The organism is Bacteroides mucinivorans (assembly GCF_034654355.2).
Classification (GTDB): domain Bacteria; phylum Bacteroidota; class Bacteroidia; order Bacteroidales; family Bacteroidaceae; genus Bacteroides; species Bacteroides nordii.
In genome coordinates, this window is record NZ_CP178179.1 from 5,651,806 (window position 1) to 5,709,476 (window position 57,671).

Annotated in this window: 23 protein-coding genes and 1 pseudogene (2 of these 24 only partly in view); 14 read left to right on the top strand and 10 right to left on the bottom strand. The window is 39.1% G+C overall.

From position 1 onward, the window contains the following. The 10 genes and pseudogenes from VCM39_RS21310 to VCM39_RS21355 all read left to right on the top strand — a co-directional run. Positions 1-757 carry the end of a sulfatase-like hydrolase/transferase gene (locus tag VCM39_RS21310; protein WP_289292215.1) on the top strand. 779 nt of this gene lie to the left of the window's left edge, so the window shows 757 of its 1,536 coding nt (coding positions 780-1,536); its start codon lies beyond the left edge, outside the window; the stop codon is at positions 755-757. 27 nt (positions 758-784) lie between these two features. Beyond that, positions 785-3,826: a chondroitinase family polysaccharide lyase gene (locus tag VCM39_RS21315; protein ID WP_322933378.1), complete on the top strand. Its 3,042-nt coding sequence runs from the start codon at positions 785-787 to the stop codon at positions 3,824-3,826. Between the two features lie 129 nt (positions 3,827-3,955). Then, entirely contained in the window at positions 3,956-7,966 is a 4,011-nt protein-coding gene (locus tag VCM39_RS21320) for a two-component regulator propeller domain-containing protein (RefSeq protein ID WP_322933379.1), read from the top strand. Positions 7,967-8,253: 287 nt separating this feature from the next. After that, positions 8,254-8,403 carry a glycoside hydrolase family 3 N-terminal domain-containing protein gene (locus VCM39_RS21325; RefSeq protein ID WP_413544814.1) on the top strand — a complete coding sequence of 50 codons (150 nt, stop codon included), beginning with the start codon at positions 8,254-8,256 and terminating at the stop codon, positions 8,401-8,403. A gap of 42 nt (positions 8,404-8,445) precedes the next feature. Beyond that, positions 8,446-8,640 carry a glycoside hydrolase family 3 N-terminal domain-containing protein gene (locus tag VCM39_RS21330; RefSeq protein WP_413544847.1) on the top strand — a complete coding sequence of 65 codons (195 nt, stop codon included), beginning with the start codon at positions 8,446-8,448 and terminating at the stop codon, positions 8,638-8,640. A gap of 86 nt (positions 8,641-8,726) precedes the next feature. Next, positions 8,727-11,030 (top strand): VPS10 domain-containing protein, encoded by a 2,304-nt coding sequence (locus VCM39_RS21335; RefSeq protein ID WP_322933380.1) that lies wholly within the window; start codon positions 8,727-8,729, stop codon positions 11,028-11,030. Between the two features lie 98 nt (positions 11,031-11,128). After that, the gene (locus tag VCM39_RS21340) at positions 11,129-13,636 is read left to right on the top strand and encodes a glycoside hydrolase family 3 N-terminal domain-containing protein (RefSeq protein WP_289294150.1); all 2,508 of its coding nucleotides are present in this window, start codon (positions 11,129-11,131) and stop codon (positions 13,634-13,636) included. A gap of 16 nt (positions 13,637-13,652) precedes the next feature. Continuing rightward, entirely contained in the window at positions 13,653-16,661 is a 3,009-nt protein-coding gene (locus tag VCM39_RS21345; protein ID WP_322933381.1) for a chondroitinase family polysaccharide lyase, read from the top strand. A gap of 56 nt (positions 16,662-16,717) precedes the next feature. After that, positions 16,718-16,894: pseudogene (locus VCM39_RS21350) on the top strand (glycosyl hydrolase family 43); the annotation flags it as partial. Positions 16,895-16,991: 97 nt separating this feature from the next. Beyond that, the gene (locus VCM39_RS21355; RefSeq protein ID WP_322933383.1) at positions 16,992-19,640 is read left to right on the top strand and encodes a glycoside hydrolase family 2 TIM barrel-domain containing protein; all 2,649 of its coding nucleotides are present in this window, start codon (positions 16,992-16,994) and stop codon (positions 19,638-19,640) included. Between the two features lie 127 nt (positions 19,641-19,767). Here VCM39_RS21355 and VCM39_RS21360 read toward each other — a convergent pair whose 3' ends face one another. The 3 genes from VCM39_RS21360 to VCM39_RS21370 form a co-directional block, all read right to left on the bottom strand. Further along, positions 19,768-20,781 (bottom strand): sugar-binding protein, encoded by a 1,014-nt coding sequence (locus VCM39_RS21360; protein WP_221648510.1) that lies wholly within the window; start codon positions 20,779-20,781, stop codon positions 19,768-19,770. Between the two features lie 81 nt (positions 20,782-20,862). Further along, positions 20,863-22,734: a RagB/SusD family nutrient uptake outer membrane protein gene (locus VCM39_RS21365; protein WP_221648509.1), complete on the bottom strand. Its 1,872-nt coding sequence runs from the start codon at positions 22,732-22,734 to the stop codon at positions 20,863-20,865. A 52-nt stretch (positions 22,735-22,786) separates the two neighbouring features. After that, the gene (locus VCM39_RS21370; RefSeq protein WP_221648508.1) at positions 22,787-26,020 is read right to left on the bottom strand and encodes a SusC/RagA family TonB-linked outer membrane protein; all 3,234 of its coding nucleotides are present in this window, start codon (positions 26,018-26,020) and stop codon (positions 22,787-22,789) included. 389 nt (positions 26,021-26,409) lie between these two features. On the opposite strand from VCM39_RS21370, the gene VCM39_RS21375 reads away from it, so the two are divergent. Continuing rightward, a complete protein-coding gene (locus VCM39_RS21375) occupies positions 26,410-28,599 on the top strand; it encodes a glycoside hydrolase family 97 protein (RefSeq protein WP_289291171.1) in 2,190 nt (729 codons plus the stop codon). 253 nt (positions 28,600-28,852) lie between these two features. Here VCM39_RS21375 and VCM39_RS21380 read toward each other — a convergent pair whose 3' ends face one another. The 7 genes from VCM39_RS21380 to VCM39_RS21410 form a co-directional block, all read right to left on the bottom strand. Continuing rightward, positions 28,853-34,138, bottom strand: a complete 5,286-nt coding sequence (locus VCM39_RS21380; RefSeq protein ID WP_322933384.1) for a leucine-rich repeat protein — start codon at positions 34,136-34,138, stop codon at positions 28,853-28,855. A gap of 327 nt (positions 34,139-34,465) precedes the next feature. Then, positions 34,466-36,583, bottom strand: coding sequence for a leucine-rich repeat protein (locus VCM39_RS21385; protein WP_322933385.1), 2,118 nt, complete (start codon positions 36,581-36,583; stop codon positions 34,466-34,468). A 433-nt stretch (positions 36,584-37,016) separates the two neighbouring features. After that, positions 37,017-40,241, bottom strand: a complete 3,225-nt coding sequence (locus VCM39_RS21390) for a glycoside hydrolase family 2 TIM barrel-domain containing protein (RefSeq protein ID WP_322933386.1) — start codon at positions 40,239-40,241, stop codon at positions 37,017-37,019. Positions 40,242-40,272: 31 nt separating this feature from the next. After that, on the bottom strand, positions 40,273-43,926 hold the full coding sequence (locus tag VCM39_RS21395) for a hypothetical protein (RefSeq protein ID WP_322933387.1): 3,654 nt from the start codon (positions 43,924-43,926) through the stop codon (positions 40,273-40,275). Between the two features lie 13 nt (positions 43,927-43,939). Then, complete coding sequence (locus VCM39_RS21400; RefSeq protein ID WP_221648503.1) at positions 43,940-45,760, bottom strand: glycoside hydrolase family 105 protein; 1,821 nt, start codon at positions 45,758-45,760, stop codon at positions 43,940-43,942. A 251-nt stretch (positions 45,761-46,011) separates the two neighbouring features. After that, positions 46,012-47,388, bottom strand: a complete 1,377-nt coding sequence (locus VCM39_RS21405) for a hypothetical protein (RefSeq protein ID WP_221648502.1) — start codon at positions 47,386-47,388, stop codon at positions 46,012-46,014. A 117-nt stretch (positions 47,389-47,505) separates the two neighbouring features. After that, positions 47,506-50,097, bottom strand: a complete 2,592-nt coding sequence (locus tag VCM39_RS21410; protein WP_322933388.1) for a glycoside hydrolase family 31 protein — start codon at positions 50,095-50,097, stop codon at positions 47,506-47,508. A gap of 432 nt (positions 50,098-50,529) precedes the next feature. Between VCM39_RS21410 and VCM39_RS21415 the strand changes: the two genes are divergently transcribed. The 3 genes in view from VCM39_RS21415 to VCM39_RS21425 are tightly spaced (at most 54 nt apart) and all read left to right on the top strand, a layout consistent with a single transcriptional unit that may run on beyond the window. Further along, the gene (locus VCM39_RS21415; RefSeq protein WP_322933389.1) at positions 50,530-54,513 is read left to right on the top strand and encodes a hypothetical protein; all 3,984 of its coding nucleotides are present in this window, start codon (positions 50,530-50,532) and stop codon (positions 54,511-54,513) included. Positions 54,514-54,567: 54 nt separating this feature from the next. Then, positions 54,568-56,847: a GH92 family glycosyl hydrolase gene (locus tag VCM39_RS21420; protein ID WP_322933390.1), complete on the top strand. Its 2,280-nt coding sequence runs from the start codon at positions 54,568-54,570 to the stop codon at positions 56,845-56,847. Next, on the top strand, positions 56,837-57,671 hold the 5' portion of the coding sequence (locus VCM39_RS21425) for a DUF4380 domain-containing protein (RefSeq protein WP_322933391.1). Its footprint extends 71 nt past the window's final position; 835 of the gene's 906 nt are visible here — the first part of the coding sequence; its start codon is at positions 56,837-56,839; its stop codon lies off the right edge, out of view. Before VCM39_RS21420 ends, VCM39_RS21425 begins: the two co-directional genes overlap by 11 nt.

The following is a 57,671-nucleotide window of genomic DNA, read 5'->3' on the forward strand; positions in this document are numbered from 1 at the left end:
AAACTTCATTTCACAACATAAAGACGAACCGTTCTTCCTGTATATGGGAACACAGGATGTACATGTTCCCCGCATTCCACACCCTCGTTTTGCAGGTAAAAGCGGATTAGGTACCCGCGGTGATGTTATTCTGCAATTGGACTGGACAATCGGTGAAATCATGAATACATTGGACAGCTTGAACCTTACAGACAACACAATGCTAATTTTCACAAGCGATAATGGTCCCGTCATTGATGACGGTTATCAAGACCAGGCTCTTGAAATGCTGAACGGTCATACCCCTATGGGGATTTACAGAGGTGGCAAATACAGTGCTTATGAAGCTGGTACACGCATTCCATTCATCGTTCGCTGGCCGGCAGGCATCAAACCAAGTAAACAACAAGCCCTTTTCTCCCAAATAGACGTTTATGCCTCTCTTGCTTCTTTACTGAAACAGCCTTTGCGAAAGGGGGCTGCTCCTGATAGTCAGGAACATTTAAGAGTGTTATTAGGTAAAGAAGCTGCTAACCGTGACTACGTTGTACAGCAAAACCTGAATAATACACTTGCTATCATCAAGGGACAATGGAAATACATTGAACCCAGTGATGGACCGGCTATCGAGTACTGGACAAAAATGGAATTAGGCAATGATAAACGTGCTCAACTATACAATCTGTCATCTGATCCTTCCGAAAGACAGAATGTGGCAAACGAACATCCCAAAATAGTGCAAGAGTTATCTGCTTTATTAGAAGAAGTAAAGAAATAAAGATCTTATTTTTAATACACAATTCATATGACAAAATACAAATCTATCAGAAATGGTATCTGTGCTACCATAATGGCGGTTACACCTATCCTGCTTTCAGCACAAATAGTTAAACATGACAGGCTTCTGTCTTTCGAATCGGCAGAAGTACCTTCATTTATTTCCGGTACAAACTCCGGTCTATCCATCTCCGACCAACATTATAAAGACGGTACGCACTCCCTGCAATGGAAATTCCAGCCAGGGAGCAGTATCACCATTGATAAAGATCTGAAATTCGAAAAGAAAGATCCGACAGGAGTTGATAAATACCTGTCAGTCTTTGTGGTATGGATATACAATGAAAAGCCAATAGCCCAAACTATGCAATTCGAATTTCTGAAAGATGGAAAAGTATGTACTTCATTCCCTTTCGGATTGAATTTCCATGGATGGCGGGCTGCCTGGGTATCTTATGAACGGGATATGCAAGGGACCCCCGAAGAAGGAATGAACAAAATACGCATTACCGCTCCCGATGTTCCGGGCGAAATATTCATTGATCATTTGCTCACAGCCGCTAAAATGGATCATCGTTATCAAACTGCCGATTTACAAGTGCCGTTTGTTAACAAAGAAACCGGTAATCATTGGTTATTTGCATTAAAATATTCTCAATTAACTCCGGATATCCCACTGGAAAAGACGGTTAGTAACCTGCAACATAAGGAAATAAAAGTAATAGAAAATCGTCTGCGGGAAATAATCTGTCCTCCAAGTGAGGTTACTCCTCAGACGATAGCCAACCTGCGCAAAGCATATGACTCCTATGGTATAACATACAAAGATGGCAAAGTTTCCGGACTTCCTCTTTTTTACGGACGTGCAGCCGAAGCTTACGAACGCATTCTGCCGGATTGGAAAGGAAATATAATAGCCGCTAATAACATGGAGGTTAGCAATTTCTTTAGTTTGATGAACAGAATCGCCGTGGCATATAACAATGCAATAAATCCTCAAGACAAAGACGCGCTCAAGCAAATGTTTATTACAATGTATGATCATATTACCGATCAGGGGATAGCATATGGCAGTTGTCTGGGTAATATCACCCATTACGGTTATAGTTTCCGTCCTTTCTTTACAGCCTATTTTCTGATGAAAGAGGTATTCCGGGAAATAGGAAAACAAGAAGAAGCAGAAAAGGCAATGCTTTGGTATTCGACTGTAAACGATGTATATAATAAACCGAAAACAGCAGGTATCGATATTGATTTCTTTAATACACTCAGTACCGGACGCATCGCCAGCATCCTGTTCATGGAAGATACTCCTGAGAAAGTACAGTATCTGAAATCCTACTCACGATGGCTCAATAATGGTTGTCTACCGGCTGAAGGGTTGAATGATGCCTTCAAAGCAGACGGTTCCGCCTATCACCATTGTAACAATTATCCGGCCTATGCAACAGGTGGTCTTACCGGAGCTACCAACATGATTTACCTATTAAGTCATACCAATTTTGCAGTATCAGAATTAGCTCATCAGACAGTAAAAGAGGTACTTCTCACCATGCGTTTCTATTGTAACAAACGTAGTTTCCCTCTCTCAATGTCCGGGCGTCATCCCAATGGGAAAGGAGAGTTAATTCCCGAGCATTATATTCTAATGGCTCTGGCAGGCTCCCCTGACAGAAAACAAGATATCGACACAGATATGGCCAATGCCTATTTACGCCTTACAGAAGCACCGTATAAATGCAACAAACAAGAAGAATCCTTCAGAAATCTATTTACTGCTAAAGGATTTAGTCCGGAACAGGATCCTGAAGGAAATAAAGCAATGGGATACGCTTGTGTATCCATACAACGTCGTAATAACTGGTCGGCAGTAGCCCGCGGTCATTCGCGTTATCTATGGGCTGCCGAACACTATCGTGGTGCAAACCTTTTCGGACGTTATCTGGCACACGGCAGTCTGCAAATCATGACTGCTCCTCAGGGAAAAGAGGTATCGTCTACCAGCGGCGGATGGCAGGAAGAAGGTTTTGACTGGGGACGTATCCCAGGAACTACAGCCATTCATCTCCCGGTAGATCAGCTGGAAGCCAACATTCTTAATGTAGACGTGTTTTCGGGATATGAAGAAATGCTATATTCGGATGAAGCGTTTGCAGGAGGTATCTCACAGGAACACCGGAACGGAGCATTCGGTATGAAGCTTCATGAACATGATAAATACAATGGCTCACACCGCGCCCGTAAATCTTTTCATTTCTTTGACGGAGTGATTGTATGCCTTGGCTCGGATATTGAAAATACAAACAATGAATATCCTACAGAAACAACCATCTTCCAGCTTGCAGTAAAAAATGAGGCCGAACACAATTTCTGGAAAAATTACCAAGGAAATGGAAAGTACTGGATAGATCACATCGGAACAGGTTATTATGTTCCTGTCGTTGCCAAGTTCGAAAAAAACTTTCCGCAATACTCACGTAAGCAAAATACCGGAGAGAAAACCGAAGGAGACTGGGTATCACTAACTGTCGATCATGGTAAAGCACCCAAAGGAGGCTCCTATGAATATGCGATTCTTCCCCAGACAACCCAGACAGAGATAAGCAGTTTCGCTAAAAAGCCATCTTATAAGGTACTTCAAAAAGATCGTAATGCACATATCGTACGCGATCTGAAGAGTAATACTACTTCCTATATCTTATTTGAAACTCCGGATATGTTACCGAAAGGTCTCATACAAAAGGTAGATACCTCTTGTCTCATCATGTTACGCGAGCATAAGCAGGAAGCGGTACTTACCGTATGCCAACCTGACCTGGCACTCTATCGGGGGCCTTCCGATGATATATACGATGAGCAGGGAAAACGCATCGAACGCAGTATTTACTCCCGTCCCTGGATAGGAAATCCAAGCCAATCAATCCCCGTCCGTATCGAGCTAAAAGGCAAATGGGGAATCAATGAAACTCCCGGGTGTAAAACAGTCTCATCAGATACTAAAAAAACAGTATTAGAGTTTACCTGCACAGATGCAGCAAATCTGGAAGTTAAACTAATTAAAAAGGAATAAGAACTAATTCCCAATAAATACTATAAACGGGAGTTTAAAGAAGTAGTACATTGTATAAACTAATTTAAAATGACTATTTAAAATTGTATAGTTAGTATGAATTAATACCTGATCTACTCTCATAAACTTATGCATAAAAGATTATTAGTAAGTATCTTTATTTCTTTCATCTTCTCTTTACAGGGAGTGGGAGAAGAAATTTCGTTTAATCATCTTACTACTGAGGATGGTTTATCTAATAATTCGGTCATGTCTATGTATCAGGATGAACGGGGATTCATATGGATAGGCACACGTAATGGTGTTAATTTATATAATGGAAGAAACTTTAATGTCTATCAATACGATAAAGACAATTCAAACAGCTTGCATTATAACCATGTAGCCCAGATTGTAGGCGATAGGAAAGGGACTGTCTTTTTTATGACGAGTAAAGGGGTATCTGCGTTTGATATAAAAAAAGAAACCTTTACGACCTTAATTTATAATAATGTATTAGGCATGTATTATAAAGAGGCACTATATATCAGTATGAAGAATTCTATTTATCAATATAATGGTAAAGAGTTCGAACTTTATTATAGTTTACCGGATAAAGACGCATTAATTAATCATATTTGTTTGCAAAACGATTCAATTATGATTGGTACTATGAATAAAGGAATTTATATAGTAGGTAAAGATAGTAAAATAAACCATTTGATTCCTCATGCACGAGTTTGTGATTTGTTGAAAGATAGCTCCGGGCGTTTTTGGATTCCAACATGGGAACATGGTTTGTATATGTTACAAGGAAAAACACTTAAAAACTTTCGTTGCAAAACGGATGATCCGTCTTCGATCAGCTCAGATTTTGTCTATAAATGTTGTGAAGATAAAAAAGGAAATATTTGGGTCGGGACATTTAATGGTTTAAATCTATATCATAACGAAACGGAAACTTTTACAAGTTATACCAAAAGTGATAAAAGGACAGCGCTCTCATACCCTTCCATATGGAGTTTACTGTGTGATGAGCAAGGTACGATCTGGGCCGGCACTTATTATGGCGGAATCAATTATTTTAATCCGAATAATCAGATATATACAAAGTATAATACATCTTTAATTGAATCAGAAGGACTTAGCTTCCAAGTTGTTGGGCAAATTATTGAAGATAAAGAGCATCATTTATGGATATGTACGGAAGGTGGAGGACTTAATAAATTCGACAGGACAACAAATACATTTACTTGGTATAAGTCCACTAAAGTATCGAATAGCCTGTCGCATAATAATGTCAAGGCACTTTTTTACGATAGAAACAGAAACGTTTTGTGGATTGGTACCCACTTGGGTGGATTGAATAAGCTGGATATTACTACAGGACATTTTACTCATTATTTATCTGATCCGAACGATAGTAAATCATTACCGTCAAATGTAATTCGAACGATAGTTCCATATCAAAACAAATTAATACTGGCTACTAACCGAGGCATATTCATGTTTGATCCAGAAACTACAGAAGGAGAAATAATATTATACGATTCGGGCTTACATTCAGCTATTGAATTGAAAATCGACTCTCGGGGAGTGTTGTGGATTACAGGTAGTGACGAGTTGGAAGGTATCTTTGCCTATAATTTTTCTACAAAGAAGTTGAAAAGATATGTTTCAAGTCCCAAAGCAAATAGCATAAGTAGTACGGTTATCAACCATATTTTTGAAGATAGCCGGAAAAGACTTTGGTTTTGTACAAATGAGAACGGACTTGACTTATATGACCCTTTTACCGACAGTTTTGAGAATTTTGATAAACGCAATAATAACTTTGCCAGTAATATCATTTATAATATATGTGAACTTTCGCAAGATGAGTTGTTACTAACTACTGACCACGGTTTTTCGATTTTTAATTTAAAAGAAAAACGGGCAGAGAACTATGGCAAGGAAAATGGACTTCCCATGATTGATGTAAGGAAGAAATCGTTATGTAAAACAAGTGATGGAGAAATATTCATTGGGGGAGTAGACGGTATGTTTTCTTTCAAGCCCGAACGCCTTAAACCTGTTTTTCATTCATATTCCATTTTGCCTTATCAACTTTTTATTAATGGAGAGAAAGTTGCTGTCAATGGTCAAGACGGCATTTTATCACAAAGTTTGTCTTTAACTAAGCGCATTGTATTAAAATCCCATCAAAACAGAATTGATATCGAATACGCTTTTACTGACTATCTGCCTTCTTACAGAGAGGATATTGTGTATTTCTTAGAGGGATTTTCCAAATCATGGACAAGTATGCGTAGTAAAAATACAGTAACCTATGAAAATTTGTCTCCAGGTAAATATGTCCTTGTAGTGAAGGCTCAAGGTGAAAATAGTAGTTTGGTACCAGAAAGCCGTTTGGAGATAGAAGTTTTACCTCCTTATTACCGAACGATATGGGCTTATTCGGCTTACTTTTTTTGTCTGGCAATTTTAAGTTTTTATCTGGTTCGCGTGTATAAAAAGCGTATTGAATTGCAAGAATCTCTTAAATATGAGAAAAAGCATACAGAAGATCTTGAGAAACTAAATCAAGCTAAGTTGCGTTTCTTCACAGATATTTCACATGAATTCCGAACCCCTTTGACATTAATTATCGGACAGATAGAGATACTTCTACAAACACGTTCACTGGTTCCGGGCGGATTTAATAAAATTTTAAGTATATACAAAAGTTGCTTGCATCTAAGAGAGCTACTAACCGAGCTACTTGATTTTAGAAAGCAAGATCAAGGGTATTTGAAGATTAAGGTAGTTGAGAGTAATATAGTTAGTTTTTTGTATGAGCACTATTTACTTTTTAATGAATATGCCTTACATAGGCGTATTCATTTTCAATTCTGTAAAGAAGTAGACGACTTGAAAGTCTGGTTTGATCCCAAACAGATGCATAAAGTATTCAACAACCTCATCTCAAATGCTTTTAAGTATACGAAGGAAGGTGAAGATATCAAAATTTCGATTCAGAAGGAGAACGAGGAAGTTGTTATTGAAATTATCGATACCGGTGTCGGCATTGCTCCAAAAGATATGGATAGGATATTTAATAGGTTTTATCAAGTAGATCAAGATTCTTCATTTCAAGGGACAGGCATTGGACTTGCTCTATCAAAAGGTATTGTTGATTTACATCATGGTAGAATTGAAGTTCGAAGTGAAGGATTAGGAATGGGAACGACTTTTCGCATATATCTTAAGATTGGAAATAATCATTTTCAGAAAGAACAGATCGGTGAAAAGGAGGAAAATATCGATTACTTAAGACAAATTTCTATGCCGGAGTCATTCCAATCACTCTTGTTACAGGAAGATGCAGTATCTTCTGATAATAATGTAGAGGAAGTAAATACGAGTAGCGTTAAGATATTGATTATTGAGGACAATCTCTCTTTGAGAAATATGTTAATTCAGATTTTTAGACCGTTTTATATGGTTCTATCATCTTCGAACGGGTTGGAAGGATTGGAAATATTACGTAGTGAGATGCCCGACATTGTGCTTAGTGATATCGTCATGCCGGGGATGTCCGGAATTGAATTATGTCAGATTATAAAAAAAGATTTAGACACGTGCCATATTCCGGTTATTCTTCTAACAGCTAAAACAACCGTAGAAAATAATTTGGAAGGATTACGGATAGGAGCGGATGACTATATCACAAAACCGTTTAATGTTAATATTCTTCTTTCCAGATGCAATAATCTTGTCAATAATCGGATTATGCTTCAGGAAAAATTCAGCAAACAGCCTCAGGCTATGGCTCAGGTGCTTGCAACAAATGCCTTTGATAAAGAATTTTTAGATAGAGCAGTAGCGGTCGTAGAGCAGCATTTGGATGATTTTGAATTCAATATGGACTCATTTGCTTCTGAGCTTGGGATGGCACGTACCAAACTTTTCACCAAGATGAAAGCCATTGCGGGACAAACGCCTTATGAATTTATTATGACATACCGTCTCAAGAAAGCTGCTATAATGCTCAAGTCTAGTCAGGAATTAGCTATTTCGGAGATATCGGATCGACTTGGATTTAGTTCTCCCAAATATTTTACTAAATGCTTTAAAGACCGATACCATGTAGCTCCGCTAAATTACCGTAAAAATGATTAGAATGATTTTAGTTCTATAATACGCTTTAATCTCATGCAATATCGTTGAAATGGGTGATTTTGTACTTATCCTACCCCTGTTTTGTACTGACACAGGTGTTCTTAATCTTTTCCTATGTGTATTTTTGCATATTCGCAAATGGCAGTAAATTAAAATACGATAAAGAATGAAATTCAAAGAGTAGCAATTGAAGAAACCCGGTTGGGGATTCCTGTTATAATTAATGATGAAGCTTTACATGGCCCTATCCACAGCCTATTGTACTATCTGGTACTTGGGATTTAGATTTGATCCGTAGGATAGGAAATGCTATTGGAAAAGAGACCTATAGTCGGGGGATTCGTCAGGTATTATCTCCAACTTTAGACCTTGCACGTGATCCGCGTCATGGAAGAATGAAAGAGACGTACGGGGAAGATTCTTATTTGGCAGCTTGATTTGGTGTTGAATTTATAAAAGGTGTACAGGGGAACGGAGTAATCTGTAATCCCAAACATCTTTTAACAGATTTCGTAGCAGATGGAGGATGTGATACCGGGAATATCGCTTTGAACGAAAGAGAACTACATGAATTACATATGGTACCCTATCGGGCAGCTGTTATAGAAGCGAAGTCCAAGTCATTGATGGCTACATACAATGCAATTGAAGGTAAAAGCTATATCTTTAATTAACAATTGATTTTGTAAGATTAATAGATCGGAAAGTATAAGTGAATAATAGGATACAGTTGGTTGTAATTTGAATAAAATATAGAAATATGAAGTCTAAATCATTTTTAATAATAGTGTTGTTGACTTGCTATTCATCATTAAGTTATAGTCAGGTTTCATCTGTGAAACTTAGTACTTATAAAAAAGGGAATCAGAATATCACTGTTTATCAGTCTGATATGGGTGGTGGTGGATATATAACCGGTATTGTACAAGATCCTCTGAATAGTAATATACTGTATGCCCGAAGTGATGTTGCCGGTATTTTTAAGAGTGTGGATGGTGGTAAAAGCTGGGCTGTAAAGAATTCCGGTATGAATAAGATGAGTGATCATTATTGCCATTCTCTCGCTATAGATCCATTCGATAATAAAAGACTGCTACGCGCATCCGGTGATGTGCGCAGTTTTCGCTTCACAGGACGTATTCACCGTTCTGATGATGGAGGAGAAAGTTGGTATCTTGTAAAAGATGGACTCGATTATTACGGTAATGGCCCGACACGTATGTTTGGAGAGCTCATTGTTTTCAATCCGGACAAAAAAGGTGAGGTCGTAGCAGGAAGTTTCTCCAAAGGCCTTTGGATGAGCCATGACAATGGTGAGACATGGACCTGCAAAGGGTTAGAAGGAGAGCGTATGTCTTCTGTACAATTCTGTGATAATCGTATTTATGTGTGTACAATCTCCGATAAATATAGTAATGATCCTAAATCTTATAGATTTAGCGAAGATCCCAAATCACTACAAGATTTTAGGAGAAATAAAAAGACTCGTATATATACGTCAAACGACTGCGGGGAAAGTTGGCAAGTTTTATATGAGAGTAATAAATTAGCTGCTATATATGAGATAATTGTTACTGATCATGGAAACACTGTGTTATTTACGGCAGATGTGGGAGTATATCGTAGCGAGAACGGTGGAAAATCATTTAAACTCATCTCCGATCTACCATCAGAAAACTGTTATCGTACTTTGGTACAATCTTCCCTTGAACCGTCCGTATTCTATACTGCTGAGATGATACCATCGGGAAAGGCAGATATTCCCATTTATCGTTCTGCCGATAAGGGACGTACTTGGCAATTAATTTCTCCAAATTGTAGTTCTGAAAATTTGTCATGTTTCCCCGCTTGGCATGGAAATGATACCAGAAGGTTGGGTGATTCGCGCATATCGCATATTCTGCCGGATAACGTTAATCCAAACAAACTATACATTGCCAACTGGTGGGGGATAACGGTTACTGAGGATCTAGGCAAAAACTATTGTGGCAATTATTTTAAGGGAATTGGAATTATCTGTTGCGAGACATTGTTGCAGCATCCCTCCCGTCCCGATCAACTCATTTCAGGGGTATGTGACCACGCTCCGGCTCTATCTACCGACTGTGGCAAAACCTTTTCAACTATTCCTGCTAATTACGGTCCGGCACGTACAGTCTGTCTGTCTCGGTTCAATCCAGACCTGTTGCTTTTTGTAGATGAGAGAAAGGGAGAGTACATTCGATTATATAAGAGTGAAGATAATGGAAAGAGTGCGGAGAAGAAGTGGGAGATGGAAAATAAAAATTTTATTCAGGATATAAAGGAAGATCCTATTGTAAAAGGGCGTTTTTGGGCATATGTTGAGGGAGATTCCAATTCGCAATATCATCCTGGTGTCTATGTCTCGAATGATTGGGGAGAAACATGGAATACAACTGACACTAATCCCTTTATTAATCTGAAATCGGTTCCTGAAGATGAATTTAAGATTGATAGGGACTTAACTCCAATTGTGAATCATCAATATAAAAATGGATGTGGTACAGGGCAAATGTTGGCCATTGATTCTCAACAAGCAGGTGTAATATATGCCGGGGAATGGACCACTGGAATCTATCGCACGCTTGATGGAGGAAATAATTGGGAAAATATAGGAGGTGGACTTCCTTTTGACAAACAGAAAAATGAGATATTGCAATTTGTTTATGCCGACCCATATCGTGCAGGAGTTGTTTATGCCGGATTTTGGAATAAAGGTTTATGGAAAAGCAGTGACTTTGGAATCACCTGGCAACAAATAGAATTGGGAGGCAACAAGAATTGTAATGCATCTTCTATGTCGATAAATCGTGATGAGAAAGGTGGAGAACTAATGGCGCTGGGTTGCTCTAATCATCCGTTAGGAGATACTGATACCGCTTTATGGATTAGCTACGATAATGGCGGTTCGTGGAAAGATATATATGATTATTCCATAGGTTGTGCCCGGTTTCTATCTGTTGTTACCAATGCCAACCAGCAACGTATTTATGTGGCGACGGCGGGAAATGGAGTTCTGTATTTCGATTTGTCAGGGAAGTAGAGACATAGTGCTTGCTGTTCTCCCTTCTACTATATCTGATTACTTTTATATGTAGATGTGTAGGTATATAGTGATTATTAATGTACAAAATATATAGTATGATGAAACTTAAATTAGTAATGCTGTCTTCACTCTTGTTGACGGCAGTTTGGGTGGAGGCTCAATCAACAAAGTTGTATCCTCCTAAAAAACAAATGTATCATAAAGGTTGGATCGATTTTAATAAAAATGGAAAACTCGATGTTTATGAAGATCCGAAACAACCGATCGAGAATCGTATCAAGGACCTGTTGAAACAGATGACTTTGGAAGAGAAGACTTGCCAATTGGCTACTTATTATGGGCATCGCAAATGCCTGAAAGACAGTCTGCCTACGGCCGAATGGAAAAATATGATATTCAAAGACGGAATATGCAATATCGATGAGCATATTTCTCTCAAGCCGATGATCAAGGAAAATTCTTCTCCGTACAATATGGCAAATGCCATCCGCGAAACACAGCGCTTTTTCGTTGAGTACACCCGCTTAGGCATACCTGTGGATTTTACAAATGAAGGCATTCGTGGTCTAGCTGCCCGGCATGCCACCAGTTTCCCGTCTATGAATGCGTTAGGATGTACTTGGAATAAAAAGATAGCTTATTTACAAGGGGCTATTCAGGGTAAAGAAGCACGCGCACTGGGATATACCAATGTATATGCTCCCATTCTGGATGTGGTTCGCGATCAGCGTTGGGGACGTTTTGAAGGAACGATTGGTGAGGACCCTTATCTGGTGGCACGTATGGGAGTGGAAATGGCGAAAGGAATCCAGGACCAGCGCGTGGTGTCAACTCCCAAACATTTTGTCGGTTATGGCGATTGTAAGGCTGCCAGACAGTATTTCACGCGTACAGATCCGCACATTACTCCTTCAGAGATGTATTATATCCACGAATATCCCTTCCGTAAAGTATTTCAGGAAGCCGGTGCTCTCGGTGTGATGTGCGCTCTGAATGACTATGATGGTGATCCGATAGCCGGAAGTTATGAATTCCTGACCCGAAAATTACGGGGTGAAATGGGATTTAAAGGATATGTAGTTTCCGATAGCTATGCCATTGAACGTATGACTGTCTTCCACAATGTATGTGAAGACTTGGAAGAATCTACTTTACGAGCCTTGCAGGCCGGACTGAATGTCCGTACCCGTTTTGATAGTCCGGATGTATACATCAATCACATTCGCACTTTAGTAAAAGAGGGGCGATTGTCGGTCGAAAAGCTGGATGAGCTGGTTTCTCAGGTGCTATATGTTAAGTTCTGGATCGGATTGTTCGATCAACCATATACCGGTGATGCCGTACAAGCACAGGCTTTGCTGAAATGTGATGATCACATGGAGACTGCTTTGCAGGCATCACGCGAATGTATGGTATTGCTAAAGAATGACAATAATACATTGCCGTTATCTTCCGATATTAAGAAGATAGCTTTAATCGGGCCTAATGCCAATACTTGCAATTACGTACCGACACACTACGGTCCGATGGATTTTCATTTTGTAAGTGTTTATGACGGTTTGAAAAATATTTGTGATAAAAAAAACATTGAAGTTAATTATACGTTAGGTATTGGTTTGGTAAATGAAGGTTGGCCTGAGAGCGAATTGTTTCCGCAGCCCTTATCCAAAGAAGAGAAAGAAAGCATTGCCGAAGCTGTCGAATTGGCAAAACAAAGCGATGTGGCCGTACTTGTATTGGGTGACGGGACAGCAACTTCCGGTGAAAGCCGTACACGTACCAGCCTCGATTTACCCGGTCATCAGGAACAATTGCTCGAGGCGGTTATTGAAACCGGAAAACCTGTAGTAGTGGTTTTGATATGGGGTCGTCCGGCTACCATTAATTATGCCGACAGGTATGCATCGGCCATTCTGGCCGCACCTTATCCCGGTGCACAAGGCGGACAGGCTATTGCGGAAACCTTGATGGGAGAGTATAATCCCGGAGGGAAATTGAATAGTACTTGGCCCCGATCGATAGGGCAATTACCTATGAATGTTCCATGCAAGCCGGGAGCTAATGACGAGCCTCCATTAAGCTACCCGAATGCCTGTGTTTGCGGATTACTTTATTGCTTTGGGTATGGTTTGTCGTACACGACTTTTGAATATGATGCTTTGGCTATCGATAGTATACAATCCAAGACGGGTAATGTAAATATTTCCTGTCGCATTACCAATACTGGAAAAGTGGCGGGAGACGAAGTGGTACAACTCTACCTGAATGATGTGATAAGCTCCACTACTACTTATGAAAAGAACCTCCGTGGCTTTGAACGTGTGCATCTATTACCGGGCGAGTCTAAAGTGGTTCGTTTCAGTATTGTACCGGACGATTTGAAACTCATTAATCTTCAAAACCAGAAAGTGGTGGAATCGGGAGAATTCAAAGTGATGATTGGTGCCTCTATTGAAGATATCCGATTGGAAGACAGTTTTTTTGTTACCAACGGTGCAAAGACTTATAAGAAAAAAGAGAAAGTGGTAGCTAAAGACACGTACCATAAGTTGATGATGCGCGACCCCGATAAAGAAGGTAAGAATCAGTATAAGAATCAGTAATTATATATCTATACACATGAAAAAAAATAGTTTTTTGTTAATATTGTACCTGCTTATGTCTACGGCAGTGCCGGCACAATTTATTAAACATGAGAGGTTGCTGTCATTTGAAGATCAGGGAGTACCTGTTTTTGTTACGGCCTCTGATTCCGAAGTGTCTATTTCCAGCGATCATTATAAAGATGGGGAAAGCTCTTTACTATGGAAATTTCAGCCCAACGGAGTGCTTTCAATAAAAAAAGAGCTTGGCTTTGAACCGAAAGATCCGACGGGCGTCGATAAGTTCTTGTCAACTTTTATGGTTTGGATATACGGAAAAGAAACAGTGAATGGACAATTGCGTTTCGTTTTCCTGAAAAACGGTAAAGAATGTTGTTCTTTCCCGTATAAGCTCGGTTTCAACGGATGGCGTACGGGCTGGGTTATTTACGAAAGAGATATGGAAGGAGAGCCTGAAGAAGGAATGAATGAAATACGAATTACGGCCCCCGGTGTTGCCGGTGAACTATACATCGATCATCTCCTGACAGCAGCTAAAATAGATCATCGTTGCCCTACTGCCGATCTCCAAGTGCCATTTATCAATAAAAACTCCAACAGTTCGTGGGGATCATTTGCAAAACGTGCTACGTTAGTTCCTGATATACCAGTTGAAACCGTAATCAGCGACGTTCAAAAGAAGCATATGAAAGTAATTGAAGAACGTTTTCTCGGACTCATTTGCCCTTCGAGTGAAGTTACTCCGCATGTAATGAAAACTTTAAGAGATACTTACTCTTTGTATAATATTACCTATAAAAACGGTTCTGTCATCGGTCGTCCCATCTATTACGGGGCTGCCGTAAGCAATGCTTTCAGACGCATTTTACCTGATTGGAACAACTTGGCAGCCCTTAATATGGATGCTGTAGGTTATTTTAACCTGATGAATCGGATTGCTGTAGCTTATAACAATACATTGATTCCAATGGAAAAAGAAGAATTGAAACAGATGTTTCTTGCTATGTATGATCATCTGACCGACCAAGGATGGGACTATGGAAGTTGTCTGGGTACCCTTACGCTTCATGGATATAGTTTCCGTAACTTCTTTACAGCCTATTTCCTAATGAAAAGTGTCTTACATGAAACAGGAAGACAGAAAGCGGCAGGAAGAACCATGCAGTGGTACTCGATGTGTAACGAAACGTTTCACATGCCTAAAAGCCAGGGTGAGAATGCCGACATTTTCAACACGTTGAGTGTAGGCCGGCTTGCCGGGATATTGATTATGGAGGATACGCCTGAGAAAGTGCAATATCTGAAATGCTTCTCCCGTTGGGTTAATAATGGTTGTCTTCCATCTCAGGGACTGACCGAAGTATTCAAAGAAGATGGTTCCGCTTATCATCATTGTAATAATTATCCGGCTTATGGAATCGGAGCCTTGGGAGGAGTCACCAATATGATTTATATATTGCATGGTACTCCGTTTGCAGTATCCCCCGAGGCACATCAGATTGTGAAAAATGTATTACTTACGATGCGTTTTTACTGTAATAAGCGTCATTTGCCTTTATCTATGTCCGGACGTCATCCCAGTGGAAAGGAAGCACTGTCTCCCATCCATTATGCCACTATGGCACGTGCCGGTTCACCCGATGGAACCGATGAGATTGATCGTGAAATGGCGGCAGCTTATTTACGTCTTATTAAAGGGGATTTAAAAAACAATCATCAGGAAAAAGTGTTGAAAGATAAAGGATACTATGCCGAAACCGATCCTGAAGGAAATAAAGCAATGGGATACGCTTGTGTATCCATACAACGTCGTAATAACTGGTCGGCAGTAGCCCGCGGTCATTCGCGTTATCTATGGGCTGCCGAACACTATCGTGGTGCAAACCTTTTCGGACGTTATCTGGCACACGGCAGTCTGCAAATCATGACTGCTCCTCAGGGAGAAGAGGTATCGTCTACCAGCGGCGGATGGCAGGAAGAAGGTTTTGACTGGGGACGTATCCCAGGAACTACAGCCATTCATCTCCCGGTAGATCAGCTGGAAGCCAACATTCTTAATGTAGACGTGTTTTCGGGATATGAAGAAATGCTATATTCGGATGAAGCGTTTGCAGGAGGTATCTCACAGGAACACCGGAACGGAGCATTCGGTATGAAGCTTCATGAACATGATAAATACAATGGCTCACACCGCGCCCGTAAATCTTTTCATTTCTTTGACGGAGTGATTGTATGCCTTGGCTCGGATATTGAAAATACAAACAATGAATATCCTACAGAAACAACCATCTTCCAGCTTGCAGTAAAAAATGAGGCCGAACACAATTTCTGGAAAAATTACCAAGGAAATGGAAAGTACTGGATAGATCACATCGGAACAGGTTATTATGTTCCTGTCGTTGCCAAGTTCGAAAAAAACTTTCCGCAATACTCACGTAAGCAAAATACCGGAGAGAAAACCGAAGGAGACTGGGTATCACTAACTGTCGATCATGGCAAAGCACCCAAAGGAGGCTCCTATGAATATGCGATTCTTCCCCAGACAACCCAGACAGAGATAAGCAGTTTCGCTAAAAAGCCATCTTATAAGATACTTCAAAAAGATCGTAATGCACATATCGTACGCGATCTGAAGAGTAATACTACCTCGTACATTTTATTTGAGACTCCGGATATGTTGCCGAAAGGTCTCATACAAAAGGTAGATACCTCCTGTCTCATCATGTTACGCGAGCATAAGCAGGAAACGGTACTTACCGTATGCCAACCCGACCTGGCACTCTATCGGGGGCCTTCCGATGATATATACGATGAGCAGGGAAAACGCATCGAACGCAGTATTTACTCCCGTCCCTGGATAGGAAATCCAAGCCAATCGATCCCCGTCCGTATCGAACTAAAAGGCAAATGGGAAATCAATGAAACTCCCGGGTGTAAAACAGTCTCATCAGATACTAAAAAAACAGTATTAGAGTTTACCTGCACAGATGCAGCAAGCCTGGAAGTTAAACTTCATAAGAAATAAAACGAAGGAGATTAAGTATGAAAAACGGCCTTCTATTTATTGTGTATCTTTTGTTGTCCAAAACACTGGAATGGGAGGATGGTACGGTAACTACCCAAGGGCAACTGGAACGCCCCTTCATTTTGTTTGAGGATGGCAAACCGGCTTATATATTCTTCGCAACGATGGATGGTCCCGGAGGATTTGAAAATGCAACACGGTCATGGAATATGGTAATTCCGATTATGAAGTAAAAGTCATTTTTACCAAAGCCGCAATTTTTCAAACTGATCTTAGAAAAGTAAAACTCTACTACTCAAAAGAACATTAAATCATTTATAAAATAATAGTATGAAAAGAAAAGCATTATTGGTTCTTTTTCTCATAATAATATGCTACACCGCATACTCTCAGGAGAGATTCTCTGCTGCCGGTTTCTATTCCACAAACAACTCTGAACGTAATATTCTTGACTTCAATTCAGGCTGGAGATTTCACCGGGGGGCTCAATCTGGCGCTTTTTCACAGAGTTTCAATGACCAAACATGGGAAATTGTTAACCTTCCTCATACAGTAGAACTTATGCCATCCGAAGCCAGTGGTTCACGTAATTATCAAGGCCCTGCGTGGTATCGCAAACATTTTACTATCGATACAAAATATCAGGGTAAACGTCTTTCTCTTTATTTCGAAGCCATCATGGGGAAAAGCAGCTTCTATGTAAACGGACAAAAAGTAAAAGAACATTTTGGTGGTTTTCTTCCTGTCACAATAGATTTGACCAAGGCGGGTGTAAAAGCGGGTGATGACGTAGTAATAGCTGTATGTGCAGATAATAGTGACGATCCATCTTTCCCTCCCGGACGTAAACAATACACAATGGACTTCTCTGTTTTTGGAGGAATCTATCGTGATTGTTACTTCATCAGTACCAATGACGTTCATATCACCGATGCAAATGCTGCCGGGCAAACAGCAAGCGGAGGTATATTTGTTAGTTATGAAGACATATCCGATCAAAAGGCAAAAATCAATGTTAAAACCCACATTGCCAATGAAGGAAATACAGGGAAAAAAGTAGGGATCGAAACCATTCTCATTGACGCTAATGGAAAGAAAGTCGCTTCAGGCAAGAAAAACCTGCAACTGGCAGCAGGAGCTTCCGGAAGTATAGAACAACAATTATCAGTTAAAACTCCCGCCCTCTGGCATCCGGATACCCCCCATTTATATCAACTCAAAACTGTGGTATATTGCGACGGCAAAGTATGCGACGAAACGATTTCGCGTATTGGTATCCGATCTATCGAGTTTCGTGGTGCCGACGGGTTATATATCAATGGAAAGCCGTTTGAAGATAAGCTGATGGGGGTAAATCGTCATCAGGATTATGCCTATATCGGCAATGCCGTACCCAACAATCTGCAATGGCTGGATGTGAAAAAGCTACGTGATGCCGGATGCCGCATCATACGCTCGGCACACTATCCGCAAGATCCCGCTTTTATGGATGCTTGCGATGAACTGGGTATGTTCATTATCGTAGCAACTCCAGGATGGCAATACTGGAACCCCGATCCTATCTTTGAAGAAAGAATTATTTCTGATATACGCAACATGGTACGCCGTGACCGTAATCATCCTTCTGTTATCATGTGGGAGCCTGTTCTGAACGAAACAGCTTTTCCTGAATCATTTGCTCTGAATGCTTATAATGCTACACATGAAGAGTATCCGTATCCAGGATGCTATGCAAGCATTGACGATAAGAGTAAAGGAGCCTATAAATACGATGTCATCTATACTGCTCCCAAAAATGAAGATTACTATCAGAAATTAGGCAAATCATGTTTCACACGCGAGTTCGGCGACTGTGTAGACGATTGGAACTCACACAATTCTTACAGTCGTGTAGCCCGTGAATGGGGAGAAGAGCCTCAAATACGCCAGGCGCAACATTATGCACGCAAAAAATATGGTGGTTCATTGACCATCGATCAATTCTACAAAGCTCCTAAAGGACACATTGGTGGAGCTTTATGGCATTCTTTCGACCACCAGCGCGGTTATCACCCCGATCCATTCTGGGGAGGTATCATGGATGCCTTCCGTCAACCCAAATATTCTTATTACATGTGGATGAGTCAACGTGATCCGGCTGTTAAATTAACCCAGGCAGATAGTGGTCCAATGGTCTATATTGCCAACGCCATGACTCCGTTTTCACCGGAAGACATAGTAGTTTATTCCAACTGTGACAGCGTACGTATCACTATTAATGGAAAAACAAGCCTGACACAAGTACCTGAAATTGAAGAGAAAGGGATTCGCCACCCTCCCATCACATTCAAGAATGCATACAGTTTTGTAGATGTACGCGCACTACACCGAGCAGACAAAGCAGAAGAATGTAGTATTGTAGCCGAAGGGTTCATAGGAGGAAAGGTGGTAGCCACAGCCAAAAATATGCCATCCAAACGAAATGAAAAGATAGTGCTGACTATTGATTCCGGGCTCCCACCTCAGGCTAATGGTTCGGACATCGTTACAGTCATCGCTTCTATTACTGACAAAGATGGCTATGTAAAGCGCCTTTCACAAGAAACAGTCATTTTTGAAGTAGAAGGTGAAGGTGAATTGGTAGGTGGTCGTGACATTGAAGCCAACCCAAAAGTTAGCCGCTGGGGAACAGCACCAGCCTTGATACGTACTACCAATAAGGCCGGGAAAGTTAAAGTTACTGCACGCCTGTTACACCCCGGTATTCAGATTCATCCGATAGCTACCGTTGAATTCACTACTATTCCGACAGATCGTCCTGCTATCTATAAGGAGTTACGTGTACCAGCAAAAACTGAACAGTTTAATACAGGAACGGTAGAAGAAATAGATATGAACGAAATAGAACGTCTCGCTAAAGAAGAGCAAGATCGTATCAATGAAATGAAGCAGGTGGAACAGCAACAACGCCATTTCGAAAGTACAGAAAAAAAACAATAAATTCCTCCTATCAAAATCAATTAACTTACACACAAAAGGGGATGTGCCTATTTTGACACATCCCCTAATTTATTTATTTGCGAAATATCCCGAGAAACAATTTACCTGTAAAAAAACAATCAACCTATTATTTTATTATCTTAATGCTTGTACGACCAGCTACGTTCACAATGTAAACGCCTGATTGTAAATCAGACAAATCGACTGCTTGGGTATACGTCAAAGATTTTACAGTTTTCCCAGCGATATCGCAGATGTCCACCTTTAAGTTATCAGCATTTTGAAGAGATAATACTCCGTTAACGAATGTATAATTTACATTTGATATTTCAGTTTGCGCAATGGATGTTGCTCCTCCAAGCGGTCCCATGAAAAGCATTTCTCCCAACTCGGCATTCCATCTCCAAGCATTATGATCTTCTCCTGACCAACCCAGAATTACAACACGAGTGTTGCTATCGTAGTCTGTACAATTAGCAGCATTGATATCAAACAAGATTTTTTTGCCCACTTCAAGATTTCCCTCGTATCCTTCCGGAATTACTTCACTCCATGGTACAATTCCTTCAATATTATATCCCTCAGCAGTCCTTACAGTTTTATATTCATAACCTGTAAGCTTATTATTTACAATTCTACCTCCGGCATAACCTCCACCGGTTGCGCGGTTATCTTCACTGCCAACTGACATACGTAACTGTGAATGGCCACGTCCACGTGCGTCTATTGAAGAATGATACTCATCCCTTCCTTCCGGATCGGGAAAGAAAAACAGTTCGATATTATCCACACCTGTATCCGATTTTTTAAGTGCTTCATCATAAGGTATATATGTATCATCCTTTACCTTAATGAAAAAATAAATGTAACGCTTGTCATATACAGCCTTGAAAGATGCTTCATATCCCCATATATTGGGAACAGGCTCTACACCCCAATCATGTGTTACGACATCAATAGCATTTTCGGTAACTTCGGCTGCCGACCAACAACTCTCATTGGCAACTCCATCAATTTCAATAAACTCATCCGTCGAATAAATATTCATCGTTTTAATGTGCTCATAATAATCCTGAGCGAACAAATTACCAGCTGTCAACATTGAAACAGCAAACGCCAAAATAGTAAACTTTTTTCTCATAATAATTTATTTTTAATTAGTATAAATTCCTCCGAGGGTTTATCCCCCGGAGAGAGGATTGATTGTTCATTTCAAATTTTGTTAGTACCCCGAATTTTGTAATAGTACATTCATTCCTACAAGCTGCCTTTCGGTAAGTGGAATCGGTAAGCGATGATGTTTGTTAGGTTCAAATCCCCTACTTGCAAATAATTCTTCGGCTTTGTTCCAACGCAAGTAGTCGAACCACAAATGAGTCTCAAGACATAATTCTTTCTCACGTTCCTTTATTATGGCATCCATAAAATCACCACTATCTTCCGAAGAAGGATAATCGACAGATACAGTCACAGCTAAAGATGCATCATCAAACGGATACCCCCACGCTCTTCTTCTTACTTTATTCAAATATTTCTTAGCATTAGTCATATCAGCCGTTTTATAACATGCCTCAGCATATTGCAAATACAGATCGGCAAGACGGAAAATACGTTGATTGATTGAATTATGCCCTTCAAAGCCCGGCAACCCTTCTGTTGCCCAATTCTCTATCGCATTATAAGGAATGTATTTTTTAAATCCATAATAACTGTTAGGATAAGGTTTTATATTGGTCCCGGCCCAATTCGTCGATATAGAGTCTCTTCCTGGAACATAGAAGGAAGCGTACATACGGGGATCTGCGGCACGTGATTCATTCAGGAAGGTCTGAATGTATTTACTGTTTACTGTACCCCAACCCGGTTCTGTCTTAACATTCAAGCGATATCCATTGGCCCTTAATACTGTATTTATATCATTTCCTAAAGCATCCCAGTCACCTGTATAAAGGTTGAAAAACTCTTCCTCAGAGAAAACCTGTACTCCTATCGCGGTTCCATATATTTTCATCAATTCCCGTAGAACAATATTAGTTTCACTATTGGAAGGTAATGAAACATATTTGTCATACACTTCCTGGGTAATCTCATAACCTGTATTGTATTTATTCACCCAATCCATTGCTACATTTACAATTCCAAAACCACCACCGACACCATCGGGGCCTAAACGTCTCCATAAATAAGAACCGGCCTTGGTATCGTCATTTACAGTCTGGAACTGTATCTCAAAAATAGATTCAGAATTATTCTCATGATTGAAATCGAAATTCCACGCATATTCCTTAGTTAATTGATATTCTCCACCGGTCTGATTTCCGCACTCCATTGCTTTAACAAACCACTCTTTCGCTTTCCCATAATCTTCGAGATACATATACACTTGTCCCAGATATCCTGCGGCTGCACCTTTTGTTACCGCTCCTAATTTAGTGGTTTGCCACGAAGTTGGTAAGCGGTTATATGCCGTCTCAAAATTGGTAATTATTTCATTCCAGCACTCACCTAAAGTATTACGTGGTATCATTAACTGATCTCTCGAAACAATCAATGTATCGACTATAGGCACTCCTAAGCCGTTGGGATCATACTGCGGATGCGATGGTAATTTATCCCCGAACGAACGGGTTAAAGACATATAAGCAAAACCACGAAGGAAATTACATTCTCCGATCATCTTGTCCAATTCCTGATTTTCAGTTTGAGTCAACGAACCGCTATTCCTCAATGAATATATTTTTGTACATACGTCGTTAGATCTGGAAATGATAGAATAAAGATTTTTCCAATAGCAGTAAATCGCACTGGAACCATCGAAATATCCAAAGTTTACCATTGGTTTTACATCTTCCAGAGTTGCCCTGAATTCAAGCTCGCCGGTTGCAAAACAGGTATAATAATATATCCCATAAAAATACAACCATTCGCCGTACAATCCATTATAGGCTCCATTAAGAGCCGTCTGGGCATTTTCAACACTGTTTATAAGATCATCGGACGGGATACCTCCATAGTTCTCGACATCCACAAAGTCTTCACATGATGTAAAACATCCGAAAACGACGATGCACAGTATCAATTTTATATATTTCATAATATGTTTATTGTTTTTCTGATTATAAAATAGTTTTCATCATTTCCTGCATTTAAAAATCTATCTGCAGACCGAATAAGAATGTTTTATACTGCGGATAATTACCGGTATCTATACCAAATGCAGTATTCTGTGAAGCCGAAAATTCTGGATCAAAACCTTCATATTTGGTAAATGTCAGTAAATTCTGTGCAGAAGCGTAAATGCGAAGTTTAGATATAGCACACTTACTCAGCCATTGCTGTGGAAATGTAAACCCTATGTGAATGTTCTTCATCCTCAGATATGATCCATCCTCAATATACCATGTCGAAACGGAACTTTTATTATTATTCGGGTCGCTGGTAGAACTTCTGAAGTTTTCATTCGTACTTCCAGGACCTGTCCATCTGTCCAGTGCATGAGTGGTCGTATTATAATCATTATACAATGAATGGGTTACCTGACGGAAGTTATTGAAAATATCATTGCCCTGAACCCCTTGAAACAGCACATTGAAATCAAACCATTTGTAGTTCAGATCGATATGGAACCCATAGGTAAAATCCGGCCATGGATCACCAACATGTACAATATCGTCGGAGGTTATATGCCCGTCATTGTTTACATCCCTGAATATCAAGTCTCCAGGACCTGTTCCCGTCTGTTGGTAATAACTGTACCCATTTTCCTGCGCTTTTTTGTTGTATTCATCTACTTCTTCCTGCGTTTGGAATACCCCTATTGCATCGTATGCAAAAAATGAACCGATAGGAAGTCCTACTTGTGTGACAGATACATTCTGACTACCCAAAACCTTCCGATCTGAATATAATACTGCGTTGCTTCCATCTGTGTTCTTTACCTTATTGCGTACATAGCCCAGGTTGGCACCAACGGAGTAACTGAGTTCCTTACCTATTCTATTGCGATAACTAACTTCCACATCAAAACCTGTATTCCTTATTTTTCCAACATTAAAAGTATAGAACACGTCTTGTAGATTAGTTCCCAGTCCTGCCATTGCAGGCAACGAACTCTTGAACAATGCATTTGAAGTATTTTTGATATACCAATCGAATGTAAACTGCAAGGAATTATTAAACGCTCCTACATCGAGTCCAAGGTTGATTGTAGAGATTTCTTCCCACTTAATTTTATGATTGGGTAACTTATCAAGACGAAGTCCGGTCACAGATGTCTGATTACCATCGGCATCTGTACTTCCCAATGCATAGTTGGCATTCGGGGTGATATAGTTGGCTGTATAGAGAAACTGCTGTATGCCACCCATATTTCCTAAAAGTCCCCAGGATGCTCTGAGCTTAAGATCAGACAACCACGAAAATGACTGGTTATCTTTTATAAAATTCTCATTGCTGATCCGCCACGCTCCCGAAAAGGAAGGGAAGTTTCCCCAGCGATTTTCGGGTCCAAAACGATCATAACCATCACGTCTGATCATCGCCATGAATATATATTTATCCATTAAGCTATAGTTTACACGTCCGAAATACGACAGATAAGCACCATTCGAATAAGTATCGCTTGCCTGTCGGTTTACTGCATCTGCCAAAGATGCACGGTAAATATCGCCGATCATATTTTTAGCACTGACATTAACTCCAGTAGAATAAGATTTTTCGCATTCCATACCAGCCATCAAAGCAAGAGAATGTATGTCATTGAAGGTCTTATTATAATTTGCAACGAGATTTCCCCCCAATGAATATCCCCTTGAAACGGCCTGATACATAGACGAATATAATTTACTCTCGGCGGCATATTGATATTGTCCGGCTTCCTGGCGGCTATCGGCTGTAAAAAAGCCACCGAACATAGTTGCTGTTATAGTTAAATCTTTTATCGGTTGCAACCTTAAATAGATATTTCCGTTTACTTTGAAGTCCTTTGCTCTGTTATCTGCAGTTTCTTCATATGCCAGCAGGTTACGTCCGTCGTATGCGGCAAGCATATTTTCGATACTTGTCTCTTTTCCCGATATGGGATCTATGATAGGGCTCCCGTCCACATTGGTCTTTGGGAAATACCCATACCCTCCCGGCTGATTGGTACTGTCATAGGGCATCATGAAAGGTACGGTACGCATGTAACTAACAAGGTAGTTTGAATTTGAATTTTGTTTTTTATTGACGTGGAGGATTTGCATATTTTCGCCAAATGTAGCCCATTTATTCAATTTTATTTCAGAATTAAGGCGGAACGAATAGCGTCTGAAACGTGTATCCAAATATGTCCCTCCTTCATCATATAAGTTAAATGAAGCGTAATAGTTATATTCATCTGTTCCTTTGCTGAAAGAAAGGTCATAGTTCTGAGTTAATCCCGTATCGAAAATAATATCTTTCCAGTTATAATCGACATTGGTCAGATCATAATCCAATGCGTAAGCCATGATGTTCTTACCGCCACTACTGCTATATTGGCTCGGAAAAGCCAGCATTTCAGCTTCTGTCATTTTCCCCTGTCCGCGGAAGTCTTCCAGTCTTAATTCCTTTAATTGTCTTGTACTAAGCACATCAGGCATTTTGGTAGGAGTATTAAACCCAACATAGGAATTAAAACTTATTTTGGACTCTCCTTTCTTACCCCGTTTCGTTGTCACAAGAATTACTCCATTTGCAGCCTGTGCTCCATAAATAGCAGCAGCAGAACCATCTCTAAGTATTTCTACTGATTCGGCGTCATTCATATTGAATTCTGCTCCCGGATTTTGAGGCACTCCATCAATTATCCAGAGCGGCCCCGAACTATTAAAAGAGCCAACACCACGAAGTCGGATATCGGCCGTTGCACCAGGTTCTCCACTCGATTTTGTAACAAGCATACCTGGAACTTTTCCTTGCAGAGCTGACTCAATACCAGCGCTGGCCGTATTTTCCATGTCTTTTACCTTAACTGAAGAAATGGCTCCAGTTATATCACTTTTTTTCACCTTTCCGTAGCCTATCACAACAAAATCATCCAGCATCTGCGTTTCTTCAACCATCGTAATATTAATGACTGTCTGATTGCCTACAACAACAGATTGTGATTTAAAGCCAACATAACTGAACGTTAGTTCAGCCGTCGAAGTAACCCGGATTGAATAATTACCATCCAAGTCAGTAATTGAACCTACGGATGAACTCATGTTTGCATCATTTGCCTTGATAGAAACTCCTATCAACGGCTCTCCACTATCACTTTTTACATTTCCTTTTATGGTCTTTATTTGAGCAAATAAAAAAACCGGAAGAAATAGAAAAAGAAACAAAAGAATCTTTTTAGATAAGTTGTTTTCCATGTATATCTCTAATTAGTTTTAATGATTGATATTAGAATCAAAAAATTCTATGGAACAAAAGTATCCTGTTTTTTTTTCTTGTAGAACGATAAACTATGAAAAAATCCCAAACAAAACACGACTAAAATAGAGATAAAGCAATCATAAAGAAGATAAACCACTAGCATTCAGAAAATTACATATTTTCATATCACAGAAATAAACTTAAAGGCAATAAGTTATAATTGAAAAAAATTGTATTTTTGCAATGGTGATCTTAACATCATTATATCGTGAATGAAAGCAACCGGAGGAAATCACCGACACTACAATCCTCGTGCTATTTTAAATATCCAAAGGAAAATTTTATATCAACCATATTTTAATTTAATAACAGATACTAAAAGAACATGAAAAAGTTATTTTTTCTATTGAGTTGTTGTCTAATGGCAGGAACTATCCATTCGCTCGAATTACAATCACCTGATGGTAATTTGAAAATGCAATTCCAGATTTTAAAGAATGGAATTCCCGCTTATTCATTATCCTATAAAGGAAAAGAGGTAATAAATCCCAGTAAACTCGGATTGGTTTTGCAAGGAGGGGATGATGTTGGATTTGGAACTGAAATAATAAAAAGTTCCGACCCTAAAACATCTTTGTATGATGGTTTCTCATTATTAGAAACCAAAGAGGATAGTTTTGATGAAACATGGCAACCTGTTTGGGGAGAAAACAAATACATCCGTAATCACTATAACGAACTATCGGTATTATTAAAGCAGGCCCAGACGGATAGAAATCTCTTGATACGCTTTCGCCTGTTCGACGATGGCCTGGGATTCAGATATGAATTTCCAAACCAGAAAAGCCTCATTTATTTCGTGATAAAAGAGGAGTTAACGGAATTTGCCATGACTGGCGACCATACTGCTTATTGGATTCCGGGAGATTATGATACTCAAGAATACGATTATACTGTATCGAAACTTTCGGAAGTCAGAAAGTTAATGCCAGGTGCCAGGACCGGTAATGTTTCTGAAACTGAATTTTCTCCAACCGGGGTCCAGACTTCGTTACAACTAAAAACAGCCGATGGTATTTATATAAATTTGCATGAAGCTGCTCTTATAAATTATGGATGTATGCATCTTGATCTGGATGACAAAAATTTCATTTTCCGCTCATGGATAAATCCCGATGCCAATGGATCAAAAGGAAACATGCAAGCACCCTGTAATACACCTTGGCGAACAATCATTGTAAGCGATGACGCCCGTGATATTTTAGCATCAAATATCACATTAAATTTAAATGAGCCCTGTAAGATAGAGGATACTTCGTGGATAAAACCAATGAAATATGTAGGTGTCTGGTGGGAAATGATTACGGGGATGAAAGACTGGTCTTATACAAACGAATTGACAAGTGTACATCTTGGAATAGATGACTTTACAAAAGTAAAACCCCATGGAAGGCATGGTGCTACAACTGAGAACGTGAAACGACATATTGATTTTGCAGCAAAACATGGCTTTGACGGAGTATTGGTTGAAGGTTGGAATATCGGATGGGAAGACTGGTTTGGTTTTACGAAAGATTATGTATTCGATTTTTTAACTCCATATCCCGATTTCGATATTGAAGAAATTTATCAGTATGCAAAAAGCAAAGGTGTGAAAATGATTATGCACCATGAAACATCTTCTTCCATCCGTAACTACGAACGGCATCTGGAAAAAGCTTATCAGCTGATGAATAAATATGAATATCCTGCCGTAAAAAGCGGATATGTAGGAGATATTATTCCCAGAGGAGAATACCATTATAGCCAATGGATGAATAACCATTATCAGTATGCAATTGAAAAAGCAGCAGAATATAAAATTATGGTAAACGCACATGAGGCAGTCAGGCCAACCGGAATCTGCCGTACATGGCCAAACCTTATAGGAAATGAAGCGACAAGAGGAACAGAATATCAGGCATACGGAGGAAACAAAGCCAGTCACACTTCCATATTACCTTTTACTCGTGTTATCGGAGGGCCTATTGATTTCACTCCCGGTGTTTTTGAGATGGACATGACTAAGTTAAATCCAAAGAACCCTTCTCATTGTAATTCAACTTTAGCAAACCAACTGGCTCTTTATGTTACAATGAGTAGTCCTCTGCAAATGGCATGCGATTTACCAGAAAATTATGATCGCTTTCCTGATGCTTTTCAGTTTATCAAAGACGTAGCGTTGGATTGGGATGAAAGTATCTATCTGGAAGCCGAACCGAACGAATATATTACAGTAGCACGTAAAGCTAAGAATACAGACAATTGGTTTGTCGGTAATACTGCTGGAAATAATAAATTTACATCAAATATAACCTTTGATTTTCTTGATTCCGACAAGGTATATGTGGCCACAATCTATGCGGACGGTAAAGATGCAGATTACAAAACCAATCCCCAGGCATATACTATTAGAAAAGTTCTTGTAACAAATAAGTCTAAATTGACACAGGTATCAGTAGCAGGAGGAGGCTATGCGATCAGCATCGTTCCGGTAACAGACAAATCCCAATTGAAAGGATTAAGAAAATTATAAGAGTTATTTTTAATCAAATAGTGAAAGGTGCCCTGATCGGCACCTTTTTTTAGTTTGTTTATTGGGGATCTTTATTCACAGGTAAATTATCAGATAGATAAAAAACACACGAAAAAACAAAGTATATGATATTACAGTTTAATCCAGAATCCCTAAAAACAGAAATATAAAAAAGCCAGGATAATCGTTTCTGATTTCCTGGCTTTTCATTTTTGCGACCAATATTTAACTATCAGTCAGATATGCAATCTCCTTATTTAAGTATGATCTTCTTACTCACCCTTTCATTCGGAGTTGTAACTTCAAGAATATAGATCCCCTTTGGCACATTCGATATATCAATTGAATTACTATTTGCCATTTTCCGCTGTATAACCTTTCTGCCATCAACTGATATTAATGAAACCGCATATTCGGCTATATTTGTATCGATATTAATGGTTGTTGTCGCCGGATTCGGGTAAACAGTAAATTTTGTATTACTATCACCTTCTTCCTCTTCTATGCCGGTTGGAGTCAGGCTTCTTATCATATAATGAATCACTTTTGCATATCCATTTTCTTCACCCAATAATTCATAAGTACCATCTGCATTCTTACGCGCATTTAAAGCATAAGTTATATCGGTCCAACCACTCGTTTTACCAACTTCCACTCCAGGAGATACTTCTCCTACAAACTCTTGGGTATCCCTGTTATAAACATTTATAACACCATTACGGGTAAGGAATACAAAGAAGTAGTCACCGGCAAAAGCCAGAGATTTAGCACTAAGGTCTTCATTTACCGTAGCAACCGGTATCAGCATTTCCTTATCATATTGCCATTGTTCGGAAGGTACATTGTTGATATTTGCAAGTTTTGCTTTTATATTTTTATAAGTCAATAATGTAGATCCTGCACGTCCCCATACACTCGGGTTAGGATTTGGATTGGCTTGAGTATAACAAGTAACATAGAGTTCATCGCGTTCCGAATCGTACATTACACGTCCAGCTTCAATTATATAACTCGGAAGCTTGTATGATACAGGATTTTCATATTCCAAAATGCCTTTTTCATTTACACGCTTCACTTTAAACAATTTGAACTGAATATTGGTCGGAGCACTTACAGCATCGGTCATCCAAACATTCCCATCTTTATCAGGATACATAGAGAATGTATTTACAACTGTGGGGAAAGTATTGATTTCATCGTCTGTTTTCTGTCCATCTCCATTCTTATCTTCCCAGTAGTACTCTTTCCGGATATCATTACATGGAATAGCAATGTATCCATGCTTTTCCTTGTCAAAACGATATACGCCTAATATGCTTGAGTACATATTGGTCACGTACATGAAATCATGCCCATCTATTTTCCGGTTGAATACCCCACAGATAATAGGTGATGGGAAATTACGGAAATCATTGGGAAAAGTGAACGGGTCGAAGGATGATGCGACAAGCCTATCCAAACGGCCTCCAAGCTTAGAATAGTCCACTTCATGTATTTTATCCGGTGTAAAGAATACGTTTTGATTATTCAAATCAAAATCAGCCGTAGTTGTAAATGAAAGACCTTCAAGTTTCCAGTTCAGCTCCTGTGTTTCTTCTTTATAAGAATACAGTACGGCAGTTGAAGTTCCGACAAACATATTGGATATATATATATTCCCATTTCCATCAACACCTACACCTGTAGGACCAGGGAAACGCATATGGCCAACCTCTCCTTGCAAATATTCTCCGCCTCCTTCACTTAGAGGTTTAGGAGATTTTACGAAAATACCTCCTTTTACTCCAAATGTTGAAGACTGAACAGGTGATGAATAGATATCAGTATATATCAGCACATTCAGGTCTTTTCCTGAATTAGGCAGTAAAATACGGTTTTTATAAGTGTCTACTGAGAATGACTTAGCCTCAACACCCTCAGGTATTGTTATTGTCGATTGGGCACGAATAGCTCCACTGGTCAAACTTATTGCAACAATTCTTTTCATATCGGGTTGAAGCATCCATACATAGCCTTTATTGTCTGCAACGATATATCCCACACCACCTTCTGTAATCTGGAAACCTCCGTTAGCAGTAGCACTGGTACGCATGGTCGTTTTATCGTATATTTTCAGAGAGTCCGGTATATTCTGCGACGGAACTCCAGGCACGGCAACAATAAGGTCATTACCTCTGATTGCCAACCCTGCCAGATACTGATCTGCATGTGTAGCGATACGCATCAAATTTTCAGCAGGACCATATCCCGTAGAGAATCTGGATGAAATACCATCGCTTACTCTATAGCGAGCAACAAAATGCCATACAGCTTCTTTGGGCGGGAATCTTTGTAGTCCGTTGGTGTTTTTACTTACACCACCATCTCCCGCATGACCACTAAAACTCATCAACTGGTAAACATAACTGTTATCAAGAACCACAGCTTTACCCGAGTTCCGCCCCCAGCTACCTGTTCCCGATTCAAAAGGAACACTATGAACAGCTCCATCTTTCCATAATCCAACATTTGTGCCTCCTTCATCCCAACCACAAATGCTTGCAACAATACCATCTTCACGAACGAAAATCGATTCCATACTGTGAGGGATATGGTTAGCGGGTTTTCCTCCATCGTTAGCGATCCATGACGTTTGATAATCAGAAAGATCTCCTGAAATTACCTCGCGATAAGTAGGTGTGAGAGTAACGTCAGCACCAGGCATAGTAATTGAAGTTGTTGCTTTTGTCTCATCGTTATTTTCAAAGATAACCGTACCGGTGGAAGTAACAACCCATTTATCGAAAACCTCACCATTTATTTCTTCCGGAACCGAAATTTCCACAATGGCACCTTCGTATGCTATACCCGTTCCAAGAGGTGACTTAATAGTTGCTGTACCGTCACTATCTTCTAATGTGACATTGTAAAACGGTATATACTTTCCACCATATGCTGATAGATTTCCCCAACCGGCATAAGAAGATAGAGATACCCCAGGCACGTAAATATTAAGCGGTTCAGTAGTGTTTGTTCCCACCTGAATAAATGCATTTGCCCCACAAACAGGAGGTGTAATGGCACGGGAAATTATAGATGTTACATTCCCACGGCGACAGAATGCAGCCGATCCGATATTTGTAAGCGTTGAGGGAAGGTCTATTTTCGTCAATGCTCCTGACCCATCCGTAACATTCTCACTGGCACTTAATCTGATTGCATTATCACCTATGATTTTTACACCTTCAGTAAATACAAATTTCTCAACACCGGAAGCTTCACCAAAGAAACGGAAGTTATTGTCAAATGTCACAGATTCCACCAATGCCCCGTCAACGGTTACTTCGGTAATCGCCGGAGGACAATAAACGAGTTTGTTAGTTGCAAGATCGACCAGAAGTCCCGAAGATGATGCAAAATAGGTATTCCCTTCTGCAACTAAAATTTCCTTCAGAGCCGTTGAATACCTAAATGTAGCACCTAAATTCGAGAATGTTTCCAATGTAGATGGTAATATCAGGGTTTCCAGTATATGGTTATAATAAAAAGACTGGTCCTGTATTTTGGTCACTTTCTCAGGTACGACATACTCCGCCCCGGGTTTTCCACAAGGATATTTTAACAATGTTCTTCCCCCATCTACAAATATAACCCCGTCGACTGTTGTTATTACAGTATTATCCGGAAATGCATAACCGGTAACTCCCTGGCAATCATTAAAGCGCCCTAACAAAGCAGGTGCACTTGTCAGTGAAGAAGGAAACGTCAGTATTCCCATTAATACACTGCTATTGAAAACACCACTTTCGATATTATTCAGCTTAGCCGGAAATTTTATTGTTTCAATGGTCTTATTATTCGCAAATGCGTTACTTGTTAAAGTGGTTGTTTTTTCATCTGCCGACAGATCAAGCATTGTAAGGGATTCCATAGCATTCAGCATAGCAAAATCAGAAGATGACAAAGCAGCACCATCCGTGTTGTTTATTACAGTTAGTTTTGTAATAATGTTCACATCATGCGAACTGAGAGCACTTGCCAGATTAACCGATGCTGATAAAGTTACTTCTACCTCTGAATTAGGAACTACTGTTTTATAGGTTGGTGTAAGCGTTACATCCGCAGCAGGCATAGTTATAGTGGTCGATGCAAGTGCCATATCATCATTTTCAAAACTAACCGTACCTGCTGAAACAACCACCCATTTATCGAAGGACTTTCCTTCCGGTGCTTCCGGGGCAGAAATAGTTACAGTTGCACCAGCATAGGCTATATCTGTACCAATAGATGATTGAATACCTCCTGTACCGTCATTATCTGTAAGGGTAATGTTATAAAATGCTTTATATACTCCACCATATGCCGATAAATTTCCCCAACCAGCATAAGCAGACAAAGATGCTGCAGGAACATAGATATTAAGTGGGTCGGTATTGGATTTTCCTACATCATAAAATGCATTACCTCCACAAACAGGTGGCGTAACAGCACGACAAACGATCTGAGTTACATTTCCACGACGGCAGAATGCATTACCCCCGACTGTAGTAATTGTAGACGGAAGATAGATTTCCGTCAATGCTCCCGAACCGTCTGCCAGGTTTTCACTATTGTTAAGCCTTGCGCCATTATCCGCTATAGATAGGATACCTTCAGTAAAGACCATTTTCTGTACATCGGGCGAACCACCAAAGAAACGGTAAGCAGGCGTCGTTTCAACTAAAGTCCCGTCAACGATCACTTCTGTGATTCTCGGAGGACAATAAATTAAGCTTTTAGCTGCACGATCCACCAAGATGCCCGACGAGGAAGCATACAACGTGTTTCCTTCAGCTACGTAGACTGCTTTGAAAGCCGTTGACTCCCTAAAGGTAGAATTTCCGACTATCTGTTGCATCGTTGCCGGAAGTGTAAGGATTTCTAAGATATGGTTATAGTAAAATGACTGATCCTGTATCTTTATGACTCCTTCAGGCACAACATATTCGGTATCAGGCTTTCCACAAGGATACTTTAACAGTGTTGTTCCGCCGTCTGTAAATGCAACTCCGTCTACAGCTGTTATAACTGTATTTTCAGGAAATTCAAAAGCTGTAACTCCCTGACAGTCATTGAAGCGCCCTACCACAGAACCGGCAGCCGTTAACGATGGTGGAAAGGTCAATACTCCTTTCAATGCACTACTATTAAAAACAGCTGCACCAACGTTATTCAGATTAGAAGGAAATTTGATTGTTTCAATCGTTTTATTATTTTCAAAAGCCCTGTCTGTCAGTGTCGTCGTCTTTTTATCCGCCGATAAATCCAGGTAAGTAAGAGCATTCATTGCATTCAGTGTTGCAAAATCAGTAGAAGATAAGGCAGCACCATCAGTGTTGTTTATCACGGTCAGTTTCGTAATCGTATTTATATCTGTACCGAGGGAATTAAGAGCACTCGACAAGTTGACAGACGATGTCAGAGTAACTTCTTTTTCCACCTGGGCAAGCACCGTTCCTGATATACAGAAAATGGTTGCAACCAGAAAATACCTTTTAAGGAAAAAATTCAAGTTTTTCATATACATTTGAGTTTAAGAAATATTAATGAGTTCACAAATATAATAATATCGGCATTGTTTATCACGCCAGTTTCGGAATCGTATTTATATCTGCATCGAGAGAATTAAGAATACCCGACAAGTTAACGATAATGTCAGAGTAACTTCTTTTTCCACCCAAGCAAACATCACTTCTGATATGCAAAAGATGATTGCAATCAGAAAAAAACTTTTTAAATAAGAAATTTAAGCTTTTCATAAAAGATTAATTATTGTGTGTTTATAAATGTATTAGGGAAATAAACAAAAGATTAAATTTAATGCTAATATTCCGTCCATCAGTCCTTTTTATTTCTTTACAAATCGGATAGCTATATTGTTTATTTTCAATATATATACACCACTCAGAAGATTGGAGACAGATATTGCTTCACCTATAAACTCTTCTTTTGTAATCACATTTCCCTGCATATCAAAAATAGTATAAATACCATTAGTAATACCTGTCAGTTGTATATAGTCTATAGCCGGATTAGGATACAAACCAATTATAACTCCTTCTGCATCGTGAATACCTGTTGTTCCTTTAAAATTTGCAACAATAACCACATCGCTGGCGGGCATAATAAATGTAGTGTTCTCATTTTTTTCATCTGCAAAGATAACACCTTCTGTTGTAGAAGACCAATTTGTAAATTCTCCATACTTTGTATTTGCTGTTATTGAAACGACTTCTCCTGCAAAGGCTTCCAGCGGAGCATCCCCCCTGGTAATGTCAATCATATACAATATATCATAAACCGCTTCTATTGTGACTTCGTCATCAACCATCGTAAAATAAGTTGTTGTAGCCTGCGGATTTCCAATAACGACCTCTTCACCCTGAATTATTTTCCACTCTTTAAAGTATACGGTGGTTCCGTCTACTACTTTTGTAGCTCCTGTTCGAAGTGGAACTATTGTACCGAGGGCCGCAGCTCCACTGGTAGATATTGTTGCGCCAGTGATTGTGTACGGTTTCGGCTCTTCAAAAACAGCTGTGATAGCCACGTCATTATTCGGCATTTTGAAGTATGTCTCCGGTTCACTTTCATTTACAAAGACTGCACCTGTAGTCGACTCCCAATGGGAAAATGATCTACCGTCAGGAGCATCATCTGCAACAATCTTTATTGAATACCCAGCTGCAGAATAATTCTGAATGGCAGTTCCCCCCGATACGGAAATTTCTCCATATGTAACAATCTGACTGCTCGTAAAGCTCCCTCCCCCACCTTCGGGGTAATATTCATTCACAAATTGGCTGGTAAGATAGGTTGCGTGTGCACTTGCCGGTACAGCAAACTTAACACTGTTACCATTCGATTCCCTAAAAGTCGAATTTCCTGTCAACCTTGGAGGAGTGGTTGCTTTACAAACAAATTGCTGAATAGTAGACCCAAGGCTATTAAAGGCCTCTCCGTCTATCGTTTCTATAGTAGAAGGTAATTCGATATATTCTATTGGTATTTTTATATCCAAAGTAGCTTGTCTGAAAGCTCTGTATCCAACATGTTTAAATCCTTCTGTAAAAACAACCCGCTTCAAGCTTGATGCATAGGAAAAAAAACTCATCGGTACACTTTCGACAAGACTCCCATCAACGACCAATGATTCGGTATCATTGGCTGGAGGGAAATACATAAACTCTTTGGTTACTACATTTATTAATATCCCTTCGATTGAGGCAAAATTTGGATTTCCCGCTTTCACCTCAATTCTTTTTAATCCTGTCACATGTTCGAAAACCAAATCAGTAGTAGCGCCAAATCTATTCAAAGATTCAGGAATAAATAATTCTTCCAGTTGATGGTTATAAGAAAAAGCCTGTTCTCCTATAGTTGTAACACCATCAGGCACAACATAAGATATTGCTGTTTTTCCACAAGGATACTTAAGCAGGAGTGCTCCTCCTTGTGCATAAGCAACTCCTTCATGAGAAGATAGATTCGGATTGTCGGGAAACTCAAAAGCAGTAATTCCCTGACAATTGGTAAACCTGCCAACAAGAGCTTCTTGGCTTATCAGAGTCTTCGGAAAAGAGACAACTCCCTTCAATGCACTATTATTGAAGGCTCCTATCCCAATCGTCTTCATATTCGCCGGAAACTTTATCGTTTCAAGAGTTGTATTACCAGCAAAAGCATTGGGCGTAATAATTTCCGTATTAAGATCTCCTGAAAAATCAAGTTCTTTCAGGTTTGGCATTGCAGACAACGTAACAAAATCGACCTCATTTAAGATTGCACCATTAGATGTGGTAACTACCAATCTTTCGGTATTTGCTTTTTGCTCGTCGGTAAGTAATGACGATAATGTGCCCGACTGAGATACATTTAAATCTAAGGAAAACATCGGTATTCCTGGAATAATCATCAGTACAATCATCAACAAATGTTGTTCAAGAGTAGAAATTTTATTTTTCATGTACATTTAAGTTTAAATAAGATTAATAGATTCACAAATATAGCGACACCGTGAATCAGAGGAGATGTCAAAACGAGTAGAAAACAGAAACAAAAAGAGTTCAAACTTTGCACAGAAGCCTAATAATGTGTAATTAACAAATAAAGAGCAGTACAACAAGAAAGACAAGAGACCCGGATAGGAATATCCAGTATGTATTCACGCAAAATAAGATAAAGAATGGAGAAAAGTCTAAATGAATGATCGAATAAAAAGCAGACTAGGCTCCTTTTTATTCAAAACCTGTCTGCTTTCAAAACAACTGGAAGGCTAGTCAACTACTACACAGTAGTTGATCGTTCCCCCTGGTAACTTCCCGGGATATCCATTGAAAAATGTTTCTATTCCTCACCAATGAAGTATCTGATTTAGCTTTTTCCCCAAAGACTATTTATTATTTTCGTATTGGATAAATGCAAAAACTAAACGATACAGGTTTGGCAAAAAGAATATATTTTTCCAAAGGAGGAGGACCACAACTCCTATTTCCTATGGGATAAGTTTTATAATCAATATTCCATGTAACATTATCTGTATATTTCAGCTGATTTTCATTTTCGGCCTGCGACAAATTTTCAAGCGAGTAATGCATCACGCTTGTCTCTATATAAGGTTTGCCTTCAGCAATAAGTCCTATCCCGTTATCATCTGATAGGGAAGCCCATAAACAACGATATTTATTTCCATTTTCTTGCGGATAAGTATGATGCGTAAATTGTTCATCCACAGATCCGGAAAAGATACCTAAACGAGCACCGGAATGCCTATCATTATAAGAATCGAAAGGCCCATATCCATACCATGAAAAGTTTTCACGGCCCTCTTTTACTGTCATTGTATATCCTACGCGTGGAAAACTTACAATATTTCCATAAGGTCGGAGTTCTGTATCTACCTGAATTTTCCCAGATGGATAGACTGTATAGGTGGTTGTATAATCCACATACTTTTTATTCCCTGTTTTCTGAGCCCGATAGTTCGTCATGATAATAATCGAGCCATCCTTACTCTGCGTTTGCTTAAATGATTTCAGTGTATGCTGAAGACAATCTAATCCGGCTTCTACCCACTGGCGGGAAATCTCATTTCCTTCCGGATTATAGCCTCCGTCATTTTGTGTAGGGGCACGCCACAAGTTGAGTTGCGGACCTTTTTGCAGGAATTCCTTCCCTTCAATCAACCAGTTCTGTAAAAAACCGGACTTTCGATTAAATGTCACATCAAGATTATCGTTATAAATTCTTATTTCATTTTCTTTTTTCTGAACATTCAATTTACTGTTTTCGCCTTCACCTCCGTCGGTCAGTTCCATATTGGCCTCTTGCAATATGAATTGTTCAAATGCAATTTCAAATCCTTTAGAAGCCCACACCGTATTTTCTTTGAGATAAGCATTCACCTCTAATACAACTTCACCTTTTAAGTCAGAATAATCAACATTAATCTTCGCCTTAGAAACTGATTGCGGAAGAGCATCCAGCTCTCTCAATATTCCTTCTTTTATAACCTTGCCATTATTCATCAGCTTCCACGAAAAATCGAAAGACGACAGCGGGAGGTAATTATACTCGTTTTTAACAAATAATTCGTTATTCTTCAATTCGAAATTTATCTGCTGATATATCTTCTTACATTCATATAAGGCAGGTTTCGGTTTCCTGTCAGCAAAAATTAGTCCATTCGTACCATTTATCGAAGAAAAATATTCTTTGCCGGTGAGACTATCTTTCCGGATAAGACTTTGGTCTACCCAGTCCCAGATATAGCCTCCAATCAGCCGGGGATATTTTTTTACAGCATTCCAGTATTCCTGATGATTGCCTAAAGCATTTCCTTTCGCATGTGCATATTCGCACATCATAACCGGACGTGTTTCTCCCTCTTGTGTAGCCAATTTGATTATACCTTCTACCGAAGGGTACATCGTACTTACAACATCAACAGCAGGAGGTTCCGGTGGATTAACCGCAGGACGATTCGTTTTCATAAAATCGAGTCCATAGCCATACTGACGTGAGCCACCGTTATGCAGATAAGCCTCAAAATGTATCAGGCGTGTGGGATCGTAATCTTTCACCCATGATGCCCGTGCAGCATTGTTATATCCAACCCCTGATTCATTTCCCAATGACCAGAAAATGATAGAAGGATGGTTTTTATCTCTCTTCACCATACCGGTCACACGTTCCAACTGAGCAAAAAGCCACAACTCATTATTCGATAGTTCTGCATCTGCACCACATGTTTCAACATTTGCCTCATCCATTACGTAAATGCCATATTCATCGCAAAGGTCGTAAAATACAGGATCGGTAGGATAATGGGAAGTACGTACTGAATTGAACCCAAACTGCTTCATTAACCGTACATCCTCTACCATTCTTTCATAAGGAATTGTTTTTCCATACCAGGCATCATGTTCATGCCTATTTACTCCATATACATATTCCCGTTTACCATTAACGTATAGTTCTCCGTTTTTAACCTCCACATTGCGAAATCCGATACGGGAACTTCTTGCTTCTACGATATTACCTTTACTATCTTTCAAGGTTAGGACTATTGTATATAAGTTAGGTATTTCGGATGACCAAAGCAACGGAGCTTTAACATCGGCTTCCAAATATTTGGACAATACATAGTTTTTCTGATATTTTTCATCCCTGATAGTTTGTGCAGGTATAGACATATGTACATTCGGATCAGGAGTACCATCCGAAGCGTACAATCTGGCTTCAAGTACCCATCCTGATATATCAATGTTTTTCCCGGAAATAAAAGGGCGTATCCGCAATTTAGCGTCTTTATAATCTTTATCTAAGTCAGTTATTACTGCAAAGTCCTGAATAAAAACATCCGGGCGTGTTTCCAAATAAACATTCCGGCAAATACCATGGAAACGCCATTGATCCTGATCTTCCAAATAGGAACCGTCACTCCATCTTAATACCTGAACAGCCAATTGGTTTTCTCCTTTTTCCAGATAAGAACTTATATTAAAAACTGAGGGCAAAGTACCACCATCTTCATTGTATCCAACTTTCTTTCCATTGATATACAAATAAAAAGCTCCTCTCACCCCAGAAAAATGGATTAATACATCTTGGTCACTCCAGTCGGAAGGTACTGTAAATGTTTTCCGATACAACCCGATGTGATTATCTTTCCGAGGTACAAAAGGCGGATCTATGGGGCGGAAATCATATCCCTGTCCACAATAGACCTGCTTGCCATACCCCAGCATTTCCCAGGTGGAAGGAACGGAGATATTGTCCCACGAAGACTCATCAAAACCAACCTTCATAAAATCAGCAGGAAGATTTCCCCAGTCCGTTATGAACTTAAATTTCCATTGTCCGTTCAGCGATTTATAACGGGAAGATGTATTTACGTTTACCTGCAATGCTTCTTCTTCTGAAGAAAACGAAATGGACGTGGCACCATAAGGCTCCCTGTTAATACTGTTTATCAGAGGATTCTCAAATTCGTTCAGTCCAAATCCTATTATATGAGTATCATAAGCCGGACTTCCGTTGGGCGGAAGCGGCAATTCCTGTTCTTGTGAGAATGCACAGGAAAAGATACCGGCTAATAATATCGTTATTATCTGCTTTCTCATTTTTACTGTAAAATGCTGTTGGATAAATAATTTATTTTTCAACTCCGAATTCCACTTCATTCGCCCAATGTTCTTTCCAATCAGGATGAAATGCTCTCGAGTTTATTTTTGATACACTGCGCTCTTTGGCTATTTCCATACAAGCCGCGCCAGCTGTGTCGTTATTGATGCGTGCCGAGAATTTTATTTTTTCTCCTTTGTCAATTGCATTTTTCACATCCGGTAATTCCGACCAGGGTATCGCACACTCATAATAAAGTGTATTGCCCTCACGAAGAACGATCAACTTACCATCTTTCACAGCTCCATCGTAAGGTGATTTGGGTTGACGTGGATAAAAATGCTTGCGAGGCATACCGGGAACAAGCATTCTCCATATTTCATATCCTCCACCATATTCGGGAGCTACCGTATTGAGGGCATATTCATAATCGGTACATTTATAGCCGATATAGCGAGGCATGGTTCCCTTGGGATATGCTTCCATCCCATCTTCTCCGACAGGTATCACATTGAACGCAATAAGGATGTTATCTGTCGAAATGCCATTTACACCATCGGGTAACACCGGTCTTTTTCTATATGTAAACCGACGAACCTTTTCGGGCCATGCCAAAGGTACTAAGTCATCCTGGGAAACAATATTACACGCTATATCCGATGGTAATGACGAGTCTGAACCGACCAGATAATAACCGGTTTTTCCATACCTACCAATCCAGTTTCCAATCGTATCAAAATCTTTGCCAATAAGGATTACAGATGCTTCTGTTCTGGCTGTATTTACCTTATTGTCCGATGAATCGAAGAAAACTCCCGCCAGTTTGGTTGTATACCACCATCCATAAGCTGAGCAACGCACACGCACATTACCCGACAAATCAAGTGTCAGAAATGTACCGTTCCAAAGTTTATCTATTTTTGTAGTCAATAGTTCTTTACCGCTATTCTTGTCATAAACAGTTACAGATACTCCATTCTGATTAATACTCGGGAAATAGAAAGAGGTGCGGGTATATTTGTCTTTTGGCAAGTCGAAATCCATACCAATGGATTGGGTAGTAGATATATTTTCTATATAATTCATTACACGTCCTTTTCCCGATGGCAATTGTAATGCACTTTGGTTGGATTCGGATACTTGTGTAGTAACCATAGTCGATTTCATTGCATATATGGTTTGCATATAGGCCGTATCAGGGTAGAAATACTCATCGTCATCACGAGTTTCAAAACGTATTGTACCTTTATGCGGAGTATTATCTGCAACCTTTGCTGCAAAGTAGAAATATTTATTATCATAGGCCATATATGTTTGGGCAAATCCTTCAGCATTCAAATCAAATTGCTGATACGGATGCCATGCTGCTTCGGTAAGGGAGACACTGGCTTTTGAAGTCTCTATGGTCTGAGGAATGACTCCCGACCAATCGTTCAGTTTTCCGTCTACAACAATACTTCTTTTCGCTATTAAATTTACGTGCATATCTTCCCAATGTACAGCAATGCCGTCTTTATCGGCATCGAAATGAACCTCCAGCGGGTACTTATTCTCTATATTGGGCTCTCCTTCAACGACTTTTACTTTCACAATTTTGGTTTCATATGCCTTAAAAGAAAGATTCTCGGGATAAGAAACTTTCAAACCGTCAAAGTTTAACTTCAACATCCCTTTTACAGGTCGGTTGAGGATATTAGTTAACTGTAATTCCATTTCGGGATTTTCAGTAATGGGACTTATAAAATCTTTTGGTATGATTTCCAAAGGTTCGTAGCCTTCAATTCTTGATTTCTTGATTGCTGTAATCAATTTATCAAAAGAACCTCTCTTCCCATTTACCCGAAGGTAGTAACCTTGATAATTAAGCGGTACTTCATATACCCCCTTATACGGGGCTATTTTATTTCCATAAAAATCATACAATAAAAATGCCGGATCAGCTTTTATTATCATCTTTCCATCAGTAATCGGATAATAAGTACTCAATTCCTTTTCTATAGCCCGATATTCCTCACTACCGCGCGACAAGGTTTTAAGCCGTCGTTTCCACTCCACCCTTTTCGCAGTATTTGTCAGGCTCCGAACGTTACGTAAAAGGACATGTTCGGGTCCAAACGCATCACCCAGATCTCCGGCTATAACAACTGTTCCATCTTCTTTATTGTCATCATAACCATCAAACACCATCACCCACGGTAATCCGTTCTTAAAAAGTATTTCCCTAAATTCACGTTCGCCTATAAGACTTTGTACAGCCCCCATAGCAGCGGCAGTAGACCATGTATTGTGTAACTTCGGAATGGTTTCCGTACCCATTTCAGTACGAATAGTCGTGGTACGAGCCGAACGACTTGGTTCGCCTGAATACATATAACCACCGAAAATACCCATCGAACGATCGTATCCGCTCGAGCGATTAGTAGCAACCACTAGTCCAATACGATCATCGGTATTTCCTACCCAGCTTTCCGTATCCCATATTTTCACACGTCCTTTATAATCTTTCCTGTTGTTCCATTCGGGATATAGTACCGGTGCCTCTATTCCCTGGTAATGAATAGAGAGAAAATCGAATATAGGCAATATATCCATGGTACCATCAGCGAAGAATTTATCCAAAGCATTCGAATTAGAATCTCCACCTCCGACCAACACATCAATACCTTCTTTCCGGGCCTCTATTACGCCCTCTGCCATTTTCTTATATTTCTCGTTATAACGTATCATATCAGCTTGCCAACCCGATATAGACGCTCCTTCCCACGGTTCATTCCACAGGCAAACGGCAGTAACTGGTCCTTTCGGCCAGCCGAATTTCAAACAGATCTCTTTTACATATTTTTTAAAATCTTCATCCAGACCGGGCATCCATGCAAGATCTTGTTTGGTTCGCAGGAAATGTCCGTTCTCGTCAAGATGAGGACGTGTAGTTCCTAATGGTATAGATGTCGCAGTACGCCCTTCGCCAAACATCAACATCACAGTAATGTTATTATCCATATACTTTCGCATTTCGCTGGTGAAATCCTGCATATATTTCTGATACTCGGGATCTGTTGTCGGTATAAACGGAATAGCGTGGCGTATGGACTGCACTCCCACCCGACTAAGAAAATCAACACCTAAATCATCTAATGACTGTTTCGGATATTGCATTTTTACCGGAGATGGTTTTATGCTGTAAGCAAAACTTGTTCCCAGCCTCCTACCATTTTCTCCTAAGTCAAAAACCACAGCATAACCTCCGTAATCTTTGATATCATCTACCGATACTGATATATTCGTATATCCATTGGGAGAAATCAAAATATGGGCCGGAATGATTTTTTCATAATCAAGTTTTACTATCTTCGGTAACCAGATATCATTAGGAATACCTTTTGTTCCATACCGGATAATATGTATATGGGCATCTGTATCTATCACTTTCTGTGTATTATTTACGAGTTGAAATTTAAAATCAATGTTATCCCCAGGCCAGAACACATTTGCCGGGGCCGTTGATTCTATCAGGGTGACATCGAAATCGTAATAACGTAAGTTATTTTTTACACCCATCACTTCTTCATATCCAAGCCAATCTTGAGGTGCTTTCATTTGAGCAAAAGATGTAGCACCGTAAAAAAAGAAAAGGATTGAAAATGAAATCATCCACTTCTGTAAAATATTGACATTCAATTTCATAGTATTTTAATTCTTATTTCTTATCGGAATCTATCATTCGTTGAACCTCTATCCCAGCAAATATTACAGCAAAAGAGCCATGTGTGTCATCGTCATAAAACGGACGGTTTACATAATATTCCACATCTTCGGTACACATCGTTCCTACACAGATTTTATGTACAGTTCCATCATCTTCTATTTCCGATGATATCGCCTCCCAACCTTTCAGAACAACAGGCATATATGTTTTCTTATCCAACCATCCATATCTTACCCCACGTGCCATAGCCATTGTAAAAATAGCTGTCCCCGACACTTCAGAAGGAGAATCGCTTCTGTCTATAACATTATGCCAAAAGCCCAAATTATCCTGATACTTAATTAACTCTTTTACAAATGTAATATATTGATTGAGTATCTGTTTGTACTTCGGATGTTTTTTAGGCAAATACATCAATACATCCGACATAGCCCATATGGCCCAGCCGTTTGCCCGCGACCAATGAGGAAGTTTTATTTCAGGACGTGATGTATAATTAGCATGCATATATAGTTTTGCATCTTTATCCCAAACATGCTTAGTAAAATCAATGATCTGACTTGCTGCATCGTCAAAAAATACTTTCTGTAATTCGGGCGAATCAGCATATAATCCGGCCTGTATCAGAAAAGGAATCCCCATAAACATATCGTCTACCCATACTGTGAATTCTTCAGGAGTTGTGCGGGTGTAATTGGTCATCCCCTTACTTCTTATCTGACCGAAACGTGCATACTCGATCATTTTATCTATAAATGTTTTATAGATTTCCCGGTTTTTAAAATCTGGTTCGTTTCGAAGACGATATATGAGAGGCAGAGAGGGTGCTAATGTAAAATCAAGTAATGTTGAACCGATAACCAGCGAATTGGCAGAATTGAAGTATGCTTTTAAGTTATTTACCTGATAATCGACAAAAGGTAATCCCTCCATCTGATAATCACAAAAATTAACAGCCCATTGATTATATCTATCATCATGGGTTAACTCGGTTAACTGCTGCATAGCCCAGGCAACACCACCATTATGATAATTCCATTGATAGGTTGTCCCCCAAGGTGCGGGATCAATCATTTTTCCCAACAACTCCACCTTGGGTATTGTCCATGTAACAGCCCCATCAAGTCCGGCATACATGTGTCCGAAAATAAACTCTTCTTCTGGTTCGTATACATTATTAATATCAGGAGCAAAAGGACCGATCACTAACCAATTGGTAAGACCAGATACTTTTTCATCTATATTCTTCACATTTTTCAATCCTATTTCAGGATATTGCGGACTTACGGTAAATACTGCATCTTTCTCACTCGGCGGCTGTATAAATACACACCATTCTTTTCCACCGAACGACTCAGATTTTATCAGGATATCATTATTTCCTTTTTTTAGAGGCAAATTAAATGAAAACGACATTTCAAGACTTCTCTCTTCTTTTACTATCGCTACATCACGTTTACCGTATTTTTCATATACAAGATTTCCGTTACACCATATTTTACAAGCATCGTTGTGTTCTATTTGCACACATATAGTTGTATCTTTTGGAAAGGACATTTGCGTATAAGCATATCCTACAGCTCCATATCCTTGTCCAAAGGTTCGCCCAAAATCGACAAACTTGAGGTAATTGAATTTATCGGACTGACAAAACAAATCCAGTTTGTATGCGAAAGGAGTTTCTCTTATAAGTTTGTCGCCAATTTTCCGAACGGTAACGACCGGAGATTCTTTAAACTGCTGAGAGATTACTTTTACAGGAAAAAAAAGACTCAGCACAAAAAAGTAAATCCACATTTTGTTTTTCTTCATATGGTAGTAGAATATTAATTTAAATAATTCAAGATAACTAATGCATTTGTTAGGTTATTTGCAAAAGTAATTGCCCTGCGTCATTGCAAAACCTTCTAAATACCCATAAAATGAAGATAAAGTACAAACAAAATACGAACAAAAACATATTGAATTAAAAATCAATATCTTACAAATCAAAAAGGAGGTCATAATTAAATGACCTCCTTTTATAAGTATATTTATTAATCAGCTATTTTAAGTAATTACAGTTAATGAAATTCTTCATTGAAATTTTCTTCATACACTAATTCTCCATCAGGCTTAGATATTTTCACCCAGTCTACAGCCCCGCAACCTTTAAATCGTAGAATAAGCTCATTAGCAAATCCGAGTAAGTTGTTATAGCCCATATTAAGTACAGCCTTTCCGTCTACGTAGAATGTTGTTTTTTTATCAATAACCTTTATCTTCATTACGTGCCACTGCGAAGGATTAAAATCGAATTGCTGCAAACTATACTGATCTCCCTTGATTTCGTTCTCTCCACTGACAAACTTAATATAAGCATAACAATTTTCGTTCATAGCAAAACCATGTACTCCAGTATCCGAACTTATGTACATCATAATGTCACCACAAGGTATTGCATATTCCTTTGCTGAATTACGAACTTTTGCCTCAAAAATAAAATTGTCACCATTCACCAGATTTTCCTTATAAAATATATAGCTGACAAATATATGGTTAGATTGAGCATCTAACGGAATGCTATCAAATGGCAGGCTAACATAACCATCATCGTTTAGTGCCTGACTAATAGGAAAAGTTTTATATATATTTTTTCGTTCCTCCCTAACGGATACAGACCATCCTGATTTACGGCTTTGCAATAAAATTTTTCTTATTTCTTTATCTTTATATTTTAAATAACAAAAACTTTCTCCTTCATAAATATAAGTTGTATTCACCGAATGTGAACCTTTTAACAGCTTCCTTTCCAATATATCACCGTTGGCTTCTTTATATACAATCGTTATTTCATCGAAAACCGGAGAAGGAATATCGTATGAGAACGTTACAGTTAAAGGAGATGTCCCTCTTACCCGTGATACTGAGAACTCGATCTTTGAAATCAAATAATCGATATACATATCCTTTAATTTATATTTATAAAGGAAATATCCGGCGATAATAATCATAAAAAACAACACCATATAAAAATAACGCTTATTCCGTCTCTTTATATGGTTGGATATTCCTTTCGAATATTGACCGATTCTATTTTTCCCGGATGCGGTTTGTTCTTTTTCAAGATTTTCAGTATCCTGCTCCTCATCATTTTCTTCCGGTATAAGATCAACCGCCTCTTGCTTTGTTTTTTTCATAACAAAGTCCGTATATCCTTTATATCCGAGGAAAATACAAAGTGCTTCTTTGGTTGCTAACTGCGGATTGCTCGTGCGTTGCTGGAAAAATCGCTTTAAGGTATTGGCATTTACGTTTATTCGGGTAACTTCAAGAAGCATGTTCTCCAATGTCTTGAATTGATTAAGATTCCATGTATCAGAATGCCCCCAAGATTTTAACCGAATATTATATTCCTCGATTATTTCCTTTACATACCCTTGTCCCTTTACTTCGTTCATACTATTAGAAATCTTATTTTTTTCAAAGATAATTGTTTTTCGAGTTCCAAACAACAAACAAGCCAAATAAATGCGACTGCATCTATTTCATTAAATTACAAACCGCCCCGGAATTTATTATTCATTCAACAGCGTATTTAACTGCTTATAAGCTTCGCCAATATTTTCTTCAAACGATTGGATATGTTCATAAAACTTCTCAGGTTCATACTGTATTATCAGATTGGTCGATTCACAGAGACCTATAATATCCGTCGTTTCCCAACGTGCATTTTTATATTTCATCTTTGTCACTGACTTCCCAAATTCCCTGAATTGTTTGACAAACCCTCTATTTACATCTGTTTCCTTTTGCTTATTATAAAAAACACTTACACATTGTACATTATTACAATTGGTTAGGGGAAGATAAATTTCTACTGATAAGTCTTTCCCGACATAAGCCCAGGTATTTTCCTGAGGAGTTAATGAGTAATTGATTTCATGCCCGTTGATTAATATTTTTTCGGGCATCTCCACCCCATAAAGTTTGATTGTATATTTCTTATTTGCAGGCATACCTTTATATTCACCTTGCCGCGGATAAATGGTGAGGGTCTGGATTCTGTCATTATACGTTGATCTTATTTCTGTTTTAGAAAATGATTTATCGTAATCCTTGCTATCACCTGCATCTTCATAAATAAAGCATTCGTCGTTAGAATGGGCAAAAACTCCAAGCATCATATTTTCCGGCTCAACCGATAAATTTTTAGCGCCAACATACATCGGAATAATAGCTCCGGCTTTGATATAAATAGGATATTCTTCTATTGTGAACTCACGGGAAACCTCTTGTCCACCCGAAAGCATTGTTCCGGTATGCCATTCGAACCAGTTATCACCCTCCGGTAACCAAACCCTTACATTAGATTTACCGTCAATCATAGCTTCACCTATAGGAGCTACTAAAATATCGTCACCAAACATATACTGAGTCTTATACCGATACGAATTTTCATGACGGGGATAATCGTAATACATCGGACGGCACAAAGATATACCTTCATCATAGTTTTTTCTCGCCATTGTATAAATATAGGGTACCAGCTGATACCTTAAATGAATACTGGCCAGTAATGCATCGAAATATTCACCTCTGAAATTCCATAATTCCTTATTAAGAACAGAATTCTTCGTAGAATGTGTTCTAAAAATAGGACTTAGGGCACCATATTGCATCCAACGGGTAAAAAGTTCCGGCTCCAGATAGTTGTTTCCTGCTGTTTTATGATCGTTGTCCGTTCTGAATGTATGCCCTCCTATATCATGACTCCAATAACCATACAATACATTTGATGCCGAATTTGTGAAATAGGGTTGATAAGCTAACGATTTCCAAGAAATGATAGCATCTCCCGAAAATCCGATCTGATAACGATGATTGCCCAACCCTCCCCAGCGATGATATATCAACGGACGTTTTTCGGAATTTCGTTCCATATCCGAAAAAAACACATAATTAATCCACCACGTATTATTCAATGTCTTTATTTTCTTATCATATATCCACTGCTGCCAGTCTATCCACCAGAAATCAACGCCTTCCTTTTCCATTGGATGCAACACTACATCAAACAAGGTTTTCATAAATTCCTTATTTGAACCTTCGAAAGAAATATTTCTATTTAGCGAAATATCAAATTTCATTTTTTTTGCAAATTCTTTATATGGAGCCTCGTAAGGGGCAATCCCAGATGCAGGATGAAGATTCAAAGTTGTTTGCAGGTTCTTACTTTTTACCCATGATAAAAAATTACCAGGGTTGGGAAATAATCGTTTGTTCCATGTCCATCCGGTCCAATGTGCTCTTTCCCCAAACTCATCTTTAGGAGCAATATAAAGACTATCTGTATAATGCCAATTCATATCAACTACCAATACATCCAAAGGGATGTCATATTTCTCAAAATTATGAACCAATTCCCTCATCTCATTATCAGAGTAACTCCAAAAACGAGACCACCAATACCCAAAAGCATAACGGGGAGGAAGTGGTACTTTACCTGCAATAAGACTATAATCGTACAAAACAGATTTATAATTTTTCCCATATCCAAAGAAATACCAGTCCTGGCTGTTCTTTCGTTCCCTTTCTTTTACCCATGCCCAATCGCTATCATCAAACAAAAGTGATTGCGAATCATCAATAATAGTCCAGCCATCAGTCGCCAGCAAACCATCTTCCAGTTGCAGTTTATTACTGCCTTCCGGCGAATGAATATGGGTTTCACCATCATGAGCATCCAAAGTACGCGAGGTCCCTTTCAAATTATTTTTTTGCTTCATTCCCGGTTTCCATAAGAAGGCATCAATCTTATCCAGATATTTTATCTGCACATTTTTATCTGTGAATTTTCCAGAATTGATTTTATATTTCAACTCCAATTTGTCTGTCGTGATGATAAGCCATCCACCTTTCTCTTTTTTAGTATACTGCGGTACTGGCAGATTCCGGTTTATAAAAATAAAAGAAGCATCATCGTTAAAATGAGACAGACTATCCCACTCCATTCGGATGGTACCCGATGTTAGTATAGTAAAACGAACTTCATTGGAAATAACAATGGCATCGGGTGCAGCAAAACCAGCATGTTTTGCATGTGTAACATTTACTAATAGTATTAAAAATAATACCAAATTCAATTTGACTCCCAAAAACTTACTCATAATTTATTATTTATTGTGATTGATACTTAACAGACTGGCTTATTCTTCTCTTCATCTGAAAAAGATTTTTTTTATCATAGTATAACTGGATTTGTCTAATCCTCATCTAAACATGGTATTTATATTTTATCTGCCTAACTTATAAGGTAGGCACGATAGCAAAGTCAGCCAAGCATCTTTTATATGAAAGATCAGCGCAAATATATGTTTTTTTTTCGTGCAAAAAGTGTCAAACGACATAATTTTACAAGGCTGATCAATTTGTTATCCACACGTAACACACTATTATTCAACATCATAAAATTATTGTTCACATTTTGCCTCCTTTTTGTATATACTTTATATTTGTTTTATTTAAGCCGAAAAACAATTAAACACCTAAATTTGTAACAAATTCAATTTTTCAGCATATCTTTTAATAATATAATACCGATGAAACACTTCTTTTCTATTGTTACTTTTATATTGATATTTATATCGGCCCATGCCTCCAGTGGCAATACCCTCTTATTTAAAGAGGGTAAAGCAACAATCATAGTCGAAGACCATCTGTCTCATCCTCTGTATTGGTGGCCAACGACCTTGTTGACCTATGAAATTATTTTTGACAGCCGTATTTCCAAAACGGAACTGGTGTTAATCAACGAGGAAACCAACAATCGAATTCCTTTTCAATTATCAGATATCGAAACACTCGAATCAGGAAGTATAAAAGCCCAGTTACATTTTATGACCGACTTGCCCTCAGGGAAAAAACATGCATTCGCACTACAAAAAGGAATACCTCAAACTACCAACAACATAAATATTGAGAAAAAAGGAAATTACTATCAGGTTACCACGAATAAGTTCTCTGTTATGATACCAGCTTCACAAAATGGAGCAAATATATCTGGTCCGATTTATAGCATATCTAAAGATAAGCAAGAATGGATCGGAAAATCGTTTTTCAATATCAAGCAACACTCGGATATAAAACTCGAAACAAAAATAATTTCATCCGGCGATTTGTTTACCGAGTTTGAACTTCAATACACTTTTTCTTCAGGCGAAAAGTACAAAACATATGTAAAATGTGTGCATAACTACGACTTCATAGAACTAAAAGAAGAAATGAGCGGTTTCTCCGAAACGAATCATTACTCGTTCAATATGGAGTGGAGTAATTTTTCACCTACCCATCGGCAAGCTCCTAACCATCCTTATGGTGGTCCCAAAGTAAATGCACTGGGATTTGAGAGATATGACTGGGAAAAAATCGACCTGACCAGGCTAAACTCACACCATGGAATTACAGAGTCGGTATCCAACGATGGAAAAATGCCATTTGAAGTAGGGATTTTCGGAAACTGGCCTGCCGAAACCAACGTCACATCATCCGTATTCTGGGACGAAAAAGACAACCAATCCGTCGGGTTGTTCGTAAAAGACCTGGAAGGTTGGAACAGCTATAAATATCCGATATGGATAGATACACAAGAATTAAGCATAAAATTATACTACAACAATTCTTTATTAAGATGGTCTTATCCATTGGTTAACGGAACACGTACTTCTGCTTTGAGTTTTTATCCGCATCAAAAGGATATCGATCACATGAATAACCTGGAAAAACTTACGCAGCCAATATCAAATCCCGACGGAACACATTATAAAGTGGCAATGGGACAGCAATCGTATAACTCATTCCTACAAAATAGATATAGTACATTAGATCTGAACGTAGTAAAAAACTGGTGTTTGACTTATCCGGATTCACTTCCTGTACAAGAAGTTATTTTTGAAAACGATAAGAACATGACACCTAAAGAATTCGAGCAACGGTTTTTCTACGGACATTTTTCGAACGAATTGCCAATGAGTGGACCTTGTCAGAATAGTGGATATGGGCCTACATCTTCACGTCTGTTTTACGAGGAATATGTGTGTATGATGAATGCACTTATGCCACAAATGAGCCAGGATCAAAGGAAACGAATGATCGCCATGTTCTTAGTACATGCCTACATTGCAGCCGGTGAAGAATATATGCCGATGAAACACATGCTAAGCGGACATCCGAATTTCCTAAGTGATGTAAAATCCGTTCCGGCATTCGCATCATACCTGTTTCCCGCACATCCGAAGGCTTCAGAATGGGCGGATATGTTCGAGAAATATATCGATCTGAACACCCAACATCACGTACGTCCCGATGTGAAAGAATGGAATGCTATCGGAGGTAGATGGACGGAAAATATAAGTACCTATCTTTGGGCAAATTTAAGACCCTCTTTACGTGCTAATTACCTCATGCAGCATTATCTGGATGGAAAAAAGCGGATGGCAAATAAAGAGATGGCCATGGTAGGTTCTTTTGTCCTCAATTCGCTTTCGGCTCCTTTCAATGGCGAATCACTGGACTTCTATAAAAACGAGCAAGGACGATTAGACGGTATGCTATATTGGGGAGTTGTGACTCCCGAAATGGCACCATCCAGAATATTTCCCCCACAGGGTGCACATGCTATCAGAAGGCAGCCACCAAACGGATATTGGCTTTTAGGAAAAGAGCTGGAAAACTATGATCCGCTGTTATCTGAAAACATACGGTATGTTTCCCGTCCCGAAGACGAGGACACAGAAATTTATAGCAGGGAAGCCAATTCTTTCAGGCTTATGTATCCACTTGACACAAAAGATACCGGTACACCGCCCATATTAGAAAGTACCAAAATAACCGGATATGGGATTGTGCTACGTGCCGGAGTGAATACAGATGATGAATTATCCATTCATTTAGGGCAATTGGATAATGGGCCTAACTATCGTTGGGGAATTGTAGGAGAAGGCGGTTGCGGTACAATCTATTTTTACGCTAACGGTAAATCGTACAGTAACAACGATAAGGAAGACATTGGCGACCGGCGTTTACAGGATACCGATATGTCGACAGGTTTTGGAGTGTTCAAAGATGAACGCTTCAAGGCAATAGGCAGAAATGAACTGACACGTCCGATGTACAACCTTGGTGTTGGACAATTTGCCGAAATCACCGCATCGCAGGATAGCAAGTATTCGTGGCCGGAGTATCAAAGCCGCAGTATCATGCTGTTGGGCAGCGATTACTTCCTCATTTATGACGATGTATATAATCAGAACATAGCAAGCCGCTTTAGTTGGTTTACGCATTTGGAAGATGATTTTCCTGAATTGCAAAACATAAAAGGCGGAGGCCCCGGATACGTTTTCTGGGATACTAATCCGGATGTTATAAAACTGACAGCAGTCAGAACAAAAGGAATCTGGTTTGACGGAACAGGAGATTTCCTGACATTCGTTTCCCACAAAAAAGGATACAAAAATACGGCAAAACCCTACGGATGTATTATCACTTCTCCCGAAGGAAATGAGGATTATATATTTCGGATCGATAAACCTATCGACGTAGATGAAAACAACATTATATTCTCGGGAACTGCGGGTTTTATACGGAATATACCGGGACAACAAGAAATGGCTATTTTTCACGGAAGCAAAATCGGAAACAGCCAATTTGAAATCAGACCACAAAGTACGGATGCAGGACTTAGTGCAGTATTCACAAGCCTGGATAATATTAAAGGAGAGTTTTACTCCATGGACGATGAAGAGGTTATCTTTTCCTGGACCTCTGCACCTGTTTCAGTATCTTTCTATATAGATGGTATCAAACAAAAGGCATTTATAAAAAATAACCAAATGACCGTTCGTTTCCCAAAAGGAAAACATATTTGGAATCTGACAAAAGGTCTACCCGATTTGGTTCAGCCACAAGTAAAATATACCTCAAATGAGAAAGGGTATGTTAAGTTTTCGGTATATCCAGTACAAAGCGCACAAAGTTATTGCTACGAATACAGTACCGACCAAGGCAAAACCTGGAAACTATATAAGGAACAAAAGGAAAATTCGATCCTTATAAAACCCACAGCAAACGAAAGAAAAGGTTATGTCCGTGTATATGCCTTAAACAAAGAGAATAGAAGTAAACCATCGGTAATATATCCGGTATATTTTACTTCAGAAAAACCGTACTTCCCCGATGGCTTAAAACTTAAAAAAGAAGACAAGCAATATACTCTGAATTGGGGAAAAGTGCTTGGATGCAATGAATACAGATTGTATAGAAGAAGTAAGAATGGCGAATACAAACTAATATACAAAGGTTCCGAAAGCCAATTTACAGACACTAATGTTGGAAAAGGTATTCTGGAGTATGCAGTTTCCGCTTTCAATGGAAACGGAGAAAGCAAATTATCGAATGCAGTAACCAGTGACAACCAGAGCTGGCTAAACTTTGTACCAATAAAGGAAAATAAGTTTCGAAGAAGTGTAACCATTGACGGAGGTACAGATCTACACGATAACAAAGTGTCGACTTACTACCCCGAATAAAGATAATCATCTATCAATTCTGAATAACGTCAATAACAATATATACCTAAAAATATGAGAAAATATACATTAATCCTGCTTGTAGCTGTACTTTTTGTAGGATGCAATTCATCAAAAGATAAAAAGGCATTTAAGGACGATATTTTAAATTATGTCAATCCGTTTATAGGAACAGCAGGGCATGGGCATACTTTTCCCGGAGCAACATCCCCCTTCGGGATGGTTCAGCTAAGTCCCGATACCGGATTGGAAGAATGGGACTGGTGTTCGGGATACCACTATTCCGACAATTCAATAATAGGATTTTCCCATACCCATTTATCGGGCACGGGACGTTCAGACCTTATGGATGTTATGCTGATGCCTTTTGTCGGGGATGTAAAACTACAGGCAGGAACAAAAGAAAATCCTGACTGGGGTTACCGTTCTCGTTTCTCACATGATGAAGAATGGGCCTCTCCCGGATATTACAAAGTCAATCTGAAAGACTATGATATAATGGCTGAACTGACAGTATCACCCCGTTGCGGTATTCATAGATATACATTCCCGGAAAATATAAATTCCCATATAATTCTTGACTTATCACATCATTTCTCTACCGATTCTGTCATTTATACATCATTAGAAGTTATAAACAATAACACAATTACCGGACAACGAAAAACAAAAGGATGGGGAGAGCCAGGCGAAAAATATTGGAGTAACCAACAATTATTTTTCGCTATGCAGGTATCAAAGCCTTTTCAATCTGCGAATGTTGTCACAGACGACATGATTATAGAAGATAAAAGAGCGGAAGGTAAAAATATAAAAGCGATCCTTAATTTCGAGACAAAACAAAATGAAAAAGTACTTATAAAAGTTGGCATATCGGCAGTCAGTATCGAAAATGCCCTTAAAAATCTATCTAACGAGATTCCTGATTGGAATTTCGATGAAGTATTGGCTAAAACACAAGCTGAATGGAGAAGTAAACTATCGACAATAGCCGTAAGTGCACCAGAGGAAACAAAAAACATATTTTATACAGCATTCTATCATTCACTTTTGGCTCCTTGTCTTTACAATGATGTGAATGGTGAGTATCTGGGTTCAGATAAAAAAGTTCATACGACCCAAGATTTTTCAAATTATACAGTAATGTCGTTATGGGATACTTTCCGGGCCCAGAATCCATTGCTTACACTAATAACACCCGATAAAACAAACGATATAATTAATTCCATGCTCGCGCAATACGACGAATATGGTTTATTGCCTGTGTGGTCGTTATGGTCGAGCGAAACAAACTGTATGATAGGCTATCATTCCATTCCTGTAATTGTAGATGCTTACTTTAAAGGAATCAGGGGTTATAACGTAGAAAAGGCCTATGAGGCAATGAAGGCTTCGGCTATGCAGGATGAATTTGGCGTCAAAGAATTAAAACAATACGGATATATCCCTTATGATAAATATAATAAGTCCGTATCTACTTCTTTAGAGTATTGTTACGATGACTGGTGTATAGCTCAAATTGCAAAAGATCTGAAAAGAAATGACGACTACGAATACTTTATGAAACGAGCTGCCACTTACAAAACCTATTTTGACAAAGAATATAAGTTAATGAATGGCTTCTCGTCAAAAGGGAAATTTCGCCGTCCGTTCGACCCGTTCTATTCATCTTATGGCGAGTGCGACTGGGTGGAAGGAAATTCGTGGCAATACTCCTTTTTTGTTCCACACGATGTAGAGGGATTAATCGCGCTACATGGTGATAAAAACACTTTTGCCGAAGCACTGGACAAATTATTCTCGGTACCTACCGATATGTCAGGACACGATGTGCCAATAGATATTACAGGGTTGATAGGGCAATATGCACATGGAAATGAGCCAAGCCACCATGTAGCCTATTTATATAATTATGCAGGACAGCCGCATAAAACCCAGGAAAAAGTTCACGAAATAATGACTACATTATACACTACTCAACCAGACGGTTTGTGCGGCAATGAAGACTGCGGACAAATGTCAGCCTGGTATGTATACAGTGCAATGGGCTTTTATCCGGTAAATCCTGCCGGAGGGGTATATGTTTTCGGAAAACCGATGCTCGATAAAGCGGATTTGAAAATCGGAGCCAACACCTTTACCATAGAAGCCCATAACCTGTCGAAGGAAAATATTTACATTCAATCAATAAAGCTAAACGGAGAAAAATATAACAAGTTGTATATCACGCATCAAGATATAGTAAAAGGAGGTAAACTCGAATTTGAGATGGGAGCACAACCTTCTACCAATGAATTTATATTAACCATACCAAACAGATGGGATGAACAGTAAGGCTACAAAATATATTGTCCTTTTAGTATTTTTGGTACCGGCTATCGCAAAAGGTCACAATAACCATACCATAAGGTGTACAGAAAATGTATACACCTTATCATTAGGAGATTTGTCATTCAGCGTATCAGCTGAAACCGGAGGACGTATCGTCTCATTCCGAAGGGGAGAAAGCGAATTACTGACAACGGATGCTGTAAATCCTGTTTATTATGGAGCTACTTTCTGGCTTTCACCCCAGGCTAATTATTGGCCTCCTTGTCCGGCCATAGACAAATTACCCTATGAAGTCCGGATCGATGAGGAAAAGTTATCTATGACAAGCCAGATTGACAATACAAATATTTGTATTACAAAAGAATTTTCAATCTCGGTAGCCGATACTTCCATATATATCAACTATAAAATAAAAAACACATCGGATAAAATACGAAAATTGGCTCCCTGGGATGTTTCGCGTGTATCAGGAGGATTAAGCTTCTTTCCGATTGGAGAAAAAGACGACCAAATAAATAAACCGGGAATACCGACAACCTATATCGAAAATGGTATTTTATGGTTTCCTTTCGTTAAGGAAGAAAATATGCCGGCACAAAAGCTGTTTAGTACAGCTAAAGAAGGATGGATGGCCCATTATTATAAAAATATACTTTTTGTAAAATGTTTCCCCGATATTCAGGTTAAGGATACCCCACCCGGGCAAGGTGAAGTAGAGTTTTTTATAGCTCCGGACGGGAAATACATCGAACTCGAAAATCATGGAGAATATATTTCACTTGCTCCAAATCAAAGTATAGAGTATAACCAGAAATGGTTTTTAATAC

Bases quoted from the DNA above. Each gene is read 5' to 3' on its own strand.
- VCM39_RS21395 (WP_322933387.1), bottom strand. From the start codon at position 43,926: ATGAAATTGAATGTCAATATTTTACAGAAGTGGATGATTTCATTTTCA.
- VCM39_RS21365 (WP_221648509.1), bottom strand. From the start codon at position 22,734: ATGAAATATATAAAATTGATACTGTGCATCGTCGTTTTCGGATGTTTT.
- VCM39_RS21390 (WP_322933386.1), bottom strand. From the start codon at position 40,241: ATGAGAAAGCAGATAATAACGATATTATTAGCCGGTATCTTTTCCTGT.
- VCM39_RS21415 (WP_322933389.1), top strand. From the start codon at position 50,530: ATGAAACACTTCTTTTCTATTGTTACTTTTATATTGATATTTATATCG.
- VCM39_RS21315 (WP_322933378.1), top strand. From the start codon at position 785: ATGACAAAATACAAATCTATCAGAAATGGTATCTGTGCTACCATAATG.
- VCM39_RS21385 (WP_322933385.1), bottom strand. From the start codon at position 36,583: ATGAAAAATAAAATTTCTACTCTTGAACAACATTTGTTGATGATTGTA.
- VCM39_RS21340 (WP_289294150.1), top strand. From the start codon at position 11,129: ATGATGAAACTTAAATTAGTAATGCTGTCTTCACTCTTGTTGACGGCA.
- VCM39_RS21345 (WP_322933381.1), top strand. From the start codon at position 13,653: ATGAAAAAAAATAGTTTTTTGTTAATATTGTACCTGCTTATGTCTACG.
- VCM39_RS21360 (WP_221648510.1), bottom strand. From the start codon at position 20,781: ATGAGAAAAAAGTTTACTATTTTGGCGTTTGCTGTTTCAATGTTGACA.
- VCM39_RS21335 (WP_322933380.1), top strand. From the start codon at position 8,727: ATGAAGTCTAAATCATTTTTAATAATAGTGTTGTTGACTTGCTATTCA.
- VCM39_RS21375 (WP_289291171.1), top strand. From the start codon at position 26,410: ATGAAAAAGTTATTTTTTCTATTGAGTTGTTGTCTAATGGCAGGAACT.
- VCM39_RS21370 (WP_221648508.1), bottom strand. From the start codon at position 26,020: ATGGAAAACAACTTATCTAAAAAGATTCTTTTGTTTCTTTTTCTATTT.
- VCM39_RS21410 (WP_322933388.1), bottom strand. From the start codon at position 50,097: ATGAGTAAGTTTTTGGGAGTCAAATTGAATTTGGTATTATTTTTAATA.
- VCM39_RS21355 (WP_322933383.1), top strand. From the start codon at position 16,992: ATGAAAAGAAAAGCATTATTGGTTCTTTTTCTCATAATAATATGCTAC.
- VCM39_RS21405 (WP_221648502.1), bottom strand. From the start codon at position 47,388: ATGAACGAAGTAAAGGGACAAGGGTATGTAAAGGAAATAATCGAGGAA.
- VCM39_RS21420 (WP_322933390.1), top strand. From the start codon at position 54,568: ATGAGAAAATATACATTAATCCTGCTTGTAGCTGTACTTTTTGTAGGA.
- VCM39_RS21320 (WP_322933379.1), top strand. From the start codon at position 3,956: ATGCATAAAAGATTATTAGTAAGTATCTTTATTTCTTTCATCTTCTCT.
- VCM39_RS21400 (WP_221648503.1), bottom strand. From the start codon at position 45,760: ATGAAGAAAAACAAAATGTGGATTTACTTTTTTGTGCTGAGTCTTTTT.
- VCM39_RS21380 (WP_322933384.1), bottom strand. From the start codon at position 34,138: ATGAAAAACTTGAATTTTTTCCTTAAAAGGTATTTTCTGGTTGCAACC.